This is a genomic window from Pseudomonas sp. GW821-FHT02H06, from assembly GCF_059421525.1.
The window spans coordinates 1-48,908 of record NZ_JBWKVD010000025.1; the positions used below are offsets into that span (position 1 = coordinate 1).

The 48,908-nt window shown below is 60.2% G+C and carries 27 protein-coding genes; 17 read left to right on the forward strand and 10 right to left on the reverse strand.

Going from position 1 to position 48,908, the window contains the following annotated elements; translation table 11 throughout:
* Positions 1 to 936 precede the first annotated feature (936 nt).
* The 3 genes from AC07VF_RS25255 (at position 937) to AC07VF_RS25265 (ending at position 5,481) form a co-directional block, all read left to right on the forward strand.
* Positions 937 to 2,226, forward strand: a complete 1,290-nt coding sequence (locus AC07VF_RS25255; protein WP_192170950.1) for a M18 family aminopeptidase — start codon at positions 937 to 939, stop codon at positions 2,224 to 2,226.
* Positions 2,227 to 2,652: 426 nt separating this feature from the next.
* The gene (locus AC07VF_RS25260) at positions 2,653 to 3,051 is read left to right on the forward strand and encodes a hypothetical protein (RefSeq protein WP_495007792.1); all 399 of its coding nucleotides are present in this window, start codon (positions 2,653 to 2,655) and stop codon (positions 3,049 to 3,051) included.
* A gap of 240 nt (positions 3,052 to 3,291) precedes the next feature.
* A complete protein-coding gene (locus AC07VF_RS25265; RefSeq protein ID WP_495007793.1) occupies positions 3,292 to 5,481 on the forward strand; it encodes a mechanosensitive ion channel domain-containing protein in 2,190 nt (729 codons plus the stop codon).
* A gap of 6 nt (positions 5,482 to 5,487) precedes the next feature.
* Here the strand turns inward: AC07VF_RS25265 and AC07VF_RS25270 are convergent, their stop codons facing one another.
* Entirely contained in the window at positions 5,488 to 6,207 is a 720-nt protein-coding gene (locus AC07VF_RS25270; RefSeq protein WP_495007794.1) for a UTRA domain-containing protein, read from the reverse strand.
* 360 nt (positions 6,208 to 6,567) lie between these two features.
* On the opposite strand from AC07VF_RS25270, the gene AC07VF_RS25275 reads away from it, so the two are divergent.
* From AC07VF_RS25275 to AC07VF_RS25320, 10 genes are all read left to right on the forward strand, one after another.
* The gene (locus tag AC07VF_RS25275; RefSeq protein WP_346625462.1) at positions 6,568 to 7,635 is read left to right on the forward strand and encodes an ABC transporter substrate-binding protein; all 1,068 of its coding nucleotides are present in this window, start codon (positions 6,568 to 6,570) and stop codon (positions 7,633 to 7,635) included.
* A gap of 147 nt (positions 7,636 to 7,782) precedes the next feature.
* Positions 7,783 to 8,589: an alkaline phosphatase family protein gene (locus AC07VF_RS25280; RefSeq protein WP_495007795.1), complete on the forward strand. Its 807-nt coding sequence runs from the start codon at positions 7,783 to 7,785 to the stop codon at positions 8,587 to 8,589.
* Positions 8,586 to 9,428, forward strand: a complete 843-nt coding sequence (locus AC07VF_RS25285; protein ID WP_192170945.1) for an ABC transporter permease — start codon at positions 8,586 to 8,588, stop codon at positions 9,426 to 9,428. Before AC07VF_RS25280 ends, AC07VF_RS25285 begins: the two co-directional genes overlap by 4 nt.
* Positions 9,415 to 10,212 carry an ABC transporter permease gene (locus tag AC07VF_RS25290; protein WP_495007796.1) on the forward strand — a complete coding sequence of 266 codons (798 nt, stop codon included), beginning with the start codon at positions 9,415 to 9,417 and terminating at the stop codon, positions 10,210 to 10,212. Before AC07VF_RS25285 ends, AC07VF_RS25290 begins: the two co-directional genes overlap by 14 nt.
* A gap of 1 nt (position 10,213) precedes the next feature.
* Positions 10,214 to 11,200 carry an ABC transporter ATP-binding protein gene (locus AC07VF_RS25295; protein WP_495007797.1) on the forward strand — a complete coding sequence of 329 codons (987 nt, stop codon included), beginning with the start codon at positions 10,214 to 10,216 and terminating at the stop codon, positions 11,198 to 11,200.
* Between the two features lie 133 nt (positions 11,201 to 11,333).
* On the forward strand, positions 11,334 to 11,987 hold the full coding sequence (locus AC07VF_RS25300) for an HAD family hydrolase (RefSeq protein ID WP_346631137.1): 654 nt from the start codon (positions 11,334 to 11,336) through the stop codon (positions 11,985 to 11,987).
* Positions 11,988 to 12,164: 177 nt separating this feature from the next.
* Positions 12,165 to 17,285 carry an immunoglobulin-like domain-containing protein gene (locus AC07VF_RS25305; RefSeq protein WP_495007798.1) on the forward strand — a complete coding sequence of 1,707 codons (5,121 nt, stop codon included), beginning with the start codon at positions 12,165 to 12,167 and terminating at the stop codon, positions 17,283 to 17,285.
* Between the two features lie 78 nt (positions 17,286 to 17,363).
* Positions 17,364 to 18,992, forward strand: a complete 1,629-nt coding sequence (locus AC07VF_RS25310; protein WP_495007799.1) for a hypothetical protein — start codon at positions 17,364 to 17,366, stop codon at positions 18,990 to 18,992.
* A 281-nt stretch (positions 18,993 to 19,273) separates the two neighbouring features.
* Entirely contained in the window at positions 19,274 to 21,826 is a 2,553-nt protein-coding gene (locus tag AC07VF_RS25315) for a hypothetical protein (protein ID WP_495007800.1), read from the forward strand.
* Between the two features lie 286 nt (positions 21,827 to 22,112).
* Positions 22,113 to 26,522, forward strand: coding sequence for an immunoglobulin-like domain-containing protein (locus AC07VF_RS25320; protein WP_495007953.1), 4,410 nt, complete (start codon positions 22,113 to 22,115; stop codon positions 26,520 to 26,522).
* Between the two features lie 42 nt (positions 26,523 to 26,564).
* On the opposite strand, the gene AC07VF_RS25325 is transcribed toward AC07VF_RS25320, so the two are convergent.
* From AC07VF_RS25325 to AC07VF_RS25340, 4 genes are all read right to left on the reverse strand, one after another.
* A complete protein-coding gene (locus AC07VF_RS25325) occupies positions 26,565 to 29,678 on the reverse strand; it encodes an autotransporter outer membrane beta-barrel domain-containing protein (RefSeq protein WP_495031065.1) in 3,114 nt (1,037 codons plus the stop codon).
* Between the two features lie 263 nt (positions 29,679 to 29,941).
* A complete protein-coding gene (locus AC07VF_RS25330; RefSeq protein ID WP_495007801.1) occupies positions 29,942 to 31,960 on the reverse strand; it encodes a hypothetical protein in 2,019 nt (672 codons plus the stop codon).
* 59 nt (positions 31,961 to 32,019) lie between these two features.
* Positions 32,020 to 33,354, reverse strand: coding sequence for a hypothetical protein (locus tag AC07VF_RS25335; protein ID WP_495007802.1), 1,335 nt, complete (start codon positions 33,352 to 33,354; stop codon positions 32,020 to 32,022).
* 181 nt (positions 33,355 to 33,535) lie between these two features.
* Entirely contained in the window at positions 33,536 to 34,498 is a 963-nt protein-coding gene (locus AC07VF_RS25340) for an NAD(P)H-quinone oxidoreductase (RefSeq protein WP_346625470.1), read from the reverse strand.
* A 145-nt stretch (positions 34,499 to 34,643) separates the two neighbouring features.
* On the opposite strand from AC07VF_RS25340, the gene AC07VF_RS25345 reads away from it, so the two are divergent.
* Both AC07VF_RS25345 and AC07VF_RS25350 read left to right on the forward strand, forming a co-directional pair.
* On the forward strand, positions 34,644 to 36,725 hold the full coding sequence (locus tag AC07VF_RS25345; RefSeq protein ID WP_495007803.1) for a carboxy terminal-processing peptidase: 2,082 nt from the start codon (positions 34,644 to 34,646) through the stop codon (positions 36,723 to 36,725).
* A 120-nt stretch (positions 36,726 to 36,845) separates the two neighbouring features.
* On the forward strand, positions 36,846 to 38,636 hold the full coding sequence (locus AC07VF_RS25350; protein WP_495007804.1) for a bifunctional diguanylate cyclase/phosphodiesterase: 1,791 nt from the start codon (positions 36,846 to 36,848) through the stop codon (positions 38,634 to 38,636).
* A gap of 122 nt (positions 38,637 to 38,758) precedes the next feature.
* Here AC07VF_RS25350 and AC07VF_RS25355 read toward each other — a convergent pair whose 3' ends face one another.
* From AC07VF_RS25355 to AC07VF_RS25375, 5 genes are all read right to left on the reverse strand, one after another.
* The gene (locus AC07VF_RS25355; protein ID WP_192170934.1) at positions 38,759 to 39,133 is read right to left on the reverse strand and encodes a hypothetical protein; all 375 of its coding nucleotides are present in this window, start codon (positions 39,131 to 39,133) and stop codon (positions 38,759 to 38,761) included.
* Entirely contained in the window at positions 39,130 to 39,486 is a 357-nt protein-coding gene (locus tag AC07VF_RS25360) for a helix-turn-helix domain-containing protein (RefSeq protein ID WP_495007805.1), read from the reverse strand. The genes AC07VF_RS25355 and AC07VF_RS25360 overlap by 4 nt, the downstream gene beginning before the upstream one ends.
* A gap of 145 nt (positions 39,487 to 39,631) precedes the next feature.
* Positions 39,632 to 40,081: a YkvA family protein gene (locus AC07VF_RS25365; protein WP_495007806.1), complete on the reverse strand. Its 450-nt coding sequence runs from the start codon at positions 40,079 to 40,081 to the stop codon at positions 39,632 to 39,634.
* A 417-nt stretch (positions 40,082 to 40,498) separates the two neighbouring features.
* Positions 40,499 to 41,287, reverse strand: coding sequence for a BamJ family beta-barrel-assembly machinery protein (bamJ, locus tag AC07VF_RS25370; RefSeq protein ID WP_037013885.1), 789 nt, complete (start codon positions 41,285 to 41,287; stop codon positions 40,499 to 40,501).
* A gap of 192 nt (positions 41,288 to 41,479) precedes the next feature.
* Positions 41,480 to 45,286, reverse strand: coding sequence for a bifunctional nitrate reductase/sulfite reductase flavoprotein subunit alpha (locus AC07VF_RS25375; protein ID WP_495007807.1), 3,807 nt, complete (start codon positions 45,284 to 45,286; stop codon positions 41,480 to 41,482).
* A 591-nt stretch (positions 45,287 to 45,877) separates the two neighbouring features.
* Between AC07VF_RS25375 and nirB the strand changes: the two genes are divergently transcribed.
* A complete protein-coding gene (gene nirB / locus AC07VF_RS25380) occupies positions 45,878 to 48,439 on the forward strand; it encodes a nitrite reductase large subunit NirB (protein WP_495007808.1) in 2,562 nt (853 codons plus the stop codon).
* The gene (nirD, locus tag AC07VF_RS25385; protein ID WP_495007809.1) at positions 48,436 to 48,813 is read left to right on the forward strand and encodes a nitrite reductase small subunit NirD; all 378 of its coding nucleotides are present in this window, start codon (positions 48,436 to 48,438) and stop codon (positions 48,811 to 48,813) included. The genes nirB and nirD overlap by 4 nt, the downstream gene beginning before the upstream one ends.
* Positions 48,814 to 48,908 lie beyond the last annotated feature (95 nt).

Here is a 48,908-nt window from a genome sequence, read left to right on the forward strand (position 1 = left end):
TCGGCGAGTTACTTGGAAAAGCACCCCAAGTAACCAAGGGTGCTTGCTCTCGGTTGGGCCCGACTTCGTCGGGTTCCTTCACTCCGGTCTCGCTCCGTGGGCCCGCCGCCATCCGCCATCCGCCATCCATGGCGGGGGGCGGCTCTCGCGGCATCCATGCCGCTCGGCCCACTCCGCGAAACCTCCGTTCAGCCTGCACCAAAGTCGCGTTTTGCGGTGTCTGGACTTTTTGTGTAGGAAGATCAAAAGCACAGCAACAGCAACAGCAACAGCAACAGCATTCGCGAGCAAGCTCGCTCCCACAGGGAAGGGGGCCGGTCTGCAAAACTGCCAGCGCACATACTGGCCTCTTCCCGGCTGAAGCCGGTCCCACAAAAAGCACACTGCGTACCCCCGTAGGACCGGCTTCAGCCGGGAAGCTTTTGATCTTTACGATCGTGCCCACGCTCTGCGTGGGTATGCATCCGAGGACGCTCCGCGTCTATTCCCGACTAAAGCCAGTCCCACAAAAAGCACACTGCGTACCCCGTAGGACCGGCTTCAGCCGGGAAGCTTTTGATCTTGATCTTCAAACACAAGAATCCCAGACGACATCAATCGCGACTTGGGTGCAGGCTGAACGCAGGTCTCGCGCAGTGGGCCGAGCCGCATGGATGCGGCGAGAGCGCCGTCAGGACATGGATGTCCGTTCGGCGCGGGCCTACGGAGCGGGACCGGAGTGAAGGAACCCGACGAAGTCGGGCCCAACCAGAAGCAAGCACCCTTGGTTACTTGGGGATGGTGCGACTTTCGACTTTTCCAAGTAACTCGCCGAAGGCGAAACAGTCTGTCCCCAGACAGACGCTCTTGATCTTAAGGATCTTGATATTGATCTTGATCTCGATCAAAACACCTTTTGGCCTGTAAACTCCCGCCCATTGCTGCCTGGAGTAACCTATGCGCGAAGAGTTGAATCAGGGCCTTATCGATTTCCTGAAGGCCTCCCCCACCCCCTTTCATGCCACCGCCAGCCTGGTCCAACGCCTCGAAGGCGCCGGCTATCAGCGGCTCGACGAACGCGAGCCCTGGTACACCGAAGCCGGAGGCCGCTACTACGTTACCCGCAACGACTCCTCCATCGTCGCCTTCAAACTCGGTCGCCTGTCGCCCCTCACCAGCGGCATCCGCCTCGTGGGCGCCCACACCGACAGCCCGTGCCTGCGCGTCAAACCGCAACCCGAACTGCAACGCCAGGGCTTCTGGCAACTGGGCGTCGAAGTCTACGGCGGCGCCCTGCTTGCGCCGTGGTTCGACCGCGACCTCTCCCTCGCCGGCCGCGTCACCTTCCGCCGCGACGGCAAAGTCGAAAGCCAGCTGATCGACTTCAAACTGCCGATCGCCATCATCCCCAACCTCGCGATCCACCTCAATCGCACCGCCAACGAAGGCTGGGCAATCAACCCGCAGACCGAACTGCCGCCGATCCTGGCCCAGGTCGCCGGTGATGAACGCCCCGACTTCCGCGCCCTGCTCACCGATCAACTGGCCCGCGAACACGGCCTGAACGCCGACGTCGTCCTCGATTACGAACTCAGCTTCTACGACACCCAAAGCGCTGCCGTCATCGGCCTGAACGGTGACTTCATCGCCGGCGCGCGGCTCGACAACCTGCTGTCCTGCTTCGCCGGGCTGCAAGCGTTGCTTAATGCCGATGGTGACGAGACCTGCCTGCTGATCTGCACCGACCACGAAGAGGTCGGCTCGACGTCTGCGTGCGGCGCCGACGGCCCGATGCTGGAACAAGTGCTGCAACGTCTGCTGCCGGAAGGTGACGACTACGTCCGCACCATTCAGAAATCCCTGCTGATCTCAGCTGACAATTCCCACGGCATACACCCCAACTACGCTGAAAAGCACGACGCCAACCACGGCCCGAAACTCAATGCCGGCCCGGTGATCAAGGTCAACAGCAACCAGCGCTACGCCACCAACAGCGAAACCGCCGGGTTCTTCCGCCACTTGTGCATGGCCGAAGAAGTGCCGGTGCAGAGCTTCGTCGTGCGCAGCGACATGGCCTGCGGCTCGACCATCGGCCCGATCACGGCGGGTCATCTGGGCGTGCGCACCGTCGACATCGGCCTGCCGACCTTCGCCATGCACTCGATCCGTGAATTGGCAGGCAGCCAGGACCTGGCGCATCTGGTGAAAGTGCTGTCGGCGTTCTATGCAAGTGCCGAGTTGCCCTGAACGACGCTTGGTAAGAGCGCGCTAGTCCGCGGTTGGCATGGGCGCCAGTCATTTCCCCAATCCGACCTAACTTGACAGCACTGCTTCTCAAAAGAGCATGCTGTCATGGACGACTACCTTATCCTTCTCATCCTCGTCGTGATGAGATTGCTTTTGCTGTGTGTCGGTTTCAGCTAACGCGATTACAGCAGCGGCATTGCATCTATCACATTTGGCATGCTGATGATGCTGTACGGAAGTTGTCAAGATTCTCCCAAGAGTCGCATGAGCGATACCCTCTCAGCACAGGGTCACACATAACTAATAGCCAACAGCACTAGAGGTAATCGCAAAAACGTCTAGATGTTCGGCTCGCAATTACTTGACCCTCTGTCATCCACCGCCAATACTTTGTTTGCAATCTAAACACACAAAAGGAAATGTGTAATGAGCATAAAAAGCTTGGCCCCGCCCATCGTTAAAAAACTCCAATTCAATGGACAACAGTACACAACTGCAGAAGGATTCAGTTTTGGCGTTTTTGTAGACGGCGATACAATTAAGGCTGGCGATGAAATCACTGTTCATATCGCTGAAGTAACACGGGTCGACGGAGCTACTCCCCCGCCTGGGCCATTCCCTTCATCCAAACCGCTCCCCGTCGCCGCATCTGATATATCCAAGGTGTTGACGATTGAGCTGACCGGTCCGCAGCTATACGGTTTATTTCAGCACCCCGCAGGCAGCCAGGTGACGGTTAAGTACTCAGTAAAAGATAGCAGTGATCAACGTGCCTACTCAGAAGTATTCGAGTTCATTGTTACAGATACAACCAGAGAAGAATAAATACATCAGAGCAATAGTGGTGCTCGACTGAGCTGGCTACTTGGTCAACTGTTGTAGTCGCCAGGCGGCCTCGGGTTTTCTATCAAAACTCTGGCCGCTTGACGATGTTGATAAATAGCTAAGCCAAAATCCACTCGCCACACCCCCCATCCCCTCGTAAACTCATCCGCCTCTGCTTGACCGGGCACGGTTCCCCACCACGCCCCCCCAAGCGCCTGTCTATCCGAGGTTTGTTTCCAGGTGATCGCTCCCACCCGCCTTTCCGTTCTGCCCCGCCTGTTCCTGCTGTGCCTGCTGGCGCTGTTTCCGTTTGCGTTGAGCCATGCCGCTGGCCTGCCGAGTCTGCTCAGTGGCGGTGACAAGACGCAGCCCCAGGCCCAGGAGCCGTTGGGGCAGTCCCTGGACGAGGTGATCACGTCGCTGGAAAACGATCAGCAGCGCAGGAAGTTGCTTGATGACCTGAAGAAGTTGCGGGACGCCACCAAGAAGGCGCAGCCGACCGTGGAGCAGGGCGTGCTGGGCCTGATCGGCAGTTCGTTCGCCGAGCTGGAAAAACAGTTCACCGGCGCGGACAGCCCGCTCAGCCGCTGGGGGGACGAAGCGGCGCTGGCGGAGGACGAGCTGATGGCGCTGATGCTGCCGGCCAGCCAGTGGTGGCCGATCATCTGGGGCTTTGCCGTGGTGCTGGCGATCTGGGGTTTGCTGGCGGCGGCGTTGATCTGGCTGGGCCACAAGGTGCGCCTGCGCTTCGGCCTTTCCGCCGAGCTTCCGCAGCACCCCCGCCTGTCGGACATGCTGCGCTTCGCCCTACGCAAGCTGGGCCCGTGGCTGGTGGCGCTGGTGATCACGATCTACCTGAGTTACTCGCTGCCGCCCTCGCTGGGTAGGGATCTGGCAATGGTGCTCGCCTACGCGCTGGTGGTCGGCACGCTGTTCTCGGCGGTCTGTGTCATCGCGTTTTCTCTGCTCGACGGGCCGCACCGCCACCAAGCGCTGTATATCCTGCGCCATCAGGCGTTTCGGCCGTTGTGGTGGATCGGCAGTTTTGCCGCGTTCGGCGAGGCGTTGAGCGACCCGCGTCTGGTCGCCAGCCTTGGGGTGCACCTGGCGCACACCGCCGCGACCCTGGCCAATGTCATGGCTGCGCTGTCCACCGGATTGTTCATCATCCGCTTCCGTCGCCCGATCGCGCATCTGATCCGCAATCAGGCGCTGTCGCGCCGCCTCAAACGCCGCGCCCTGAGCGACAGCATCGAGGTCCTCGGCACGTTCTGGTACTTGCCGGCGCTGGTGCTGGTCGGCGTTTCCCTGTTCGCCACCTTCTTTTCGGCGGGCGACACCAGCACCGCCTTGCGTCAGGCCCTGATCTGCACCGTGCTGCTGGTGTTGTGCATGGTCATCAACGGCCTGGTGAAACGCCATTCGCTCAAGCCTGGCCATGCCCACAAGCGTCACGCGCTGTATTCGGACCGCTTGAAGAACTTCTTTTACACGGTCGCGCACCTGCTCATCTGGCTGGTGTTCATCGAACTGGGCCTTCGGGTCTGGGGCCTGTCGCTGATCCGCTTCGCCGAGGGCGACGGCCGCGACATCAGTCTCCGGCTGATCGGGCTGGCGGCGACCCTTATGTTTGCCTGGCTAATCTGGATTCTCGCGGACACGGCGATTCACCACGCCCTCACCCGCTCGCGCAAAGGCCTGGCCAATACCCGCGCGCAGACCATGATGCCGTTGATCCGCAACGTGCTGTTCGTGACGATTTTCATCATTGCGCTGATCGTCGCGTTGGCGAACATGGGCATGAACGTGACGCCGCTGTTGGCCGGTGCCGGTGTGATCGGCCTGGCCATCGGTTTCGGCGCGCAGTCGCTGGTGGCGGATCTGATCACCGGGCTGTTCATCATCATCGAAGATTCCCTGGCCATCGACGATTACGTGGATGTCGGCGGTCACCTGGGCACGGTGGAAGGCCTGACCATCCGCACCGTGCGCCTGCGTGACATCGACGGCATCGTCCACACCATCCCGTTCAGCGAGATCAAAAGCATCCAGAACTACTCGCGGGAGTTCGGTTACGCGATCTTCCGCATCGCGATTCCGGCGAACATGAACATCGACGACGCGCTGAAGATGGTCCGGGATGTCGGCCAGAAAATGCGTACCGATCCGCTGCAACGGCGCAACATCTGGTCGCCGCTGGAGATTCAGGGGGTGGAGAGTTTCGACTCGGGCAACGCCATCCTCCGCGCCCGCTTCAAGACCGCGCCGATCAAGCAATGGGAAGTGTCGCGGGCGTTCAACCTGTCGCTCAAGCGCTATCTGGATGAAGCCGGCATGGACCTGGCGACGCCGCGCCTGAACGTGCAGGTCAGCACCAGTGGCGGGCGTGTGAATAAGGTGCGCGAGAAAAAGGACGATGCGTCGGTGTAAGCCGGGCTAGATATCCGCGACCACCGCGCTCACGTGAATCGCGTCGTGGCGCCAATACTCCAGATCGCAATCGATCAGCCGGCCGCGCTGATCGTGGTTGACCCGGGCGATCCGCAGGCCCGGGCTGCCGATGGAAACTTTCAACGCCGCTGCCGCTTCCACGGGCAACGCCGTGGGCACCATCTCGAAACGCACCTGGCCGTAGCGAATGTCGTAGTGGCTGGCGTAGAGCTCGGTCAGCGACTGGTTCAGGTCCTTATCGAGAATATGCGGGAAGTAATCGGGGTTGAGGTAGTGCTCGACGTAAAGCACCAGCCGTTCATCAATCCGGCGGGCGCGGCAGATCTGGATCACGCTGGACAGCGCCGGCAGTTGCAGCAGCCCGCAAATCACCGCCGATGCCGGTTGCAGCCGCGCGGAAATCACTTGGGTGGCAGGCACTCGGCCCTGGGCGTGAACCATCGCGTGAAAGTGGCTGCGGCGCATCAAGTCATAGGCCAGTCGCGGCGGTGAAATGAACCAGCCTCGGCGCTCCTCGCGGTAGATCAAACCTTGGGCTTCGAGCTGCACCAGCGCTTCGCGCAAGGTAATGCGCGTCGTGTCGAAGACCTCGCTCAATTTGCGTTCAGCGGGCAACTTGCTGCCCGGCGGCAACAGGCCGTGTTCAATCTGCTCTTGCAGCGCGTTGCAGATGGTCGTCACCGCTCGGGGCATTTCTTCGCGCATTGCGTTACCTATCTGGACTAGACCAGCGCTATTTGAGGGCAGTGTCGCTCGCCGAATGGCCCGTTTCGGTGCTCCAGAGCCTAGGCAGCCTAGATGACCGTTGCGTGACATTCCAGCCAGGAGCGGCAGCAAGACTAGCGCTCAGGAAATCATCCGGGCCTTTTAGATCAAGCGGTTGAGCATGGTCTACGCTCATTTCACAGCGATCGCCCGGGCTGTTGCTGGTCATAGCAAGAGTCGGTCCAGACACGAAAGCGTCATGTAACTGGCCTAACTTGGCTCAGGTATTGCTGACCTAGACCAACCATCCGCAACGAACACTTCTATGAGTCCGTCGAGAAGTGCACAAAGGAGCTTCGAATGAAACACCTTTTGCTGGCATCACTCCTGGGTTCGGCCATCGCGCTGAGCGCTTCGGCCATGGCCGCCGACACCGACCTGAAAACACTCGAAGCCGCCGCCAAGGCTGAAGGCGCGGTCAACAGCGTGGGCATGCCCGATGACTGGGCGAACTGGAAAGGCACCTGGACCGACCTGACCGCCAAGTACGGTCTGGTGCACATGGACACCGACATGAGCTCGGCTCAGGAAGTGGCCAAGTTCGATGCGGAAAAAGACAACGCCAGCGCCGACATTGGCGACGTGGGTGCCGCATTCGGCCCGATCGCTGTGGCGAAGGGCGTGACCCAACCCTACAAGCCGAGCACCTGGGCGCAAGTGCCGGAGTGGGCCAAGGACAAAGACGGTCACTGGGCGCTGGCCTACACCGGCACCATCGCTTTCATCGTCAACAAAAAGCTGCTGCACGGCTCGGACGTACCGACCAAATGGGCTGACCTGAAGAATGGTAAATACAAAGTCACCATCGGTGATGTCAGCACTGCGGCCCAGGCTGCAAACGGCGTATTGGCCGCTGCGATCTCCATGAAAGGCGATGAAACCAACCTCGCGCCGGGCCTGCAGTTGTTCACCGAACTGGCCAAACAAAAGCGCCTGGGCATCAACAACCCGTCGATTCAGTCGATGGAAAAAGGCGAAGTGGAAGTGGGCGTGGTCTGGGACTTCAACGGCCTGAGCTACAAGGCCAAGATGTCCAATCCTGACGACTACGTTGTGCTGATCCCGTCCGACGGTTCGGTGATCTCGGGCTACACCACGATCATCAACAAATACGCCAAGCACCCGAACGCTGCCAAGCTGGCCCGTGAGTACATCTTCAGCGACGCCGGCCAAATCAACCTGGCCAAAGGCAACGCGCGCCCGATCCGCGCCGAACACCTGACCCTGCCGCCAGACGTGCAAGCCAAGCTACTGCCTAACGAGCAGTACAAGAACGTGACGCCGATCAAAGACGCGGCAGCCTGGGAAAAAACCTCGAAAGCCCTGCCACAACTGTGGAACGAGCAAGTCATCGTCGAGATGCAGTGATCCTTTACTGCTGATGCAGGCCCCTTGTAGGAGTGAGCTTGCTCGCGATTTCGGTGCGTCAGTCAACCTGTCTGTCGCAGGCATACCGCGATCGCGGGCAAGCTCACTCCTACAGCAATGTGTGGGGATCCCCCCTCCGGAGACGCCATGAAACACAACGTCATCCTCATCCTGCTGGACGGCCTGAGTTACAGCGTGGCGCACCATGCGATGGGGCATTTGCTGGCCTACCGAAATGCGGGCCGCGCGGCGTTGTACAAACTCGAATGCGAACTGCCGTCGCTGTCGCGCCCGCTGTATGAATGCATTCTGACCGGCGTTGCGCCCATCGACAGCGGTATCGTGCACAACCAGGTGTCCCGGCTTTCCACCCAGCGCAGCGTGTTCCATTACGCCACCGATGCCGGGCTGACCACCGCCGCTGCCGCGTACCACTGGGTCAGCGAGTTATACAACCGCAGCCCCTTCATTGCCGCACGCGACCGTCACACCGACGACGTCGACCTGCCGATTCAACACGGGCATTTCTACTACGTCGATCACTACCCCGATTCACACCTGTTCGACGATGCCGAGCATCTGCGAGCCGCCCACGCACCGCACTTCTTGTTCGTCCACCCGATGAATATCGACGACGCCGGCCACAAGCACGGCCTGGACACCCCGCAGTACCGCAACAGCGCGCGTACCGCCGACATCATCCTCGCCGAGTACCTGCAGCGCTGGCTGGATGCGGGCTATCAAGTGCTGGTGACCGCCGACCACGGCATGAACAACGACCGCTCCCACAACGGCGTGCTGCCGGAAGAACGCGAGGTCCCGTTGTTCGTGCTCGGTGACGCCTTCAGCCTTAATCCGGATGCGCAACCGAAACAGACCGAGATCTGCGGCACCGTCTGCGAACTGCTCGGCGTGCCCCACGACAAACCTGTGTGCAGAGAGGTGCTCAAGTGAATTCACAAAGCCGCGGCAAATGGCTGGGGCTGTTGTGCCTCGTGCCGTTTGCGGTTTTCTTCATTGCGTTTCAGATCGCGCCGCTGGCCTGGGTGGCGATCAACAGCCTGCAATCGGACGCCGGCTGGGGCATCGACAACTTCATCAAGGCCTTCAATTCGCGCTTCTACCGCCAGGCGATGCAGTACAGCCTGGAGATCAGCTTCTGGTCGAGCCTGATCGGCATCGTCATCGCGATTCTCGGCAGTTATTCGCTGCGTAAGGTGCCGTCGCGGCTGAGGGATTTCGTCAGCGCTTTTGCCAATATGACCAGTAACTTTTCCGGCGTCCCGCTGGCGTTTGCCTTCATCATCCTGCTCGGCTTCAACGGCGCGCTGACGCTGATTCTCAAACAGGCCGGGATCATCGATGACTTCAACCTGTACTCGAAAACCGGCCTGATCATTCTCTACACCTACTTCCAGATCCCCTTGGGCGTGCTGCTGCTCTACCCGGCCTTCGACGCGCTGCGGGAAGACTGGCGCGAATCGGCATCGCTGCTGGGCGCCAGCGGCTGGGATTTCTGGCGGCACATCGGCATTCCGGTGCTGACCCCGGCGCTGCTCGGCACGTTCGTGATCCTACTGGCCAACGCGCTGGGCGCCTACGCCACGGTGTACGCGCTGACCACCGGCAATTTCAACGTCTTGCCGATCCGCATTGCGGCGATGGTCGCGGGCGATATCACGCTGGACCCGAACATGGCCAGCGCCCTGGCGATGATTCTGGTGGGGATGATGACGCTGGTGACCGTCGTGCATCAGTGGCTGTTGAAGAGGAGCTACCATGTCTCGCGCTGAACGCCGCCCGCCGGGGCTCTACCACCGCGTCGTGGTGTACTTGCTGTTTCTGATTCTGCTGGCGCCGCTGCTGGGCACCTTTGTGTATTCCATCGCCACCAGTTGGTCAGCGACGATTCTGCCCGACGGCCTGACCTACCAATGGTACGTCGCGCTGTGGAGCGATCCGCGTTTTCTGCGCGCGTTCGGCCAGTCGCTGCTGGTGTGCGTCGGCGCGCTAGCGTTGTCGGTGGTGCTGATTCTGCCGCTGCTGTTCGTCGTGCATTACCACTTCCCCAAGCTCGACGCGCTGATGAACATCCTCATCCTGTTGCCCTTCGCGGTGCCGCCGGTGGTGTCGTCGGTGGGTCTGTTGCAGCTCTACGGCTCGGGGCCGCTGGCGATGGTCGGTACGCCGTGGATTCTGATCGGCTGCTACTTCACCGTGGCATTGCCGTTCATGTACCGGGCGATCACCAACAACCTGCAAGCGATCAACCTGGTCGATCTGATGGACGCCGCGCAACTGCTTGGCGCCAATACCTTTCAAGCCGCGTTTCTGGTGGTGCTGCCGAACCTGCGCAAGGGCTTGATGATCGCACTGCTGCTGTCGTTCTCGTTCCTGTTCGGCGAGTTCGTGTTCGCCAATCTGCTGGTGGGCACCCGCTACGAAACCCTGCAGGTTTACCTCAACAACATGCGCAACAGCAGCGGCCACTTCAACAGCGCGCTGGTGATTTCCTACTTCTTTTTCGTACTGCTGCTGACGTGGGCGGCCAACCGACTGAACAAGGACAAAGACTGATATGAGCTTCGTCAGTGTCGAAAACCTGCAGAAAAATTACGGCAGTACGGCGGTCTTCAGCGACATCAATTGCGAAATCCAGAAAGGCGAGTTCGTCACCCTGCTCGGCCCGTCCGGCTGCGGCAAATCCACCCTGCTGCGCTGCATCGCCGGGCTGACGTCGGTGACCAGCGGCAGCATCTTCCTCGACGGCAAAGACTTGGTGCCGGTGTCGCCGCAGAAGCGCGGCATTGGCATGGTGTTCCAGAGCTACGCGCTGTTCCCCAACATGAACGTGGAACAGAACGTTGCCTTCGGCCTGCGCATGCAGAAAGTCAGCACCGATGAAATGAAGCAGCGCGTGGCCGAGGTGCTCAAGTTGGTGGAGCTGAACGAGTTCGCCACGCGCTATCCCCATCAGCTGTCGGGGGGGCAGTGTCAGCGCGTCGCGTTGGCGCGTTCCCTGGTGACCCGCCCTCGCCTGCTGCTGCTCGATGAACCGCTGTCGGCCCTCGATGCGCGCATCCGCAAGCACCTGCGCGAGCAGATCCGTGCGATTCAGCAGGAGCTGGGCCTGACGACGATTTTCGTGACCCACGATCAGGAAGAAGCGCTGACCATGTCCGACCGGATTTTCCTGATGAATCAGGGCCGAATCGTGCAGAGCGGCGACGCCGAAACCCTGTACACCGCGCCGGTCGACGCCTTCGCCGCCGGCTTCATCGGCAGCTACAACCTGCTGGAGGCCGACGCCGCCAGCCGCCTGATGCAACGCCCGATCAACAGCCGCGTGGCGATCCGCCCGGAAGCGATTCAATTGAGCCTGACCGGCTCGCTGGAAGGCGAAGTGCGCAGCCACAGCCTGCTGGGCAACGTGATCCGCTATCGCGTCGAGGCCCGGGGCGTTGAACTGGTGGTCGACGTGCTCAATCGCTCGGCCAGCGACTTGCACCCGAACGGCCAGCGCGTCACCCTGCACATCGAAGCGTCGGCGTTGTGTGCCGTTTGAAGCGGCAAGCTTCAAGCGACAAGCTGCAAGAAAAAGCTGGATCACCGCCGCTCCCTCTTGCAGCTTGCCGCTTGACACTTGTAGCTGCGCGCCAGACGCCGACCGAACCCACACTGACCAATGGAGCGCGCGCGTGCCTTTAGCAATTTTCGATCTGGACGAAACCCTGATCCACGGTGACTGTTCCAGCCTGTGGAGCGAACAGATGGGGCGGCTGGGCTGGGTCGATCCCGAGTGGTTCATGAAGAAGGACCATGAGCTGATGGCCGCCTACGGCAGGGGCGAACTCGCCATGGAAGATTACATGGCGTTCAGCCTGGACCCGATGGTCGGGCGCACGCCGGAGGAAGTGGATTTTCTGGTGGGGCCCTGGGTCGAGGACTACATCGAGCCGATCATTTTCAGCGATGCCACCAAAGCCATTGCCGAGCACCGCGCTGCGGGCGATCGCATTCTGATCATCTCGGCGTCGGGCGTGCATCTGGTCAAGCCCATTGCCGAGCGCATCGGCGTTGATGAAGTGCTGGCCATCGACCTGGAAGTCGCCCACGGCGTTTACACCGGCAAGACCAGCGGTGTGCTCACCTACCGCGAAGGCAAGATCACCCGCTTGATGGCATGGCTGGATCAGGAAGGCGAAAACCTGGAGGGCGCGAGTTTCTATTCCGATTCGCGCAACGACCTGCCACTGCTGGAGAAGGTAGATTTTCCTCACACAGTGAACCCGGACCCCGTGCTGCGCGAGAGGGCTGAACAAGCGGGCTGGCCCATTCACAGCTGGAAATAACCCTCCACTCAACGGCCGGACACCTCTGAACGTGTCATCTGCCCAACAATGACAGGCAGTGCTGCACGCCGTTAAAGCCGACCAAAGGCAGCAGAACCTGTCACTTCTGACAGTAGTCAGTTCCCGCAATCCGGCGCCCAATGACTCCTGGAAATTTCCCGACAGGAGTCAACCGCCATGACCTCAGCGCCGCGCAACTCGTCTCGCCCTTCCAGTGGTACCAACGCTCTCGACAAGCTGGAAATCCCCGGTCGCACCAATCAGCCTCTTCCCGAGCCACCCGCTGCACCCAACCAGACGCTATGGGGCATCAACCACGGCGCCGTGCTGGATAACTTTCCGCAAAACGGCTTGCAGCTCTATATTCCGGCGTGGTCGACCATGGGTACCGGCGACAGCGTGTCGGTGTCGCTCCTCTCTGACCCTGAGCATAATCCAGGCCAGCCCGTGGAGGTCACCTCGGAGTCCATCACGGCGGAGGAGGTCAACCAGCGGGTGACTGCCTTTATTCAGGCCAGGCACCTCAATTCCGGCATTTACACCCTGTGGTACAACGTGAAGCGGCTGGGCCAGGAAGTTGAGCGGTCCGACCCCACCGACATAATGGTCAAAATCGAGCGCCCCGGTGGCAAAGATCAGGACGGGGATACCCCCGGGCATTCGGCACTAAGACTGTCAATGCCGCCGGAGATCGTTGAATTTGGCGTAGATGATGAGGATGCCAAGGCGGGCGTGCCAGTCACGATTGCGCCGTACCCTGAAATGGCTGAATGGAACGTCATCAAGCTTTCCTGGGGCGGGAAGTTTGTGTACCACCAGGTCACTGCAGAGGAAGTGAATCAACCGATCGTAATCACCGTTGACGAGGCAGTCATTCTTGAGGCTGGAGACTCAGACAATGAAGGCCTGGCCGTGACCTATGAAGTCTCCGACATCGTCGATAACCGCTCGGAGGACTGGGCCGCCGAGATCCGTATCACCGTCAGGACCGATACCTCCCGGCTGCCCTCGCCGATTGTCCGTGAAGCAACCAGTAACGTGCTGGACCTGGACACATTGGGGAGCAGCCCGGTAACGGTGGTGGTCTGGGCGTCCAATAATCGCAAGATGACGAAGCAACTCTACAAATCATTAACGCCGCAACAGGCCGCGCAGTTGCGCGCGTCGATGGGCAAACAGGCACTCTCGCGTTTCGGGGAGGTCAAGGATGGCTTCCTCCTGGGCGACAAGATCGTGGTGAAGTTGACGGGCACCACTGCCGAGGGCCAGCAGGTCACCCATGAGGCGCCGGAAATCATTATCGACGACTTGCCGGATATGTACGAGATACAGATCCCCAACGCCGTGGTCCGACAGCTGGCTCAAACCCAGGCGGCTTTCTCTTATTATTTGCTGCATCAGGACAGTACCAGGTCGGAGTCCAATGGGGCGTTCATCAGTGTCATTGGCGAGGCCGTGCGCATGGCCGCGCCGGTTGCCCTTGATGCCGCGCAGGGCGCGATCAATCCGAACCTCCCCATCACGACCGTGCAGATCCCGTGGGATGACAGCATGGCGGCCGGCAATCAGCTCGTCCTGAAATGGATCGGCACCCGGCCTGACTTGAGCATTTACGACCCGCTGTTGAGCCCGCATAACATCACCAACGGCGAAGCGACCAACAAGGCTCCGATCAATATCACCGTACCGGGCACGCACCTCAAAGCGATCGAGGGCGGCACCCTCGGGTTGTATTTCATCCTCGTCAAAGATGTGGAAGGCACGCCCGTCAACCGCGAATCTGCCCGCGCCACAACGCTGAACATCGGCCAGCCGCTTGCCGAGTTACTGGCGCCAGCAGTTGCAGGGATCGATGCCTATGGAGTGATGGATCCCCAGTTACCCGGAACAAAGCTGACCGTTACGGCCTACCGGGAAATGGCCATGGGCGATGAAGTGCATTACCTGTGGCATGGCATCGCTTTAGACGTGGAAGACTGGATCACGATCACATCACTCACCCTGAACAAAGACATAGTGTTCGAGATTTCTCAAGCAGCTATTTCAGGCAACAAGGGCGGCACTGTCGAGGCCTCGTACTGGGTGAAGCGTGCGGATCGCCGCAGTGACTCAGAAAAGCTCAGTTTCACAGTGGGAGCCGTACAACAACCTCTTCTGGTCGCGCCTTTGGTGGCGGGCAGTGAGGACTGCATCCTGGAAATTGAAGAGATCCCCGGCGGCGCGCAAATCGTGGTTCCGCATTGGGAGGGCATGGTCTCAGGAGACAGCGTCGCGATCAATTGGCTAGACGATAAGGGCACAACGCCCTACACCTCTAGCAAAAACATCTCCGGCAACGCCGTCGGCAAAGACGTGACGTTTACGGTGACGCTTGAGCAGGTCCGCAAAAGCGTGGACGGCACTGTGACGTTGACCTACACCGTGACCCCGCTGGAGGGGGACGATAAATGTTCAATGCCGCTGACGTTCGCAGTTCAAGAAGCCGCTGCTCTGCCATTGCCTGCACCGACCATCGTAGAGGCGGTCGGCTCGACCCTGGACCCCAACACAGTGCGCAACGGTGCACATGTGACCATCGGCGTTGATGCGCAACTGACAGCGGGGGATGAAGTTACCCTGACCTGGACGGGCAAATCCGGGGCCGGCAGCGTATCGCCAGTGAAGACGGCGACCGCGGCCGGCGAGATGACGTTCGACATTGACTACGCAACGGTTGTCGCCAACGACGGACACAGTGTGACCTTGGATTTCACCGTGAAACGAGTGGGCGGAACAATTGACGGCCCGTCACCCAATGCGGTCTATGACATCAAGACCAGTATCGGCGCAGGCAGACTCAAGATCATGGGAGCGCGGTTCAATCGCGGCAGTTACAGGGCATCGGCGACACCGCGGCGTATCAGCGCATTCGACGCCACGACAGGTGCTGTGATCTCCGCCCAATGGCAATACGAGGGAGACGGAGCGGATTGGGTTCCGGGAACCAGCTTTCGTGACACACGCCCCGATCTGGTTCTGCGTGTCAGTACCAGTGACGATATCGTCGCTTTGAGTCCGGCCAATATCATTGGCAGTGGGAACGACACAACCACTACAGGCGACGCCGCGATGGTTGCTCATCGCGACATCCATGACGTCATTGGTTGGGGCGACGCTGCCTATGGAGGGCAGATCCCGTCGACCATCATCACCATGGACGACATCGTTGAAGTCAGTTGTACCCGCAGCGCATACGCAGCACGCCGGTTGAACGGTTACGTGGTCGTGTGGGGAAATCCAGAGGAAGGCGGTACCCTCCCCGTCGGTGAGGTTTCACCGCCTGTCCAAGGGTTTGCCGAGGCTCCAGTTGCATCCGTGGCGGACTGTGTCGCCATATCCAGCAACAGCATGGCATTCGCAGGCATCAAATCTTCCGGCAATGTAGTTGCGTGGGGCCGCGCCGAGGTGATACCTAGTCCTCCTACCAGATCATCCCGCCTAAGTAGCAGAGTCATGGAATCTGGCGGTGTCGTGCCTCCGGAAATCGCGGGCCTGACCGACATCACCCAGGTCATTGGTGCCGGAAATGCATTTGCCGCTATAAGGGCCACCGGGCAAGTGGTTGCCTGGGGCAGCGCCGATGGCGGAGGCACTGTACCGAGTGAGATTGCCGGGCTGACCGATATTGTCGAGGTGACCGGTAACTTCACAGCCTTCGCCGCCATGCGTGGAAACGGAAGAGTGGTTGCCTGGGGCACGGCTGCCAATGGTGGAACGGTCCCCTCTACTATCGCCGCGCTGACAGATATCACCGAGCTGGGGAGCAGTACTGCTCGGGCGTTTTCTCTGATAAGAGTTACAGGACAGGTGATGACGTGGGGCGATGCTTCCTATGGCGGCACTGTACCTGAGGACATCACGACGCTGACCGACATTGTCGAGGTCAGTGCCACCTGGCAGGCATTCGCTGCCCGTCGAGGCAATGGTCGTGTGGTCGCTTGGGGGCCTGCCACTTATGGCGGCACCGTTCCTCAGGACATCGCCACACTCAGTGACATTGTTGAAGTAGTCGGCAATGCCAAGGCGTTCGCCGCTTTGCGTCGCAACGGTACAGTGGTCGCGTGGGGGGATGCCACGGTAGGAGGCGATACCACTGCGGTCGTCACCGAGCTGACCAACGTGCAGGCGGTTTACGCCAACAGCCAGAGTTTCGTGGCGCTCACCTCCGACGGCAGGGTCGTGACTTGGGGCAACGCATTGGGTGGCGGTGATAGCAGCGCAGTACAAACTCTGCTGAGCGGAAAAGTGTCTTATCTGGCTAGTGCGGCTACCAGAGGCATGGCATTGAAAGCCAGGCGTCTGACGGAGAAGAAAAAGTCCCGCACCCGAGCGATAGCTGACTGGAGCAAACCCGAGATTGAGGAGGCGGATGACGGCTTTCTCGACCCCGGCACCGATCCAGATCGCCCCATCATCGCCCACGTGCCGCCTGGAGCGTTGAAGTACCTCGACCGCGTCAACCTCTACGTCGACACCACGTTGATCGATTACATCAACGTCAATCGACACGGTCCGGGTTCAGGTTTCGATTTCGAGATTCCGGCTTCGGCGTTCGTGCTCTACGCCGAAGGCACAGTTGCTGTCTGGTACGGCGTCGTTCCGGCCAATGAGCAGCAGGAGCAACGTTCGGAAGAATTGGTCCTGAGCATCAGGGGCGGATTTGGAGGCCCTGCATCGTTGGACCTGTCGGCGCACAACTATGTTGTGGCCGAAACAAGGCCACCCGCAACGCTTCCCGATTTCGTTCACATAAGCCGTGTTGCAACGTGGGGCGTCGCGCCTTACACCTACGCCAGCAGCAATGAGGGAGTGGCGACCGCAGACGACAACGGCCTGGTGACAGCGCTGACCAATGGCACTTGCGACATCACGGCCACGGACAGTTCGGGTGAGACCCGCCGATACGCGCTAACGGTAAGCGGCATCACGATGGTTCACTTTCTGACCGCCAACACTGACTGGAAGGGTATGCAAGACGCTTGCGCTGCCGGGGGCCTCGTCCCTATCACGCTGACGCAATTCAAGGCGTTGTGGATGCGTTACGCCGGAGACGTTCCGGTAACCACCTATCTGGGCTGGCTCGATTATCCCTTCTGGACTGCCGACAGCGTCGGCGCCGGCACTTACAGCACGTACAACCTCGGTGGTCAGGACGTCAACGAAAACGCAAGCAGCGCCGATGCCTCACTGCCCAATCAGGCCGTAGGCGTGTCTGTCAGTGCGGCTCGGCCTGCGGCGTCAGGGTCGGGCAGAAAATGACTTGACGTCGCGCACGAGCCTTACGCCTTGCAGGTTATTCGAATGACTTGCCCGTTGCCACAAAGGAGATTCGATGTCATGAAGACGCTGATGGGCAGCCTTGCAGCGCTGCTGTTTTTGATCGGTCTGGACGCACAGGCCGTTAACGGTCCGGAGACGGCGCAACTGCTCAACAACCGCTACCAGGCCACGACCTCAACATGCGCAGCAGACAAGCCCGCTTGGTATTGCAACGGCGTTCTGGTTCAGGCGGAGCCTCTAGCGGCCGAACAAAAATTCTGGCAACACGGGGCCCAATCCTCGGCGCTAGGGGCCGAAAGTCTGATTTACCTGCGCAGGGATCTGAGTATTCATGAGACAGGCAAGGCGAACGGGGTCGTCTTCAGTGATCTGTTCACAGCGGCGGGCGACGGCAAATTGTTGGAGGTGCTCTGCGCGTATCCATTTGCCGCAGTGCTGGGCGCCAGTCGTACTGACGCCGGGTGTGCCCTGCCCACCGGCGCTCAGCCATCCTTGGCCGGTGTCGGGTCCTGCGCGGCAGTAGGGGTTACCGACACGCGGTCGTGGGTGGAGCATTTTCAGCAGACCGGCAATCAGGTGCAGCAGCAGTGCTCCTTGAGCGCGCTCGACCCGGTTCAATTCGCGGTCAGCCTTACGGCCCATGAAAGCCTAGGCAACGAATGGTCATCCCGCACAAATCAGCTGCAGGTCAAGAACTGGGACGACTCGGCACCAGACAGCATCCCAGTGCAAGCGTTGTTCTACGACGCAAGCAAGACAGGTGCGCTAATGGCGGCGCAACAGGACCAACGTGATTTTTTCGATGCCACCGGACGCTGGCTACCGATATTGCGTTTAGATCTGAACAATTCATCCGGCAAGGTCTTAGGGTTCAATTTGCAGGACCAGCTCTATGTCGGCTATCAGGTCGCGGCCAGACTGAATGCTCGATATGCCGACACGCGTGCCGAATGCCAGGATGGACAGCCTTCCTATTACTGCAATGGTGTGTTGTTTCGCTCTACCGAAGCGACAAGTGCCTTCCATGCGTGGAATCCCAGCCCCGGCTCAACCCAGAATAATGGTGTTTCTTTTTCCTACGCTCGCCAGGGCGTGACTATCAATCAGCTCGTATACAGCCGCCCGTTTGGCTTTACTTTCAAGGAATCTGCGGCGCCCGTTGTCTACCCGGCCACCGTTAGGTGCGCCTACCCGTATGACGCCGGCACAAGCGGCAGCCCCGATCCCTGCACCTTTCATGGTGCATGCGAAGCGTTGGGCGTCAACAGCGTCGCTTTATGGATGGCGCAATACGCCGGCAATCCGGGCAGAGGGTGTGCATTCGAGGGCGCGAGTGCAGCACAATTTCAGCTGAGCATGGATGTACGACGTGAATTTCCCGAGCGCGAAGACTGGAACGAGATCATGGTTGCTGCCTGGCCTCAGGACATTCCTGATCAACTGCCGCTGGAAGCACTTTTTTACCAGTTCGGCAGCACCGGGCTGGCCCATGCGCAGTTCATCCAGAACGACTACTTCCAGCAAACACAACGGTTCCTGCCCGTCGTCGCGATGAATCTCGCGGCGGCAGACGGCACGATCTTCACCTACATTCCCGCAGACCAACTGGCGCCCGGCACGCCCTCTTCTCGAGCATCGGGCGAACACCATGACAGCGCCCTGAACAGCCCCACCGTTGATGAATGACGCGGCCATTTCCCTCAACAAGGCAACTCATCTCGAAACTTTACTCGCGTACGCTCTTCCCGCCATCGGATAGCGACGTCACAGTGCTCGCGTTGCGTTTCGTCCCCATCGGCGGTCTGAGCCCCCCGCTTAAGGCAGTGAGGGTGGCGACTACATCAGCATTGTCGTGGACGACCCGAAAGCCGACCAAAGGCAGCCGAACCTGTCACTTCTGACAGTAGTCAGTTCCCTCAATCCGGCGCCCAATGACTCCTGGAAATTTCCCGACAGGAGTCAACGCCATGACCTCAGCGCCGCGCAACTCGTCTCGCCCTTCCAGCGGCACCAACGCTCTCGACACGCTGGAAATTCCCGGTCGCATCAATCAGCCTCTTCCCGAGCCACCCGCTGCGCCCAACCAGACGCTATGGGGCATCAACCACGGCGCCGTGCTGGATAACTTTCCGCAAAACGGATTGCAGCTCTATATTCCGGCGTGGTCGACCATGGGTACCGGCGACAGCGTGTCGGTGTCGCTCCTCTCTGACCCTGAGCATAATCCTGGCCAGCCCGTGGAGGTCACCTCGGAGTCCATCACGGCGGATGAGGTCAACCAGCGGGTGACTGCCTTTATTCAGGCCAGGCACCTCAATTCCGGCATTTACACCCTGTGGTACGACGTGAAGCGGCTGGGCCAGGAAGTTGAGCGGTCCGACCCCACCGACATAATGGTCAAAATCGAGCGCCCCGGTGGCAAAGATCAGGACGGGGATACCCCCGGGCATTCGGCACTAAAACTGTCAATGCCGCAGGAGATCGTTTTATTTGGTGTGGATATAGATGATGCCAAGGCGGGCGTGCCGGTCACGATTGCGCCGTACCCTGAAATGGCTGAATGGAACGTCATCAAGCTTTCCTGGGGCGGGAAGTTTGTGTACCACAAGGTCACTGCAGACGAAGTGAATCAGCCGATCGTGATCACCGTCGAAGAGGCAGTCATTCTTGAGGCTGGAGACTCAGACAATGAAGGCCTGGCCGTGACCTATGAAGTCTACGACATCGTCGATAACCGCTCGGAGGACTGGGCGGCCGAGATCCGTATCACCGTCAGGACCGATACCTCCCGGCTGCCCTCGCCGATTGTCCGTGAAGCAACCAGTAACGTGCTGGACCTGGACACATTGGGGAGCAGCCCGGTAACGGTGGTGGTCTGGGCGTCCAATAATCGCAAGATGACGAAGCAACTCTACAAATCATTAACGCCGCAACAGGCCGCGCAGTTGCGCGCGTCGATGGGCAAACAGGCACTCTCGCGTTTCGGGGAGGTCAAGGATGGCTTCATCCTGGGCGACAAGATCGTGGTGAAGTTGACGGGCACCACTGCCGAGGGCCAGCAGGTCACCCATGAGGCGCCGGAAGTCATTATCGACGACTTGCCGGATATGTACGAGATACAGATTCCCAACGCCGTGGTCCGACAGCTGGCTCAAACCCAGGCGGCTTTCTCTTATTATTTGCTGCATCAGGACAGTACCAGGTCGGAGTCCAACGGGGCGTTCATCAGTGTCATTGGCGAGGCCGTGCGCATGGCCGCGCCGGTTGCCCTTGATGCCGAACAGGGCGCGATCAGTCCGAACCTCCCCATCACGACCGTGCAGATCCCGTGGGATGACAGCATGCTGGCAGGCGACCAGCTCGTCCTGAGATGGATCGGCATCCGGCCTGACTTGAGCATTTACGACCCGCTGTTGAGCCCGCATAACATCACCAACGGCGAAGCGACCAACAAGGCTCCGATCAATATCACCGTGCCGGGCACGCACCTCAAAGCGATCGAGGGCGGCACCCTCGGGTTGTATTTCATCCTCATCAGAGATGTGGAAGGCAGGCCCGTCAACCGCGAATCTGCCCGCGCCGCAACGCTGAACATCGGCCAGCCGCTTGCCGAGTTACTGGCGCCAGCAGTTGCAGGGATCGATGCCTATGGAGTGATGGATCCCCAGTTACCCGGAACAAAGCTGACCGTTACGGCCTACCGGGAAATGGCCATAGGCGATGAAGTGCATTACCTGTGGCATGGCATCGCTTTAGACGTGGAAGACTGGATCACGATCACATCACTCACCCTGAACAAAGACATAGTGTTCGAGATTTCTCAAGCAGCTATTTCAGGCAACAAGGGCGGCACTGTCGAGGCCTCGTACTGGGTGAAGCGTGCGGATCGCCGCAGCGATTCCGAAAAGCTGGTGTTCAGCATCGGTCAGCCGGTGGTGCTCGACCCTCCCGTGATCAGCAGCATCACGGACTCCAACGAGCAGGAAATCCCCGACAACGGTTCGACAAACGACACCAGCGTGACCCTGCGTGGCACCGCGGCACCCAACCTTGGCCTGGAAGTATTTGACGGCACTACCTCCCAGGGCAAACCGGCTGCAGACGCGGACGGCCAGTGGATGTTCGGGATCAGTGGTCTGGCTGTTACATCCCACGCCATAAAGGCCAAAGGGCTGTATGGCGATCAAGCGGAGTCGGCGGTGCGCACCTTCAGCGTCAACGCCATGCCTGCCAATCCGGTCATTACCAGCATCAAGGACTCAAGCGGCGACGAAATACCGGACCACGGCACGACTTCCGACCGAAGACTGACCTTTGCTGGTACGTCCTATCCAAACCTGGAAGTGAAGCTCCTGGACGCCCCGAGCGAACAAGGAGGAGGCGCGCAGCTCGGTACTGTGATGGCCAGCGCCAACGGCCAGTGGACATTAGAGGTCACCGTTCTTGAACACCCTTCCCATCGTGTCTGGATTCTGGGTAACGGAGCGCCCTCCCGCCTTCGGTATTTCACGTTGGTATGAAAAGCGAGTGCGGCGGGGACATGGGGTTCACGCCGCGATGAATGTTCAGCTCGACAGTGCTTATCAACCTGGGGCGCGACACCTGTAAGGCCAGTCCAGGGCCGGCCGGTGGATGGCGCTCCCGATCAAATCTCCGCTGGGGAGTCGACGGCAGCTTATGCAGACGTTTTGCTGCCAATCCCCGGTCAGCGTCCCCCCCTGAACAAGGAAGCTCACCATGAAACGAGACTCAGGCACCCTCCTCCCACCCTCGGACGGCGATTACTCGATACTCGCGTTGCGTCCGGTGCTGATCACTGGTCTGGTCACCCCCGTCGAGGGCGGTGACGGCGGGATCAATATCGACCTCGTAGAAGACCCGGACGGTATATTAGTTTCCGTCGACCCCTGGCTGCGCATGCAGGAGGGCGACCTTGTCGAGTTTTACTGGGACGACACTCGGGTGGACAGTCACACGGTGGTCGCCGACGATATCGACAAGCGCATTGGTTTCACGCTGCACACCGACTGGGACATGCCTGACTGGGCTGAAAGGGTGTTCTACAGACTGACCCGCACCGGCACAAACACGCCCGAAGACTCAGTGCCGTTGCGCCTGCGGGTCAAACTCGATCGGCCGGGAGGCGTGGACCAGGATCCGCATAAACCCGGGCACTCCGAACTCAAGGCGCCAGAGCTGCCGGAGGACATTGTCAATAACGGCGTTGATAAAAATTCGGCAGCCGCTGGCATCCCCGTGACCATCCGCAATTACCCCGGACGTAAGGCTCGCGACACTGTCGAGTTGCAGTGGGGCACTGTGTCTCTCCGTCGGCAGATCACTGAAACCGAGGCCGGGGGCGAAGAGCCTATCGTCATCACCGTCGATCAGGACGCCATACTCGCAGCTGGCAATGACCCAGCGCTGCTCGTCCACTATCAGGTCTACGACGAGGTGCGGAACTTCTCCGAGGACTGGTCGCTTCCGACCTACGTAAAGGTGGACGCCGGCGCCTGGACGCTGCCCGCACCGATCATCGAAGAAGCCTTCAACGGGGTGATCGACCTCGGCGATCTGGGCAGCGCCGACGTCACGGTGGTTATCAACATTACCGTGGGTCCTTTCCATATTGGCGACACCGTGACCATGACCTGGCTCGGTACCCCAATCACAGGTGCGCCGGTGACGCATAGCCAGACCGTGACGGTGAGCAACATCCCGTCGATCTATTACACCACTGTCCCCAACGCACTTGTGCGCGACTTGCTCGGCGGCGCCGCTAAAGCGTCCTACGTCCTGAACAAAGCCAGCGGTGAAATGCCGCAGTCATCGAAAGTGGCAATCGCCCGAATCACCGGCGTGGCCCCCCTGAAAATCCCGCGCATTCTGGAACTGATCGGTGATGTGCTCGACCCGTTCGAAGAGCGCGTCCACGTGGAGATTCCGGTCTACGTCGGCATGGCCAATGGCGATCTGATTGAACTGATCTGGCTCGGCACCCGCGTTAATGGCACGCCCTATCTATATGAAACCCAACACTTCGTGACCGCCAACGACGTAGGCAACGTCGTTTATATCCCTGTGATGGGCGAACACATCGCCTTGCTTGAGAACGGCACGCTGGACGTCAGCTACCGGGTATTCAACGATGTATCCACGGTGCGGGTCTCGGAGCATCTGCTCGTCAAGGTCGGACAACACCTGGCCGAACTGCCTGCGCCGAGCATCCTCGAAGCGCCGGGCGGCGAGCTCGACCCCGAGCTGAATCCCGGTGCCGACGTCACGTTACAGGTCAGTTATAACGGCACGGTCGCCGGAGACACGCTCACCTGGTACTGGCTTGGTCATCCGCTGGAGGGCAGCGGCAGCGACTGGCTCCCCATCACCACTGCTATTGCCGGCAAGCCGGTCGATTTCAAGGTTCGGCGGCCCCTGGTCGATGCCAACATCAATAATGTGGTGAGGGTGCTGTACACACTCAAACGCGGCGCCACCGGCCATTTTCAGTACTCGAAAACACTGGATCTGGTAATCGGCAAACCCATTGGCGAACTGCCCGCCCCCACCGTACTGGAAGCCAGCAACGGGGTGCTTGACCCCATCAAGGCGCAGGCCGGTGTGACCGTGCAGGTGTTTTACAAGAGCATGCAGCCGAAGGATACCGTCACCATGATGTGGCTGGGCAGTCCGGGGGCCGGTTCACCTGCCGACCAGGAACAGACGGTCAGCGAGAATGGGCCAGTCAACTTCATCGTGCCCGCTACCGTGGTCGGCGCGAACATTGGGCGCGGTGTCAGCGTGTCCTACCGCGTCAAACGTTACATGGCAGAGCAACAGTCCATCGCCTTGATGCTCTCTGTACTGCCCTTTGGCGACCCTGACAAGGACTTGCCGCATCCGGCCATCACCCAGGCCGACGGTCAGACGCTGAACCTGGCAACCTTCACCGGCAACGCGACGACGACCGTGGGCAAGTGGCCTTTTGCTGCGGCGGAGCAACGCGTGTGGCTGCGTCTTGAAGGGGAAACCGGCAGCGGCGGCGTCTACAGCATCACGCTGCTGGATGACGCGGTGCTGACCAGTGCCCAGGCCACGAATGGTCTGTCCGAGAGCGTCCCGCGCACCGAGCTCGAAAAACTCGGGCAGGACACCCGTCTTGAGGTGATCTGTAATGTCGCCTTCGACCGCACCGCCAGCGAGAGCACTGCCGTGCAGTTTCCGCGAACGGCGTACACCTTCAAGCTGCACCATGACTGGGTCAACCCGCAGATCGTCAGCGTCAGCGACAGCGAGGGCGAAGTGGTTGACGGAGGGACGACGTTCGATACCACAGTGAGCATCAGCGGCACTTCCACCGTCGAAACCGAGCTGGAAATTCTCGACGGTGGCACGCGTCTGTCCACCGTGACTGCCAGCAGCAGCGGCGTCTGGAGCGGATCCCTGCCGGGATTGACCGTGAAAACCTACAGCCTGAAGGCCAGCGCGCTGGATGGAAGCGGAATGGTTTCGCCGCCCCGTCGGTTTGATGTGGTGGCCAACCTGACGCCGACCATCACTCAGGTGCTCGATTCAAACGGGCCAATCAGCAACGGCGGATCGACCGTCGAGACCAGCGTCACAGTGTCCGGCCAGGGCAGTCCCGATCAACAGATCGAGCTGTTTGACGGCAACACCTCCAAAGGTACGGCGCGTACAAACAATGCCGGTACCTGGTCGTTGACCGTTTCGGGGCTGACAATTGCGTCGCATCCGCTCAAGGCCAAAGCGTTATATGGCACGGAGCCCGAATCAACGGTCTGGACAGTGATCGTCGCGGTCGCCGTCACCCCAACGATTACCAGCATCAAGGACTCGAAAAACGTCGAGATTCCGCCCGACGGATTTACAGTGGATACCGATGTCGTGGTGACGGGGAGCGCCAGTGCGAACCTGCAGGTCGAGGTTTTTGACGGTGCGGCGACGCTCGGCAAAGTCAGCGCCAGTGGGGCTGGACAATGGACACTGCCTCTGACCGGCCTGAACGTCGCCGTCCATAGAATCAAAGCCAAAGGCGACTACGCAAGCTACCCGGAATCTGCGGTGCGAAACTTCACGATCACAGCCTTGGTGACCCCGACCATCACCCAGGTCGTAGAACCCGATGGAACGCCGGTGAGCAATGGCGGTTCAACTTACGCCAACACGGTCACTGCGTCGGGCAAGGCGTCGATCGGTCAGTCCGTGGAGGTGTTCGACGGCGCGTCTTCCAAAGGCACTGCCAGCGTGAACACCAACGGCGACTGGTCGCGGTCAGTCAGCGGCCTGTCGGTCGGCGCCCATAGCCTGACTGCCAAAGCGTTGTACGCGAGTCATCCGGTGTCCCCACCGTGGACGTTCAATGTTCAGGCGGCAACGGCGCCAACCCTGAGCGTGCGCGACTCAAAAGGCGAGATCAATCAGGGAGGCACCACCACGGAGACCACCGTGACGGCATCGGGCACGGCTGCGCCGAACGAACAAGTGGAAGTTTTCGACGAGAACACTTCCAAAGGGAAGACCGCAGTGGGGGGCAACGGTAACTGGAGCCTGTCGGTGGGTGTGGCGCTGGGTTCTCACCGTCTCAAGGCCGTGGGGCAATACGCTGAAAATCCTGCATCGGGCGTGCGTCAGTTTTCGGTTATTTCTCCGATACCGCCATTTGTCCTGGATCCGTCGTCCGTTTCGCTGAATGGTGGGCTATGGGGGTTGGCAGGTTACCCAGGCTATGAACCTTTGAACTGGCCAGCAGGCACGACTTACCGAAGGACTCCAACCAGCGGGGTGGCACCTTACACGTACACATCCAGCGATGACTCAAAAGTGCAAGTCGACAGCAGCGGCCTCATCAAGTCGGTATCGAACGGCACGGCGACAATTACCGTTCAGGACCAACAAGGACGTCGAGGCAGTTACGCTGTAACGGTCTCCAATGTGGTCCTGGTGTACGGACTGGGAAACCGCAGCTGGCCAGATGCATCTCGAACAGCCGCAGGGCGCGGTTTGAGAATGATGAGCATGGACGAGCTTCGGCAAATCTATAGTCAGTATGGCAATAGATTCCCAATGGGTGATGCATCTTATTGGTCAACAGATGCCGCTGGGCTAATAAGCAATAAGACGAAAAATATGGTGAACGGAACTGAAGGTACGGGATATACGACAGTCCCCGGCGGGTGGTGCAACGTTATCGCTAGGTGAAAAGGATCAGGAGAGCCCTATAGGGCTCTCCTGATACCGGGATCACCAGCTATACCGCAACCCCACATTCGCCCCAAACGGTTGCTCGATGTTCTCACCGTTGGAGTAATCGAAATCAGCATGCACCTGCAGGCTGTCTGAAAACGCCACGGCAACACCCGCCCCCAACTCACCTCGCGAGCCGGACAAGTCATTGTTGAACACGTTGTTGTTCACCTGGACTTCGTTGTTCTTCGCGAACTCGTGTACACCCGCCACCCGAACATACGGCTGCAACACTTTGCCGTCACTCATCTCGAAGTTGCGACCTGCCGTCATGCCTACCTTGCCCAGCAGCGAACGAGTGCGATCGCCTTCGGCACGCATGTCGTTGTTCAACTCGTAATCCTTGCCCTGGATCACCACGGCGGACAACTGGCTGTAGGGTTCGATGAAATAGCCGTCGTTCAGCTTGATGTGTCGACCAAACTCCACCGAGCCACCCGCGCCCGAGTTGTCGTAATCACCCTTGGCGCGCGTGCCATCGCTGATACTGACCTTAGAGTCGTTGCGGAAGCGGTTGAACTTCAACACACCGTCGAAATAGTAGCCGCTGGCCTGGTCCATCCAGGTCGTGTAAATGCCGGCGTAATAACTGTTCACCGTGCCCGACGTACCGCGACTGAGATCAAGATCGGATTTGCTGTGCCCGGCCAGTACACCCACCAGCCACTGCCCGTCGCCGATTGGCAACGGAGCATCGGCGCCGAGGGACAGGCCCTGCTGCGTCTGCTGATAACCCACACCCGACGCTTCATCGACGTTGTATTTGTTGCCGTAGGTGCGCACCCAGCCGCCCGCCTTGCCGCCGTTGAAGCGCAACTCACCCATGCGGCTGCGCAGCGACGTCAGTTCGCCGTACCAGACCGTCGGCGCGGTGTTGAACAGCGCCAGCACCGAGCGCGTGCCGGGGCTGATCGTCGCGGTATTCGGGTCCAGAAACCAGTCGGTCCCGCCAGCGCTGTTGCTGGCCGACGCCAGTTGATAGGAATAGGTCCCCACGTCCACCGCACGATCGCCCGCCAAGGTAAAGGTCGCGTTACCGCCCCCGGTCTGCACGACAGTCAAGGGCTGTGGTGACGTCGGGTCGGCGCCCGAACCTGCGATCAGCAAGGTATGGCTGCCCGTCGCAGAACCGGTGACGTTGAGCAGGTCGTGCTCGTTGGTGAGGTAGTCCGCGTCCATGACGAAGGTGCCGTTGCCGGACAGGGTGCCGACGTTGAGCTGGTAGAACGCGTTGGTTGCGCCAAACCTCACCGTGCTGTCATTCATTGCGAGTGAGTTGAGGGTATTGGTACCCGCCATATCCCAAGTGGATGACCCTGCGAGGGTGGCGCTGTCAACGTTGATCAAGTTGCCGGTGAACACCGAGTTGTTGGCCAGCGAAACAACGCCGCCACCAGAGATGATATCGCCGGACATCGAACTGGCATCCAGGCTGACATTACTGCTGCTGACATCGCCTTTCAGCGTTGAGCCGCCCAGCAACTTCAGCAAACCTGCCCCGCCGATCGACGTGACATTGCCGACTATCGAACTGGCATCAAGGCTAACGTCGTTGCTGCTGACATTGCCTTCCACCAGGGAGCCTGCCGCCAGCGACACAACGCCCGCGTTGCCGGTCGAGGTGACATTGCCGGCTATCGAACTGGCATCGAGACTGACGTTGTTGCTGTTCACGTTGCCTCTTACCAAAGAGCGGCGAACCAGCTTGACGGCACCTGCTCCGCTGGCCGACGTGACATCCCCGGTAATCGAGCTGGCGTCAAGACTGACGTTGTCGCTGATGACCTGACCTTCTACGGTCGAACCGCCGACAAGCGATACAACACCGGCGTTGCTGGTCGACGTGATATCACCCTTCATTGAACTGGCGTTCAGACTGACGTTATCGCTGCTGACGTTACCTTGCAGCGTCGAATCCTCCACCAGCGATACCACGCCGGCACTGCTCATCGACGTGATATCGCCGATCATCTGACTGCCGTTCAGGCTGACGTTGTCGCTGTTGACGTTGCCTTCCAGCACTGACCCGTTAGCCAGCGAAACCACACCGGCGCTGCTGGCCGAGGTCACGTTCCCGGTAATGGAACTCGCATTCAGATTGACCGCATCAATACCGGTGACATCCCCCGTGAGCGCAGAGCCATTGTTCAGCGCCAGGGTGCCGCTGCTGGTGGTATCCGCCGAAACGTTACCGATCAACCGGCCCTGATCGAAGGTCAGGTTGGCAATGCTGCCGTTGGAGATAGCGAAGTTACCGGTCACTTCACTGCTCTGCAGCAGCACGTTCGCCGTCGCCGTGTTGGAAACTTCCAGCGCATTGCCGTTGCCGCCCGTCAAGGTGGTGCCGTTGAGCAGGTTGAGGTTGGCAACCATCCCGCCGCCCTGACCATTGAGCAGGATCGCAGCGCCGTTGGTGCCTTCTATGTGGGAGCCTTCGATATTGATCCTTCCCTGTCGCACGTTGGAAACGTCCATGCGGTAGGCAAGACCATTCAGGCCCCCCGTCACGGTGCTGTCGCGCAGGGAAATGTCCGAGCCAAAACCTCGGACCCCATAACTGTTTCCGGAAGTGCCGGAGATCACCGCCCCGGTTGCATCCAGACTGCTGCCAAAGGAAAGCGACGCGCCGCCAGTGGAACCGGTAATGGTGCCGCCGTTGATCAGGAACGAACTCCCGGGTCCGGTGGCGACTTGCGTGCCGAACAGACCCAGACCGTTTGTACTGACAACGGTGGCATTGTTCAGTATCGCCGAGCTGTCGGTGAGCACCAGCGCGTTGGCACTGCCGCTTGCGATAACGCTGGCACCCGAGATGTTGGCCACAGCACCTGGAGCACTCAGGTTGACGCTGCCTGCCGAACTGCCTGTATTGAGATTGACGACGCTGCCTGCACCTCCACCGTTGATCGACAGCGTTTGTGCGCCGTTGTTAACGGTGAGGGTAGAACCGGTGGCCAGGGTCCAGGACTCGGGCGAGTCGCCCTGATTGACCTCGGTAGACTCGCCAGGTGACAACGCGCGCGCCTGGGCCACGGCACTGATGCACAGGGCCAGAGAAATGAAGGTTGAGGGTTTGAAATATCGAGAGGGGATAAAACGCAATTCAGCCATGACCAGCTCCTTGGGAATAAACGCCACTCCCGCGGAACCAGCTATTAAGCGCCGCAGGATAAGGGCGCGAAGACTACATTCTTCAAATCCATATCTGTTGTAGGACGTTTCCTAACCTTTTGAGCGCAGCTTCCTACAATGCACTTCGCCTGCCGTTTACCGCCCGATTTGGAAACCTGACGGATTAAACACCAAGGCCGCGTGACGCAGCCCTGGTGGTATCAAACGACTCAGCAAGATGCAAATTTCAGGTTGACCCGAACTTAACAGCCGCACCCTTTCGAGGTTGCACGACGACGCGGATTGGGAGGACAAAACCCGGCCGAATTCGTCGCTGATGCCCTGATCAGCATTTCGCCTTTCATGGGCGGCTGGGTATCGGATTCATAGGTCAGCTTGATCGAACCATTGGTTCCGACCGGCTTGATGTGAGTCTCGAAGGGCCCGAATACCAGACTAAAGCCATTGATAGCCTCGGCCTCGGTGATATCTCTCTCGGTTACCAGTGCCGCGCCCACCGGGACGTTACCGACTTTGTCGGTGTAGCACTGCCAAGTGAAAGTGAGCTTTTCACCGCCCTTCAACCGCGGAGTATTCGACGGGATCTCGACGGCAACGTTTTGATCCGGACCGATGAATGAATTGCAGTTAAGAATGGGAACCCCGCCTGCAGCGGATCCGGCATCAGGAAACTCCGGATCAGCAAGCTTGATCGGCAAGGCCGCACTGACATCAACCAGGGTAGGAACGCACAGCTCAATGTTGCCAGTGTCATTCATACGTCCGACAGTGTAGAAGACCGGCACATTGGTCCCGCTTGGCAGATCCTTGATGGCGTCCCATTCGACAGTGAACGTGTACGGGTTGGTCGCGTCGACGACCGGAGCGAATTCGGCTACCGGGTTGTCTAGCGAATACCAGTACAACACCATCCTCTCCTGTGGGCCGATAGGTTGGTACAGAGCCACGGTAACTTCTACCGGCTTACCTGCGTCGTCCTCGTTAAGCACGTTATCTTCGGGCGACGCGCCGGTACCCCGCACCGTTACTTTGGGAAGGTTCGGATTTTCAGGGTTCGGGCGGTCAGGGTTTACCGGCCCGGGCACAAAAAAGTCGACATCAATGATCGCTTCGGGTGAATCGAACGTCCTGTTCCCGCGTTTGACGACATACTTGACGGAAGTAGGCAGCACGGTGGTGGCGCCGCCGTAGGCCGGCTCAAGTATCGAGTCATACGGTACGCTCAGCACTATCTTGGCCGCCGGCTGGGTGACTTCGTGGAAAATCTTGATTGCAGCAGTCCCCCAGGTCGCCTCGACCACATCGCCTTCCAAAGCGTTGGGGATATGCTCGATCTCAACGAGGGTTTCCGTACCCGAAGCAATGTCAGCCAGATTCAGAATCTTGTCATCCGAGATCCTTGGCACCGTGGGAAGGGGCAGGGGAGCCTCGGGCAGTGGATTTCTGAACAGGCCGGTGATTGTGTCATCGGCGCGCGGCCCGTGATTCCCCACTTTGTCGAGTAGCCGGTAGGACACATAGATGAACCCATCCAGCAAACCATCAAACCTATCAGCTGGAATTTTGATTTGACGGTTCTGGTCCATTGGAGCGCGATACGTTGGCTCGGTGGGACTGGTGGCAGGCATATAGACATATAGATCCACGTTATCCCCGGGTTGCTCGTCCTGATAACCCGGGATCACTACCACCACACCACCATTCGTGTTCAGATACTCTCCAGTAATACCCTCGTCTGTCACTGTCTGGTCAACGAAAGTGAGTTTGGCCGGCGATTGATTATTAGCCGGCGGCGTTTTATCGATAATGATCTGAGTAAGGTCCGACGGCGTAAGGACGCCGTTTTCACCTGTAACGGTATAACGAAGGTCGTACGTGCCCTGGATTTTGAAATTCTCCTTGGCCAACTTCAACACGATAGGAAAACTGTCCGGATCCAGAGGCCCCGGGAGCTCAATCGCGGCCTGAGCCGGTTGCCAGTCGGAGGAGTTTTGCAACTTCCATTCAAATTGCAAGAAATCAGTTTGGTCATCTTGCGCAGGGTTTGGCCAAATACCGATCGAGATGTCCATGTCCTCTTCTTGCTTATCCGCAGGAACCAAACCGGCGAACTCCGGCTCCCCCGGCCACCAGTCGGGCAACACCGGCGCGACGAGCGTGGCACGAGGCTGGCCTGCTCTCTTCTGGGTTTTCAGTTTATTGACACTGCGTTCGAGCGCATTCGCGAGAACGATGGATCGTTTGGTTGGTTTGATGCTCATGTCGTTTCTCCTTGAGTTGACTCGCGCCCACCCAGCCCGGCGCGTCCTTTGTTTCCGCGTTACTTCCCTCTACCGCCGCGCCCGATTGCCTGAAACACGCGGGCGATAAAACCCCTGACCTTGCGGCAGGCACTGCATCCGTCAGCCAACGACGCGTCAGACTGCATGGCCAACGTCGTCGGCCCGCAGATCTCGCCGCTGGGCAACTTGCGATTGATCTTCACTAGCCCCTCGTAGGACGCGCCCGACTGCCCGCCGACTTTCGTCAACCGGTAAGTGGCCAGCGCCGATCCTTCAAGGATGGGTTCGATGTGGGGAATGAAAGGCTCGACCAGAATGTCCAGATAACCGTCGGTCACGTTCTTCACGCTGACCGTTCTGGCAAATACGCCCTCGGTGCCCGCGATCGGATCGTGGCCGTTCAACGTGTGATAGCCCTGCCAATACAGTGTGATCTGGTCCTGGTACTCGAACAGGTTACGAACGAAGGTGACCCGTACCGTAATGCCATTCCAGGGCTCGTTATTGCAGTTGATGTAGCCGTAGATATCCGCTTCCGGAAAATCGGGCTCGGGGAGATCGCCCCCCGGCAGCGGCTTCAGCGCAACGGCAGCGGGCGTTTCACGGGAGAACGAGTCGGTCTCGTTGCCGGCACGGTCTCGTACTTTGTAAGTGGCGTAGAAATTGCCATCCCGGTCCGGTGCGCGCACGGCGTCGCCGGGCAGGCTGATGCGGATATCGTCCGCCTCGATCTGCGCCTGGGTCACCGTCACGCTGGCCACAACCGATGTCGTTGGCGGGTTCTCCTGTGACCAGTAAAGGTCAACGACATCGCCTTCTTTCGCGTCGAGGTACACAGGGCTCGGCAGGCGCAGCTCTACCTGATCGCCATGGCTTGCCAGGTACGCTTCGTTGATCACCCCGTCTACCAGATCATTGGGTAACAACAAGGCCAGCAACTGCTTATCGTAGCTGGGCGGGCGGGTGTCGATGGTGACGGTGCGCCGATCGGAAGGTGTAACCGCGCCAGCGTCGTTGGTGACCGTGTACCAGAGTTGGTATTGGCCATCCGGCTGCAAGTGTTTCTTGTCGAACGTGAGTAAAAAAGGGAACAGGGAAGGATCGACGGGGCCTTGAAAACTGGCGCTCGCCACCGGCAGGTTATCGGGCTCGCCGCTCCAGAAGAGTTCCAGCAGGTCGGTCTCATCATCCGACGCCGGCAGCGCCCACAGCGGCACCAGCACTTCTAGATCATTGGACTGTGTTCCCGTCGCAACGAGGCCGAGCGGATCATTCGGATCAATAATCGCCGGCACCTGGGTCGCCGCCAGATTGATCTTCGAAACGTTCCCTGTTCGCCGCATGAGCGGCTGTTTATTGCTGTCCCTGGCCATCCTGTCCTCACCTCGTCCGATGAAGCGTTCTCAGCCAGCACTCGCCGACCAAGCAACGCAACAAGGCTTTATTGAGAACCGGATGGGCCAGGCTGACTACTGTCAGAAATGACAGTTCGGGCCACCGCCGGTCGGCTGACGAGGCACGGCTATACCGAACAGCAAAAGGGCAAAAGCAGGGTCACACCAGACTGTCGTCGATCACCAGCACGACCTTGCCCGACACCTGATTGGTGGCCAGCTCCGCGTAGGCCGCTTCGGCTTCGCTGATCGGAAAGCTGCGCGCCAGTTGTGGCTTGAGCCGGCCTTCGGTGAACAGCGGCATGACGTGCTGCCCCAGATCGCTGAGCAGGTCGGCCTTGAACTGGTCGTCGCGGCTGCGCAGGGTCGAACCCAGAATATGGATGCGCTTGCCCAGCACCTGAGCGAAGTCCAGCTCGGACTTGCGCCCTCCCATCAGCCCGATTAGCACCAGACGACCGTCAACGCCGAGCACCTTCAGATTCAGCGCCGCGTAGTTGGCGCCCACCGGGTCAAGGATGACGTTGAACGGCGCGAAGTCGTTCAGCGCATCCAGGTTCTCGTTGCGCAGCACTCCGCCCTGGGCGCCGAGGGATTCGCAATACGCCAGCCGCTCCGCCGAGCCCACGGTGACCCAGACCGGGTTGCCGAACGCCTTGCACAGCTGAATGGCAGCTGAACCAACGCCACTTGCTCCGGCGTGCAGCAACACTTTTTCGCCAGGCTGGAGGCCGGCCAGCTGGAACAGATTCAGCCAGGCCGTGGCGTACACTTCAGGAATCGCCGCCGCTTCGTGCAGCGAAATCCCCTCGGGCACCGGCAGCACATGCCGCGCATCAACCACCACTTCTTCGGCCATCGCCCCGCCCGCAACCAGCGCGCACACGCGGTCGCCGACTTCCCAGGCGCAGCCCGAACCGACCTCGGCAATCACCCCGGAACATTCCATCCCGAGGATTTCCGTGACACCCGGCGGTGGCGGGTAATGCCCAGAGCGTTGCAGCAAATCGGCACGATTGAGTCCGGCGGCTGCGACCTTGATGCGGACTTGTCCTACATCCAGCGTCGGCGATGGCTCTTCAACCCATTCCACACGACCTTCAACGCCTTGCAATGCTTTCACGGTGCCTCCATAGTGAGTCTTGACTGAGCCCGATGTGCCTCACGGCCACTGGGCTTTTTGCATTATGCGACCGTGTTCTGACCGAACCGGCGACCTCCAAAGACGGCCTAATATGCGTTATCAATTGTCCCCGCGTCGAATCAGCATGAAGCATTTCTTACCCAGCACCACCCTTGCATTACTCATTGGCCTGACTGTCCTGCCAATGTCAGCCAGTTCGTTCGCCGCCAACAGCTGGGATAATCTTCAACCTGATCGCGATGAAGTCATCGCCAGTCTGAATGTCGTGGAGCTGCTCAAGCGCCACCACTACAGCAAGCCGCCGCTGGACGACAAGCGTTCGGAAATCATCTATCAGAGCTACCTGAAACTCCTTGATCCTGCGCGCAGCTACTTCCTCGCCAGCGACATCGCCGAGTTCGACAAGTGGCGTTTCCAGTTCGACGACTTCCTTAAAAGCGGCGACCTGGCCCCGGGCTTTACCATCTACAAACGTTATCTGGACCGCATCAAGTCGCGTCTGGATTTCGCCCTGGCGCAGCTGGGCAAGGGCGTCGACAAGATCGACCTGAACACCCAGGAAACCTTGCTGGTTGATCGTAAGGACGCACCTTGGGCCAAGAACGAAGCCGAACTCGACGACCTCTGGCGCAAGCGCGTCAAGGATGAGGTTCTGCGCCTGAAGATCGCCGGCAAAGACCCGGCGAAGATTCAGGAAACGCTGACCAAGCGTTACAAGAACCAACTCGCGCGTCTGGGCCAGACCCGCAGCGAGGACGTGTTCCAGGCGTACCTGAACACCTTCGCGATGTCCTACGATCCGCACACCAACTATCTGTCACCTGACAGCGCGGAAAACTTCGACATCAACATGAGCCTTTCCCTGGAAGGCATCGGCGCTGTCCTGCAGAGCGACAACGACAACGTCAAGATCGTCCGCCTGGTGCCGGCCGGCCCCGCCGCCAAGACCAAGCAAGTGGCGACCGCCGACAAGATCATCGGCGTCGCCCAGGGCGACAAAGAGATGGTCGACGTGATCGGCTGGCGTCTGGATGAAGTGGTCAAATTGATTCGCGGTCCGAAAGGCTCGGTCGTGCGTCTGGAAATCGTCCCGGCCAGCAATGCGCCAAGCGACCAGACCACCAAAATCGTGTCGATCACCCGCGAAGCCGTGAAGCTCGAAGAGCAGGCGGCGAAGAAGTCGATCCTGCACCTGAACCAGGACGGCAAGGACTACAAGCTGGGCGTCATCGAGATCCCTGCTTTCTACCTGGACTTCAAGGCCTACCGCGCCGGCGATCCCGAGTACAAGAGCACGACCCGCGACGTCAAGAAGCTGCTGACCGAATTGCAGTCGGAGAAAGTCGACGGCGTGGTCATCGACCTGCGTAACAACGGCGGTGGTTCGCTGCAGGAAGCCACCGAGCTGACCAGTCTGTTCATCGACAAAGGCCCGACCGTTCTGGTGCGTAACGCCGACGGCAAGGTCGATGTGCTGGAAGACGAAAACAGCGGCGCGTTCTACAAAGGCCCGATGGCGTTGCTGGTCAACCGCCTCTCTGCCTCGGCTTCGGAGATTTTCGCCGGCGCCATGCAGGATTATCACCGCGCGCTGATCATCGGCGGCCAGACCTTCGGCAAAGGTACCGTGCAGACCATTCAGCCGCTGAACCATGGCGAACTGAAGCTGACGCTGGCGAAGTTCTACCGGGTCTCCGGCCAGAGCACCCAGCACCAGGGCGTACTGCCTGACATCGCCTACCCGTCGATCATCGACACCAAGGAAATCGGCGAAAGCGCGCTGCCTGAAGCCATGACCTACGACACCATCAAGCCGGCGATCAAGCCTGCGGTGGACCCGTTCAAACCGTTCCTTGCTCAGCTGCAATCGCGCCATGACGTGCGTTCGGCCAAAGACGCCGAGTTTGTCTTCATCGAAGAAAAACTCGCGCTGGCGAAGAAGCTGATGAGCGAAAAAACCGTCAGCCTCAATGAAGCCGAACGCCGCAAGCAACACGCCGACATCGAGAGCCAGCAGCTGGCGATGGAGAACGTACGTCGCAAGGCCAAAGGCGAAGAGCCGCTGAAGGAGCTGAAGAAAGAAGACGAAGACGCGCTGCCATCAGACGACGACAAGACCAAACCCGAGGATGACGCTTATCTGGCTGAAACCGGGCGCATCTTGCTCGATTATCTGGGTTTGAGCGGCTCGGTGGCGAAAAAGTAAAACACCATGAAACGTGACGAAATGATGGCAAATCGTCATCAAACAGTCATGAAGCTGTCGTGAAATAGCGGGGCTCGACGCCACAGGCGTCCAGCCCCTTTTTCTTGCCCCGAGATTGCCATGACCGTGACTGAACAGCTGAGCGCTCTGAGTTCGATCCTGACTCACAGCGACTTGCACAGCCTGTTCCAACCGATTGTGTCGCTATCGGATCGGCGCATTCTCGGCTACGAAGCCCTGACTCGCGGCCCTTCCAACAGCGCGCTGCACTCCCCTCTCAGTCTGTTTGCCGTGGCCCGCCAGGCCGGGCGCCTGAGCGAACTGGAACTGGCCTGCCGCGAGTCGGCCTGCCGGCGCTTCAGCCAGCAGCAGCTGGAGGGCAAGCTGTTTCTCAATATCTCGCCGGAGTCCCTGCTGGAAGCGTCGCACCCGCCGGGCCGGACCTTGCAGCTGTTGCAGCGCTACGGAATCCCGCCGAGCCGCGTGGTCATCGAGCTGACCGAGCAGACGCCGACGGATGACTTCGGCCTGTTGTACAACGCGCTCTATCACTACCGCGACATGGGTTTTTCCATCGCCCTCGATGATCTGGGCGCGGGGTATTCAAGCCTGCGGCTGTGGTCCGAGTTGCGGCCGGATTACGTGAAGATCGACCGGCATTTCATCGACGGTATTCATCAGGACGCGGTCAAGCGCGAGTTCGTCGGCTCGATGCTGCAGATGGCCAAGGCGTCGCGGGCGCTGGTGATCGCTGAAGGCATCGAGTTGCAGGAAGAGCTGGCGGTCTTGATCGACATGGGCGTCGAGCTGGTTCAGGGCTATTTGCTGTGCCGGCCACAGGAGTTTCCGCCCCGTGACGCCCGTGCGCTGCTGCCGAAAATCGACCCTGCCGCCGCGACTTTTGTTGAGGAAACCAGCGACCTCAGCGCCCTGCTCAACGAGCAGCCGGCAGTGGTGCAGACCACGCCCACGGCGACCGTGCTCGAAGCATTCCGCAAGCAGGCCAATCTCAACTCGCTGGCAGTGCTGGATGAGCAGCATCAGCCGATCGGCATCGTCCACCGTCACTCGCTGTCGGACGTGCTGCTCAAGCCCTTCGCCACCGAACTGTATGCGCGTAAGCCCATTAGTCGTCTGATGAGCGACGACTTTCTGGCCGTCGAGCTGAGCCAGTCGCTGCAGCAGGTGAGCCGACTCATCACCAGCCGCGCGCGGCAACGCATCGAAGAAGATTTCATCATCATGCAGAACGGCGCCTACCTTGGGCTGGGCCGGGTCATCGATGTACTGAAACTGATTACGGAACTGAAGATCCAGCAGGCGCGCTACGCGAATCCGCTGACCCTGCTGCCAGGCAATGTACCGATCCAGCAGTGCCTGACCCGGCTGTTGCAGCAGGGTCGCGAGTCGATGATCTGCTACGTGGACATCGACAGCTTCAAACCCTTCAACGACATCTATGGCTACGGGCGCGGCGACGAGGTTCTGCTGTGTCTGGCGCAATGCCTCAACGACCGGATTGACCCGAGTCGCGACTTCGTCGGCCACATCGGCGGCGATGATTTCCTGTTGGTGCTGGGCTCGGACGACTGGCGCAAACGCCTGAACATGCTGCTGGAGGATTTCCAGAACCAGTGCCGACGCTTCTACCGTGCCGAGCACCTGGAGGCGGGCTGCTTCGTGGCGCTCAACCGGCAAGGCCACCGTCAGGAATTTCCGCTGCTGTCGCTGTCCATCGGCGTTGTGCATCTGCATCCGGAAGTCTGCACCACGCTGGACGCCAGCCAGCTTGCTGAACTGGCTTCCCAGGCCAAACACCACGCCAAAGACGTAATCGGCGCGAGTTTGCATGTGATCGATACGCTGGAGGCGGAGGTGATGGCGACGTTGAATCAGGCGGTATTGGGGTGAGATGCCGGCATTACAGGATGGGTTTGGGGGCAATCTCGAATCCCGGGTTCGACACTGATCCTGTGGGAGCGAGCTTGCTCGCGAAGGCGATAGCCCGGCGAACCGGGAATCAGACGCCTGCTCTACTCCGGCTTCACCGGCTGCGGGTACTCGAACTCAAACACTCGGGCCACTTCCGAGGCGTGCCAGGAGGCAGCGGCGACGCCGTCCGAAGGGCCTGAGAATCGGCCCAAACGCTCGACGCATTCAAAGAACCCGGTGCGGGGCAGTCGGCTGGCGCCCTGACTGATCACCAACGAACTGCGCAACGGCTGCTCGGCGCGGGCGTCGAGGGCGGCGAGGTGTTCGAGGGCAGCGGTCAGGGTTTGCATGGCGGGTGTAGGTAACTGCAAGCGCTCCAGCAACGCGCGATAGGTCACCAGATGACGCTGGCGACGGGCAAGGTCCAGTTCGGCGAGCAATCCGTCCCAATGCTGGCGGCTGATGCGCACGCTCATGCCTCACCCCGCCAGCCCGCAACACCCAGCTCCCACGCCAGACTCCGGCGAATGGCCGCGTCCGGCTCACGGGCGCCGCTTTCAATCAGGTCCAGGTAAGAGGGGCTGATGCCGACCGTGCGCGCCAGTTGCGCCACTTCCAGGCCCTTCGCTTGGCGTAATGCACCCAGCTGATCGAATGAAGGAAGATCAGTTGCGCAGGAGGGCTGGCCGCCAGAGGCCTCAGTATGAGCCGCCGCCACGGACGCAGGCATGGTTGCAACACCCGCGGCACGCAACAGGGCCTGATACTGCGCCCATGGCAGCACCGCATATTCCGGCTCTCCATCGCGCGAGATAACCTGAAGATCCATACCACCCCCCTCTGTAGGACAAACCACGCCTTTACGTAGTCTTTTTCTAAGTATGGCGGCATCTTACCAGCGGTGGGAGACGACTGGCGTATGCGGAGTCAATGGATCGCGGACGGCGCGAGTAATCACCCATTCAAAGCCGCCTTCAAATCTTCTTCTCGTGCTCAAGCAACACAGGCGTCGCCGGCAGACGCTCAACCACCGCGAGCTTTTCGGGGTTCTGCAATTCGCGCCAGGCACGGAACGCACTGAGCTCGGCCTCGAGGTGTTTCATCACCCACGCCAGCACGGCGATGTCGTCCAGCATCCCCAGACCCGGAATCCAGTCAGGAATCGCATCCAGAGGACTGAGGAAATACATCAGGCCGGCCACGGTCGAAAGAATCGCCTTACCGCTGATGGCGCGATATTCCCCGCGCCAGTAGGCCAGGCACAACGCCTGAAGCAGTTTCAAATCGTCTTTGATCTTGCCCAGCCGACCGCCCTCACTGGCCGTTTTGCCGGCAACGGCAAACAGCAATGCAGGCAGGCGACCTGCCGCCATCAAGCGCTTGGCCATGGGCAGATAACGAATGAGATTCCAGGGTGCTTTCATATCTACTCCACGATTACCGATAAAAATCGACTTGCTGGCTTACTGCGTGTGTCGCGGCAGCCTACCGACGCGTACGCCGATTCCGCGCCTGAAGGTTATCCACACAAATTGTGGATAACCTTGTGAACAGACCCGTTTTTCGGGGCCGGAACGCCCGTTCTAATGGGTCCGCAGTTAAATCGCGCGTTTTTTACACACATAAAAACCCGCAAAAAACCGTTGACTCTCCGGGCCTGCGGCGCTAGCCAAAGCCCAACGAACAACGCGCAGCCTCCGACAAATCCCGGCTTAACGCCCGTTGACTGACCGACATGGGACTCTGCCCGCTCAAGCCGGTTCGATCAAATCGGCCCGGAAATGAAAATGCCCCGTCGAGACGGGGCATTTCTTTCAAGCGGTAATCGGTCTTTCGAACGATTACTTCTTGGCGGCTGGCTTGGCCGGTTCAGCGGCCGGGGCAGCCTCTTCTTCTTCATCAGCGCCGGCAGCAGCATCATTGGCGCCTGCAGCTGCAGGGTCCTTGATGCCCAGCAGTTCCAGGTCGAAGACCAGAACCGAGTTTGCCGGGATGGTTGGGCTAGGGCTTTGTGCGCCGTAGGCCAATTCGCTAGGGATGTAGAGTTTGACCTTCTCGCCAACGTGCATCAGCTGCAGACCTTCGACCCAACCCGGGATCACGCCGCTCACCGGCAGATCGATCGGGCTGCCGCGTTCAACGGAGCTGTCGAACACTTTGCCGTCAGTCAGCTTGCCTTCGTAGTGAACGGTCACGACATCAGTCGGCTTCGGTACTGGACCGTCGGCTTTCTTGATGATTTCGTACTGCAGGCCGGAAGCAGTGGTGGTGACTTCCTTGCGCTTGCCGTTTTCTTCGAGGAACTTCTTGCCGGCGGCTGCCGACTCTTCGCTCATCTTGGCCATGCGCTCTTCAGCGCGCTTTTGCAGGTCGCCAAACGCTGCAACCAACTCTTCGTCTTTGAGCTTCTGCTCTTTCTTGCCAACGGCGTCTTCGATACCCAGCGCAACCGCTTTGGAATCCAGATCGTCCATGCCTTCCTGAGCCAGGCTTTTGCCCATGTTCAGGCCGATACCGTAAGAGGCTTTCTGGGCCGGGGTTTTCAGCTCAACGGTGCTGGCTTGCTTGTCACAGCCCGCGAGTACCAGACCGACCAGGGCAATCGCCGCTGCCAACCGATGCTGTTTCATTCTGTTTCCTTGTTCATGCGCCAATAGGGCAAACGAGTAAAGCCGCGAGCTTATCAGGCTGCCGCGATCAATGGCTACCGGCATGAGAGGGAGAAAAGGCAGATAAGTTCAGGTATCCAAAGGTTTTCTTGTTTGATCGAGAAATCCGTTCAGTTGGGGTTCAGCGGCCAGCCACAGGGTGAGCGAACGCGGCTAATACACGTCCCGCACGTAGCGCTTTTGCTCAGTCAGACAGCGCAACTGTTCGGCGGCTTTTTCCAGGCTCATGCCGCCTTGCTCGCTGATCACACGACGCAGCGCCTGATCGACATCCCGCGCCATCCGCGAGGCATCGCCGCAGATATACAGGTGCGCGCCCTCCTCCAGCCAGCGCCAGAGTTCGGCGCCCTGTTCCTGTATGCGCTGCTGGACGTAGATCTTCTCTGCCTGATCCCGGGAAAACGCCAGGCTCAGCCGGGTCAGCAGGCCGTCCTGCCGCATGCCTTGCAGCTCATCGCGGTAGTAAAAGTCGGTGGCCTGATGCTGCTCGCCGAAGAACAGCCAGTTACGGCCCCGATCGCCCCGGGCGCGCCGCTCCTGCAGAAACGCCCGAAACGGCGCCACCCCGGTGCCCGGGCCGATCATGATCATCGGCACATCGCCATCGAGGGGCGGGCGAAAATGCCGCGTGGGTTGCAGGAAAATGGGCACCTCGCACTCCCCCGCCCGATCGGCCAGGAAGGTCGATGAAACGCCTTTGCGCGGGCCGTAGCGCACGGCGGAAACCGTCAGGTGAACTTCATCGGGATGCGCCTTGGCGCTCGACGCGATGGAATAAAGCCGTGGCTGCAGCGGTTTGAGGTGGTCAAGCCACTCCTCCGCAGAGCAGGCAATCGGGAACTCGCGCAACACGTCGGCCAACTGCCGGCCCCACAGCCAGTCCTTCAGCTCGCTCTTGAACGGCTCGGTCAGGAGTGTTTTCAGGTCATTGCTGCCGTTGCGCTCGGCGATGAATGCCAGGGTGTCCGCGCTCGGTCGTGCTATCTCGAATTGCTCGGCCAGCGCCTGACGCAGCGGCACGTCGGTCGTCTTCACGCCACGCACCGATTGCTCGGCGTTCAGTCCCGTGAGCTTGATCAATTCATCGACTAGCTCGGGGCAATTGCGCGGCCAGACCCCCAAGGCGTCGCCGGCTTCATAGGTCATGCCCGAGCCTTCCAGGGTCAGCGCCAGTTGCCGCGTGTCCTTCGCGGCACCGCCTGCGTTCAGACGCCGGTTGAGGGACAAACGCGCGTGATGGGGCTGCGTCCGTGACGGTTGATTCCCAAAAACCGGTGCGTTGTCGACGATTGAAGGAATAGGAAGATTCAGCGACAGCGCCTGCTGCAGTCCGGTGAACCAGTTGTCTGCGTGGAGCTGGTATTCGCCGTCGCATTCGACTCTGGCGATCAGCGATGAAGCGCCCAACTCTTGCAGGCGCTGGTCAAGGTTCTTGCCGTGCTGGCAAAAGCGGTCGTAACTCGAGTCACCCAGCGCCAGAACGGCGTAGCGCAGCGATTCCAGACGCTCTTGCCGGGCAGCCAGTGACTGCCAGAATCGTTGCCCGTTGTCGGGGGATTCGCCGTCGCCGAAGGTGCTGCTGATCAGCGCGACGTTCTGCAGCTGGTCCAGACGTTCTGAAGGAAAACTGTCCATGGCGGACACCTGAACCGGTACGCCGGCAGCCTTCAAATGGTCGCCAAATTGCCGGGCCAGCCGTTCGGCATTTCCGGTCTGAGATGCCCAAAGCAGTGTCAACAGCGGCGCATATTCGGGTGCTGTTTGCGTCTCGGTATCGGCCTGGGGCAAATCGAGGAAGCGATGCCCGATCAACTCGACTTTGCGCAAAGCGACCGCACAGCACTTGAATTCGGGCTGCCGGGAGATCGGGTCAACGGCGTCGTTGGTTACCGCGTTGATCGCCAGTTTGTCGCCATACACGTCGTTCCAGTGAAAGGGCGCGAAGCAGTTGCCCTGCAGCACACGGTCGCTGATCAGCGCAGGCAACACCGCCAGCCCTCGCGCGGAACGGATCTCGACGCCATCGCCTTCGCGGATGCCCAGCGCAAGGGCATCGTCGGGGTGCAGCTCGACGAACGGCCGCGCGTTCAGCGCGTTCAATGTCGGCACTTTCCCGGTCTTGGTGAGCGTGTGCCATTGGTGTTGCAGGCGGCCGGTGTTGAGCACCATCGGAAATGCATCGTTGGGCAGTTCAGCCGGCGCCATGTGCGGGCGTGAGAAAAATACCGCCTTGCCGTGTGCGGTGGGAAAGACAATCGCCGGGCGTGTCGTCAGTCCTTCTTCAACCGGGCTCGCGCCGCTGTCGCTCAGGTAACGGATCGGGTTGCGTGTGTGCTCGTCGGCTGGGGCGCACGGCCACTGCACAGGTTGATTCCGCAGCCGCGCATAGCTGGCGCCGCGAATGTCGTAGCCCGTGACCGGATTCCACGCCTGTTTGATTTCTTCGAACACCTCCTCCGCAGAGGCGTAACTGAAGGCGTCGGCGAAGCCCATTTCACAGGCGACCCTGGCGATGATCTGCCAGTCCGGCAACGCTTGCCCCGGCGCATCGACGGCTTGTTGCGTCAGGTTGAGGGTGCGTTCGGAGTTGATCATCACCCCTTCCGCCTCGGCCCAGAGCGCGCCCGGCAACAGGATGTCGGCGTAGCGATTGGTTTCGGTGTCGAGGAAGGCGTCCTGGGTGATGACCAGTTCGGCAGTCTTCAGGGCGTCGATGACCGAAGTGCGGTTGGCGACACTGGCCACCGGGTTGGTGCAGATGATCCAGCAGGCCTTGATCACGTCGTCGCGCATCTGTTCGAACAGGTCGATGGTGCCGCCGCCGGGCTGATGCGGGATGCTGCCGTGCGGGATGTTCCAGAGGTCTTCGATGAAGCGGCGGTCGGCGTCCACCAACACCGAGCGCTGTCCGGGAAGTCCGGGGCCCATGTAGCCCATTTCCCTTCCGCCCATGGCATTCGGCTGGCCTGTCAGGGAAAACGGACCACTGCCGGGCCGACAAATTGCCCCGGTCGCCAGATGCAAGTTGCACAGCGCGTTGGTGTTCCAGGTGCCGTGGGTGCTCTGGTTCAGGCCCATGGTCCAGCAGCTCATCCACTCGGGCGCCGCGCCGATCATCCGCGCGGCCTGACGGATGTCGGTTTCGGCCAGGCCGGTGACCTGCGCGACGTAAGCCGGCGTGTACTCGGCGAGGAACTCGGGCATGACGTCCCAGCCCTGGGTGAACGAGGCGATGAAATCGGCGTCGGTGTCGCCGTTCTCCACCAGCAAGTGCAACAGGCCATTGAGCAGCGCGAGGTCAGTACCCGGTTTGATTTGCAGGAACAGCCCGGCCTTGTCGGCGGTGGCGCTGCGCCGGGGATCGACAACGATCAGCTTCGCCCCGGCCTTCACCCGGTCCATCATGCGCAGGAACAGGATCGGGTGACAGTCAGCCATGTTGGCGCCAATCACCAAAAACAGGTCGGCTTTGTCAAAGTCATCGTAAGAGCCCGGAGGCCCGTCCGCGCCCAATGAAAGCTTGTAGCCACTGCCGGCGCTGGCCATGCACAGCCGCGAGTTGGACTCGATATTGGCCGTGCCCACGAAGCCCTTGGCGAGTTTGTTGGCCAGGTATTGCGCCTCCAGAGACATCTGCCCGGAGACGTAAAACGCCAGTGCGCCGGGCCCTTCGCGATCCAGAATCCCACGCAAGCGCCGGGCGGTTTCGCTGATCGCGGCGTCCATTTCCGCGCGCACCGGCTCGTGGCTGCGCTGATGGCGGATGTACGCCGACTCCATCCGCCCGGACTCGGCAATCGCCTGGCCACAGGTGGTGCCTTTGGTGCACAGGCGGCCGAAATTGCTCGGGTGGGTCTTGTCGCCAACCACCTTGATGACCCGGTTGTCCTCGACCTGCATGACGATGCCGCAGCCGACGCCGCAATAAGGACACACGCTCTTTACGCTGTTGCTCGCCATATTCCGTTTCCTGAAAGCAAAAAAAGACGCCCTGTTCTCAGCCGTTGAAAAACGGAGAGCACACGGCGCCTTTGTCGTGAATATGGCAATCGGCGTTGATTGCCTGTGGGCACGGTGTTGCAAACGGCAGGCCAGCGTGGCCGAGGGACGTGCAGCGGAGGTTTCCAGTGGATTTTGCTGATGTGATGAATGGACGCTGAGCTTCACGGTGGGGCACACGAGGGTAAATCGCACCCTTTTCGAGCCGGAACCGTCTGCTCTCGAGGGTGATGAGATCGGCTTACGATTCACGCTTCTGCCCGTCAAACGTACGCGTCTGGCCGGAACGAAACGGGTCAACGCCTTGATATTCCCTGCTGGCACAGCCATTGCTACGTCCCTTATCAAGTCCAGCCTGAACACGCGGTTGGCAGCCCTGGCCGGTCAACGCGGACCGCCAGCCGTCCACGGCGTCGGGCTCACCAGGTTGACGTCGACACTGTGGTCGCGCGGCAATCCATAAAGAACAGGCAAAGGCGCCTGGAACCGAGAGGTTCCGGGCGCCTTTTTTTTGCTTTCGAAAAACCTGATTGGCCTTGGCCGGGACTCGATATGACCACCACAGTCGCCCCACTCAACGACGTCCAAACCCTGATCGTCATCGGCAACGGCATGGTGGGTCACCACTGCGTCGAGCAGTTGATCGCCGCCGGCGCCCTTGAGCGCTACCGCATTCATGTGTTCGGTGAGGAAGGCCAGCGCGCATACGACCGCGTGCACCTGTCCGAATACTTTGGCGGTCGCGACGCCGAGTCACTGGCGATGAGCGCAGCTTCTTTATATGAGCAGACCGGGCTTGCGCTGCACCTGGGCGTGCCGGTGCTGGAAATCGACCGGGCGCGGCGCGAAGTGATCACCGCCAAGGGCAGCTTTGGTTACGACAAGCTGGTGCTGGCGACGGGTTCGTATCCTTTCGTGCCGCCCATCGAAGGTGCTGAAGGCAACTCGCGACTGGTCTACCGCACGCTGGACGACCTCGACACCATCCGCGCCGCGGCGAGTCAGGCGAAACGCGGTGTGGTGGTCGGCGGTGGGCTGTTGGGACTGGAAGCGGCCAACGCGCTGAAGTCGCTGGGTCTGGAAGCCCACGTGGTTGAATTTGCGCCACGCTTGATGCCGGTGCAGCTGGATGACCACGGCGGCGCCGCCCTGAAGGCGCGCATCGAAGCACTGGGCGTGGGCGTGCATCTGTCTCGCGCGACGCAATCCATCAGCGCGGGTGAGGAATACCGCTACCGGATGAATTTCGCCGGCGATGAATTCCTCGAAACCGACCTGATCGTCTTCTCCGCCGGCATACGCCCCCAAGACGCCCTCGCCCGCCACTGTGAGCTGGCGCTGGGCCCGCGCGGCGGCATCGCCATCGACGAACATTGCCGCACCAGCGACACCGACATTTTCGCCATCGGGGAGTGCGCTGCCTGGAACGGCAGCGTCTTTGGCCTCGTCGCGCCGGGTTATCAAATGGCGCGCAACGTCGCCGCTCAGTTGTGCGATCTGAACGCCGAGCCGTTCTTCGGCGCGGACATGTCGACCAAACTCAAACTGCTCGGCGTCGATGTCGGCTCCATCGGCGATGCCCATGGTGCGTTGGCGGGTGCGCGCAGTTACCGGTTTATCGACGAGGCCAGCGGCAGTTATCGCCGTCTGGTGGTGTCGGCCGATGGCAAAAAAGTCCTCGGCGCCGTGCTGGTGGGCGACAACAGTTATTACGACACCCTGCTGCAATACGCGCAGAACGGCATCAAGCTGCCCGCCGATCCATCGAGCCTGATCCTGCCCCACAGCGACGGTGCGCCGACGTTGGGTGCCGATGCCCTGCCCGCCACGGCGACTATTTGTTCGTGCCACAACGTCAGCAAAGCCTCAATTTGCTCGGCCATCGACGGCGGTTGCACCGACCTCGCCGGGCTCAAGGCTTGCACCAAAGCAGCCACCGGGTGCGGCGGCTGTACGGCGCTGCTGAAAAGCGTGTTCGAGCACGAACTCATTGCCCGCGGCGTGGCCGTCGATAAAAGTCTGTGCGAGCACTTCGCCTTTACCCGGCAGGAGCTGTACGCCTTCGCCCGCGTGGAAAACATTGAAAGCTTCGACGAGATGCTTGCCCGCCACGGCAAAGGCCATCTGGGTTGCGACATCTGCAAACCCACCGTCGGCTCGATTCTCGCCTCGTGCTGGAACCGGCCGATCATGGACCCGTCACTGGTGCCCCTGCAGGACACCAACGATACGTTCATGGCCAATATGCAGAAGAACGGCACGTATTCGGTGGTGCCGCGCATCCCGGCGGGCGAGATCACTGCGGACGGCCTGATCGCCATCGGCGCGGTCGCGAAGAAATACGACCTGTACACCAAGATCACCGGCGGCCAGCGCATCGACCTGTTTGGCGCGCAGCTGCATGAGCTGCCGGACATCTGGGCCGAGCTTATCGCCGCCGGCTTCGAGACCGGTCATGCCTACGGCAAATCGACGCGGACGGTGAAATCCTGCGTCGGCAGCACCTGGTGCCGTTACGGCGTTCAGGACAGCGTGCAAATGGCGCTCAACATCGAGGACCGCTACAAAGGCCTGCGCTCGCCGCACAAGCTGAAATTCGCGGTGTCCGGCTGCACCCGTGAATGCGCCGAAGCACAGAGCAAGGACATCGGCGTGATCGCCACGGAGAACGGCTGGAACCTGTACGTGTGCGGCAATGGCGGCATGCGCCCGCGCCACGCCGAGCTGTTCGCCACCGATCTGGACGACGAGACACTGATTCGTTACATCGACCGCGTGCTGATGTTTTACATCCGCACCGCTGACAAGTTGCAGCGGACCTCGGTCTGGCGCGAGTCCCTGGAAGGCGGGCTGGATTTTCTGAAAGCGGTGGTGATCGACGACAGCCTGGGGCTCGCCGCCGAGCTGGAGGCGCAGATGCAGTTGGTGGTCGACCGTTACGAGTGTGAATGGGCGAACGCGCTGAAGAGCCCGGAGAAACTCAAGCGCTTCCGCACGTTCGTCAATGACAAAGGCGCCGACCCGGACATTCATTTCGTCAAGGAGCGCAGCCAGCGTCGTCCGGCGCGCGCTGAAGAGTTGAATCTGATTGCCGCAGTGGAGGTTGCACGATGAGCCAGGCCAATGCAGCAGTGATGGAGTTGCCGAAAACTCAGATGTGGCGCGCGGTCTGTACGCGTGAGGATCTGGTGCTGAATTCCGGTGTGGTGGCGCTGGTGGGCACTGCGCAGGTGGCGCTGTTTTATGTGGCGTCTGTCGGCGGCGCGCCGCATTTGTTTGCGGTGGACAATCGCGATCCGGTCACGGGGGTGAATGTGATTGGGCGGGGGTTGGTTGGCAGTCTGGGCGGGGATCTTGTGATCGCTTCGCCTTTATATAAGCAGCATTACCGACTCAAGGACGGTACGTGTCTGGAGGATGCGGCGTTGCGATTGCGGACCTGGCCGGTGCGGCTGGTGGGGGATGTGGTGGAGATAGATGTGGGGTGAGGCGTTGCTTAGTCCGCGAAGATCAAGAGCGTCTGCCTGGGGGCAGACTGTTTCGCCTTCGGCGAGTTACTTGATAAAGCCCCAAGTAACCAAGG

Excerpts from the sequence above, each read along its gene's own strand:
- AC07VF_RS25255 (WP_192170950.1), top strand. The coding sequence starts at position 937 with ATGCGCGAAGAGTTGAATCAGGGCCTTATCGATTTCCTGAAGGCCTCC.
- AC07VF_RS25260 (WP_495007792.1), top strand. The coding sequence starts at position 2,653 with ATGAGCATAAAAAGCTTGGCCCCGCCCATCGTTAAAAAACTCCAATTC.
- AC07VF_RS25270 (WP_495007794.1), bottom strand. The coding sequence starts at position 6,207 with ATGCGCGAAGAAATGCCCCGAGCGGTGACGACCATCTGCAACGCGCTG.
- AC07VF_RS25275 (WP_346625462.1), top strand. The coding sequence starts at position 6,568 with ATGAAACACCTTTTGCTGGCATCACTCCTGGGTTCGGCCATCGCGCTG.
- AC07VF_RS25280 (WP_495007795.1), top strand. The coding sequence starts at position 7,783 with ATGAAACACAACGTCATCCTCATCCTGCTGGACGGCCTGAGTTACAGC.
- AC07VF_RS25290 (WP_495007796.1), top strand. The coding sequence starts at position 9,415 with ATGTCTCGCGCTGAACGCCGCCCGCCGGGGCTCTACCACCGCGTCGTG.
- AC07VF_RS25295 (WP_495007797.1), top strand. The coding sequence starts at position 10,214 with ATGAGCTTCGTCAGTGTCGAAAACCTGCAGAAAAATTACGGCAGTACG.
- AC07VF_RS25305 (WP_495007798.1), top strand. The coding sequence starts at position 12,165 with ATGACCTCAGCGCCGCGCAACTCGTCTCGCCCTTCCAGTGGTACCAAC.
- AC07VF_RS25310 (WP_495007799.1), top strand. The coding sequence starts at position 17,364 with ATGAAGACGCTGATGGGCAGCCTTGCAGCGCTGCTGTTTTTGATCGGT.
- AC07VF_RS25315 (WP_495007800.1), top strand. The coding sequence starts at position 19,274 with ATGACCTCAGCGCCGCGCAACTCGTCTCGCCCTTCCAGCGGCACCAAC.
- AC07VF_RS25325 (WP_495031065.1), bottom strand. The coding sequence starts at position 29,678 with ATGGCTGAATTGCGTTTTATCCCCTCTCGATATTTCAAACCCTCAACC.
- AC07VF_RS25330 (WP_495007801.1), bottom strand. The coding sequence starts at position 31,960 with ATGAGCATCAAACCAACCAAACGATCCATCGTTCTCGCGAATGCGCTC.
- AC07VF_RS25335 (WP_495007802.1), bottom strand. The coding sequence starts at position 33,354 with ATGGCCAGGGACAGCAATAAACAGCCGCTCATGCGGCGAACAGGGAAC.
- AC07VF_RS25345 (WP_495007803.1), top strand. The coding sequence starts at position 34,644 with ATGAAGCATTTCTTACCCAGCACCACCCTTGCATTACTCATTGGCCTG.
- AC07VF_RS25350 (WP_495007804.1), top strand. The coding sequence starts at position 36,846 with ATGACCGTGACTGAACAGCTGAGCGCTCTGAGTTCGATCCTGACTCAC.
- AC07VF_RS25355 (WP_192170934.1), bottom strand. The coding sequence starts at position 39,133 with ATGAGCGTGCGCATCAGCCGCCAGCATTGGGACGGATTGCTCGCCGAA.
- AC07VF_RS25360 (WP_495007805.1), bottom strand. The coding sequence starts at position 39,486 with ATGGATCTTCAGGTTATCTCGCGCGATGGAGAGCCGGAATATGCGGTG.
- AC07VF_RS25365 (WP_495007806.1), bottom strand. The coding sequence starts at position 40,081 with ATGAAAGCACCCTGGAATCTCATTCGTTATCTGCCCATGGCCAAGCGC.
- bamJ (WP_037013885.1), bottom strand. The coding sequence starts at position 41,287 with ATGAAACAGCATCGGTTGGCAGCGGCGATTGCCCTGGTCGGTCTGGTA.
- AC07VF_RS25375 (WP_495007807.1), bottom strand. The coding sequence starts at position 45,286 with ATGGCGAGCAACAGCGTAAAGAGCGTGTGTCCTTATTGCGGCGTCGGC.
- nirB (WP_495007808.1), top strand. The coding sequence starts at position 45,878 with ATGACCACCACAGTCGCCCCACTCAACGACGTCCAAACCCTGATCGTC.
- nirD (WP_495007809.1), top strand. The coding sequence starts at position 48,436 with ATGAGCCAGGCCAATGCAGCAGTGATGGAGTTGCCGAAAACTCAGATG.